The sequence below is a fragment of the Microcoleus sp. N3A4 genome, from assembly GCF_036701805.1.
Classification (GTDB): Bacteria; Cyanobacteriota; Cyanobacteriia; order Cyanobacteriales; family Microcoleaceae; genus Microcoleus.
Genome location: NZ_JAUBRJ010000050.1, coordinates 1 through 56,996, shown reverse-complemented (window position 1 = coordinate 56,996; position 56,996 = coordinate 1). Strand labels below are relative to the sequence as shown.

At 46.4% G+C, this 56,996-nt stretch carries 45 protein-coding genes and 1 pseudogene; 19 read left to right on the top strand and 27 right to left on the bottom strand.

Annotation, left to right across the window (positions count from 1 at the left end; translation table 11 throughout):
• Positions 1-142: 142 nt before the first annotated feature.
• Complete coding sequence (locus tag QUA56_RS24720) at positions 143-607, bottom strand: hypothetical protein (protein ID WP_333362987.1); 465 nt, start codon at positions 605-607, stop codon at positions 143-145.
• 144 nt (positions 608-751) lie between these two features.
• Here QUA56_RS24720 and QUA56_RS24715 point away from each other — a divergent pair, with 144 nt between their 5' ends.
• Both QUA56_RS24715 and QUA56_RS24710 read left to right on the top strand, forming a co-directional pair.
• Positions 752-1,966, top strand: a complete 1,215-nt coding sequence (locus tag QUA56_RS24715) for a hypothetical protein (RefSeq protein ID WP_333362984.1) — start codon at positions 752-754, stop codon at positions 1,964-1,966.
• 156 nt (positions 1,967-2,122) lie between these two features.
• Positions 2,123-2,323 carry a hypothetical protein gene (locus QUA56_RS24710; RefSeq protein ID WP_333362981.1) on the top strand — a complete coding sequence of 67 codons (201 nt, stop codon included), beginning with the start codon at positions 2,123-2,125 and terminating at the stop codon, positions 2,321-2,323.
• A 46-nt stretch (positions 2,324-2,369) separates the two neighbouring features.
• Here QUA56_RS24710 and QUA56_RS24705 read toward each other — a convergent pair whose 3' ends face one another.
• Both QUA56_RS24705 and QUA56_RS24700 read right to left on the bottom strand, forming a co-directional pair.
• Entirely contained in the window at positions 2,370-2,714 is a 345-nt protein-coding gene (locus QUA56_RS24705) for a Dethiobiotin synthetase (protein ID WP_333362978.1), read from the bottom strand.
• A gap of 283 nt (positions 2,715-2,997) precedes the next feature.
• A complete protein-coding gene (locus tag QUA56_RS24700) occupies positions 2,998-3,150 on the bottom strand; it encodes a hypothetical protein (RefSeq protein WP_333362977.1) in 153 nt (50 codons plus the stop codon).
• Positions 3,151-3,224: 74 nt separating this feature from the next.
• On the opposite strand from QUA56_RS24700, the gene QUA56_RS24695 reads away from it, so the two are divergent.
• A complete protein-coding gene (locus QUA56_RS24695; protein WP_333362974.1) occupies positions 3,225-4,685 on the top strand; it encodes an SGNH/GDSL hydrolase family protein in 1,461 nt (486 codons plus the stop codon).
• A gap of 114 nt (positions 4,686-4,799) precedes the next feature.
• On the opposite strand, the gene QUA56_RS24690 is transcribed toward QUA56_RS24695, so the two are convergent.
• The 5 genes from QUA56_RS24690 to QUA56_RS24670 form a co-directional block, all read right to left on the bottom strand.
• A complete protein-coding gene (locus QUA56_RS24690) occupies positions 4,800-5,618 on the bottom strand; it encodes an MlaE family lipid ABC transporter permease subunit (RefSeq protein ID WP_333362971.1) in 819 nt (272 codons plus the stop codon).
• Positions 5,619-5,857: 239 nt separating this feature from the next.
• Positions 5,858-6,892, bottom strand: coding sequence for a patatin-like phospholipase family protein (locus QUA56_RS24685; protein ID WP_333362967.1), 1,035 nt, complete (start codon positions 6,890-6,892; stop codon positions 5,858-5,860).
• Positions 6,893-7,091: 199 nt separating this feature from the next.
• Positions 7,092-7,721, bottom strand: a complete 630-nt coding sequence (mtnB, locus tag QUA56_RS24680) for a methylthioribulose 1-phosphate dehydratase (protein ID WP_333362964.1) — start codon at positions 7,719-7,721, stop codon at positions 7,092-7,094.
• A 259-nt stretch (positions 7,722-7,980) separates the two neighbouring features.
• Positions 7,981-8,649, bottom strand: coding sequence for an HAD-IB family phosphatase (locus tag QUA56_RS24675; protein ID WP_333362961.1), 669 nt, complete (start codon positions 8,647-8,649; stop codon positions 7,981-7,983).
• A gap of 266 nt (positions 8,650-8,915) precedes the next feature.
• Positions 8,916-9,761 carry a helix-turn-helix domain-containing protein gene (locus QUA56_RS24670; RefSeq protein WP_445242948.1) on the bottom strand — a complete coding sequence of 282 codons (846 nt, stop codon included), beginning with the start codon at positions 9,759-9,761 and terminating at the stop codon, positions 8,916-8,918.
• 361 nt (positions 9,762-10,122) lie between these two features.
• On the opposite strand from QUA56_RS24670, the gene QUA56_RS24665 reads away from it, so the two are divergent.
• Entirely contained in the window at positions 10,123-11,157 is a 1,035-nt protein-coding gene (locus tag QUA56_RS24665) for a DALR anticodon-binding domain-containing protein (RefSeq protein ID WP_333362958.1), read from the top strand.
• A gap of 352 nt (positions 11,158-11,509) precedes the next feature.
• On the opposite strand, the gene QUA56_RS24660 is transcribed toward QUA56_RS24665, so the two are convergent.
• The 4 genes from QUA56_RS24660 to QUA56_RS24645 form a co-directional block, all read right to left on the bottom strand.
• A complete protein-coding gene (locus QUA56_RS24660) occupies positions 11,510-11,800 on the bottom strand; it encodes a DUF4079 family protein (protein ID WP_333362955.1) in 291 nt (96 codons plus the stop codon).
• A gap of 5 nt (positions 11,801-11,805) precedes the next feature.
• On the bottom strand, positions 11,806-12,966 hold the full coding sequence (locus tag QUA56_RS24655) for an ATP-binding protein (RefSeq protein ID WP_333362952.1): 1,161 nt from the start codon (positions 12,964-12,966) through the stop codon (positions 11,806-11,808).
• Positions 12,963-13,334, bottom strand: coding sequence for a response regulator (locus QUA56_RS24650; RefSeq protein ID WP_333362949.1), 372 nt, complete (start codon positions 13,332-13,334; stop codon positions 12,963-12,965). Before QUA56_RS24650 ends, QUA56_RS24655 begins: the two co-directional genes overlap by 4 nt.
• A 690-nt stretch (positions 13,335-14,024) precedes the next feature.
• Positions 14,025-15,488 carry an ATPase domain-containing protein gene (locus QUA56_RS24645; protein WP_333362946.1) on the bottom strand — a complete coding sequence of 488 codons (1,464 nt, stop codon included), beginning with the start codon at positions 15,486-15,488 and terminating at the stop codon, positions 14,025-14,027.
• A gap of 97 nt (positions 15,489-15,585) precedes the next feature.
• Here QUA56_RS24645 and QUA56_RS24640 point away from each other — a divergent pair, with 97 nt between their 5' ends.
• The 4 genes from QUA56_RS24640 to QUA56_RS24625 all read left to right on the top strand — a co-directional run bounded on the left by QUA56_RS24640 (position 15,586) and on the right by QUA56_RS24625 (position 20,725).
• Positions 15,586-17,001 carry an FAD-binding oxidoreductase gene (locus QUA56_RS24640; RefSeq protein ID WP_333362944.1) on the top strand — a complete coding sequence of 472 codons (1,416 nt, stop codon included), beginning with the start codon at positions 15,586-15,588 and terminating at the stop codon, positions 16,999-17,001.
• A gap of 472 nt (positions 17,002-17,473) precedes the next feature.
• Positions 17,474-18,883 carry a (Fe-S)-binding protein gene (locus QUA56_RS24635; RefSeq protein ID WP_333362941.1) on the top strand — a complete coding sequence of 470 codons (1,410 nt, stop codon included), beginning with the start codon at positions 17,474-17,476 and terminating at the stop codon, positions 18,881-18,883.
• A 240-nt stretch (positions 18,884-19,123) separates the two neighbouring features.
• Positions 19,124-19,906, top strand: coding sequence for a Uma2 family endonuclease (locus QUA56_RS24630; RefSeq protein ID WP_333362938.1), 783 nt, complete (start codon positions 19,124-19,126; stop codon positions 19,904-19,906).
• 102 nt (positions 19,907-20,008) lie between these two features.
• Positions 20,009-20,725, top strand: a complete 717-nt coding sequence (locus tag QUA56_RS24625) for a Uma2 family endonuclease (RefSeq protein WP_333362935.1) — start codon at positions 20,009-20,011, stop codon at positions 20,723-20,725.
• Between the two features lie 120 nt (positions 20,726-20,845).
• Here QUA56_RS24625 and QUA56_RS24620 read toward each other — a convergent pair whose 3' ends face one another.
• Positions 20,846-23,077: a hypothetical protein gene (locus tag QUA56_RS24620; RefSeq protein WP_333362932.1), complete on the bottom strand. Its 2,232-nt coding sequence runs from the start codon at positions 23,075-23,077 to the stop codon at positions 20,846-20,848.
• A 982-nt stretch (positions 23,078-24,059) separates the two neighbouring features.
• On the opposite strand from QUA56_RS24620, the gene QUA56_RS24615 reads away from it, so the two are divergent.
• The gene (locus tag QUA56_RS24615) at positions 24,060-24,569 is read left to right on the top strand and encodes a phycobiliprotein lyase (protein WP_333362929.1); all 510 of its coding nucleotides are present in this window, start codon (positions 24,060-24,062) and stop codon (positions 24,567-24,569) included.
• Between the two features lie 147 nt (positions 24,570-24,716).
• Here the strand turns inward: QUA56_RS24615 and QUA56_RS24610 are convergent, their stop codons facing one another.
• The 4 genes from QUA56_RS24610 to QUA56_RS24595 form a co-directional block, all read right to left on the bottom strand.
• Complete coding sequence (locus tag QUA56_RS24610; protein ID WP_333362927.1) at positions 24,717-25,385, bottom strand: hypothetical protein; 669 nt, start codon at positions 25,383-25,385, stop codon at positions 24,717-24,719.
• Positions 25,386-25,551: 166 nt separating this feature from the next.
• Positions 25,552-28,083: a DUF3769 domain-containing protein gene (locus QUA56_RS24605; protein WP_333362924.1), complete on the bottom strand. Its 2,532-nt coding sequence runs from the start codon at positions 28,081-28,083 to the stop codon at positions 25,552-25,554.
• Positions 28,084-28,520: 437 nt separating this feature from the next.
• Complete coding sequence (locus QUA56_RS24600) at positions 28,521-28,637, bottom strand: photosystem II reaction center protein I (protein WP_039887172.1); 117 nt, start codon at positions 28,635-28,637, stop codon at positions 28,521-28,523.
• A gap of 78 nt (positions 28,638-28,715) precedes the next feature.
• Positions 28,716-30,677 carry a hypothetical protein gene (locus QUA56_RS24595; RefSeq protein WP_333362921.1) on the bottom strand — a complete coding sequence of 654 codons (1,962 nt, stop codon included), beginning with the start codon at positions 30,675-30,677 and terminating at the stop codon, positions 28,716-28,718.
• 182 nt (positions 30,678-30,859) lie between these two features.
• On the opposite strand from QUA56_RS24595, the gene QUA56_RS24590 reads away from it, so the two are divergent.
• A complete protein-coding gene (locus QUA56_RS24590; protein ID WP_333362917.1) occupies positions 30,860-34,759 on the top strand; it encodes an alpha-mannosidase in 3,900 nt (1,299 codons plus the stop codon).
• 189 nt (positions 34,760-34,948) lie between these two features.
• On the opposite strand, the pseudogene QUA56_RS24585 reads toward QUA56_RS24590, so the two are convergent.
• The 3 genes and pseudogenes from QUA56_RS24585 to QUA56_RS24575 form a co-directional block, all read right to left on the bottom strand.
• Positions 34,949-35,356: pseudogene (locus QUA56_RS24585) on the bottom strand (SLC13 family permease); the annotation flags it as partial.
• 229 nt (positions 35,357-35,585) lie between these two features.
• Positions 35,586-35,864 carry an SLC13 family permease gene (locus tag QUA56_RS24580; protein ID WP_333362914.1) on the bottom strand — a complete coding sequence of 93 codons (279 nt, stop codon included), beginning with the start codon at positions 35,862-35,864 and terminating at the stop codon, positions 35,586-35,588.
• Positions 35,855-36,238 carry an SLC13 family permease gene (locus QUA56_RS24575; RefSeq protein WP_333362911.1) on the bottom strand — a complete coding sequence of 128 codons (384 nt, stop codon included), beginning with the start codon at positions 36,236-36,238 and terminating at the stop codon, positions 35,855-35,857. Before QUA56_RS24575 ends, QUA56_RS24580 begins: the two co-directional genes overlap by 10 nt.
• Before the next feature lie 335 nt (positions 36,239-36,573).
• On the opposite strand from QUA56_RS24575, the gene QUA56_RS24570 reads away from it, so the two are divergent.
• Complete coding sequence (locus tag QUA56_RS24570) at positions 36,574-40,527, top strand: PAS domain S-box protein (RefSeq protein WP_333362908.1); 3,954 nt, start codon at positions 36,574-36,576, stop codon at positions 40,525-40,527.
• Between the two features lie 508 nt (positions 40,528-41,035).
• On the opposite strand, the gene QUA56_RS24565 is transcribed toward QUA56_RS24570, so the two are convergent.
• Entirely contained in the window at positions 41,036-44,290 is a 3,255-nt protein-coding gene (locus QUA56_RS24565) for a tetratricopeptide repeat protein (RefSeq protein ID WP_333362905.1), read from the bottom strand.
• 162 nt (positions 44,291-44,452) lie between these two features.
• Positions 44,453-44,833: a glycosyltransferase gene (locus QUA56_RS24560; RefSeq protein ID WP_333362902.1), complete on the bottom strand. Its 381-nt coding sequence runs from the start codon at positions 44,831-44,833 to the stop codon at positions 44,453-44,455.
• Between the two features lie 360 nt (positions 44,834-45,193).
• Between QUA56_RS24560 and rpiA the strand changes: the two genes are divergently transcribed.
• The 3 genes from rpiA to QUA56_RS24545 all read left to right on the top strand — a co-directional run bounded on the left by rpiA (position 45,194) and on the right by QUA56_RS24545 (position 48,402).
• Entirely contained in the window at positions 45,194-45,910 is a 717-nt protein-coding gene (gene rpiA, locus QUA56_RS24555) for a ribose-5-phosphate isomerase RpiA (RefSeq protein WP_333362899.1), read from the top strand.
• Positions 45,911-46,245: 335 nt separating this feature from the next.
• Complete coding sequence (locus tag QUA56_RS24550) at positions 46,246-47,430, top strand: aldo/keto reductase (protein WP_333362896.1); 1,185 nt, start codon at positions 46,246-46,248, stop codon at positions 47,428-47,430.
• Between the two features lie 216 nt (positions 47,431-47,646).
• Positions 47,647-48,402 (top strand): Fe-Mn family superoxide dismutase, encoded by a 756-nt coding sequence (locus tag QUA56_RS24545; RefSeq protein WP_333362893.1) that lies wholly within the window; start codon positions 47,647-47,649, stop codon positions 48,400-48,402.
• A 260-nt stretch (positions 48,403-48,662) separates the two neighbouring features.
• Here the strand turns inward: QUA56_RS24545 and rsmG are convergent, their stop codons facing one another.
• Together rsmG and QUA56_RS24535 are read right to left on the bottom strand one after the other, a co-directional pair.
• A complete protein-coding gene (gene rsmG / locus QUA56_RS24540) occupies positions 48,663-49,406 on the bottom strand; it encodes a 16S rRNA (guanine(527)-N(7))-methyltransferase RsmG (RefSeq protein WP_333362890.1) in 744 nt (247 codons plus the stop codon).
• A 111-nt stretch (positions 49,407-49,517) separates the two neighbouring features.
• Positions 49,518-50,189, bottom strand: a complete 672-nt coding sequence (locus tag QUA56_RS24535) for an energy-coupling factor ABC transporter ATP-binding protein (protein WP_333125234.1) — start codon at positions 50,187-50,189, stop codon at positions 49,518-49,520.
• Positions 50,190-50,622: 433 nt separating this feature from the next.
• Here QUA56_RS24535 and QUA56_RS24530 point away from each other — a divergent pair, with 433 nt between their 5' ends.
• The 3 genes from QUA56_RS24530 (at position 50,623) to QUA56_RS24520 (ending at position 52,734) form a co-directional block, all read left to right on the top strand.
• The gene (locus QUA56_RS24530) at positions 50,623-51,639 is read left to right on the top strand and encodes a Sll0314/Alr1548 family TPR repeat-containing protein (RefSeq protein WP_333362887.1); all 1,017 of its coding nucleotides are present in this window, start codon (positions 50,623-50,625) and stop codon (positions 51,637-51,639) included.
• Positions 51,640-51,654: 15 nt separating this feature from the next.
• Complete coding sequence (locus QUA56_RS24525; RefSeq protein WP_333362885.1) at positions 51,655-52,107, top strand: DUF3531 family protein; 453 nt, start codon at positions 51,655-51,657, stop codon at positions 52,105-52,107.
• 195 nt (positions 52,108-52,302) lie between these two features.
• A complete protein-coding gene (locus QUA56_RS24520) occupies positions 52,303-52,734 on the top strand; it encodes an NUDIX hydrolase (protein WP_333362882.1) in 432 nt (143 codons plus the stop codon).
• 181 nt (positions 52,735-52,915) lie between these two features.
• Here QUA56_RS24520 and QUA56_RS24515 read toward each other — a convergent pair whose 3' ends face one another.
• A complete protein-coding gene (locus tag QUA56_RS24515; RefSeq protein WP_333362879.1) occupies positions 52,916-53,281 on the bottom strand; it encodes a phage holin family protein in 366 nt (121 codons plus the stop codon).
• A 21-nt stretch (positions 53,282-53,302) separates the two neighbouring features.
• Positions 53,303-54,394 carry a redox-regulated ATPase YchF gene (gene ychF / locus QUA56_RS24510; protein WP_333362876.1) on the bottom strand — a complete coding sequence of 364 codons (1,092 nt, stop codon included), beginning with the start codon at positions 54,392-54,394 and terminating at the stop codon, positions 53,303-53,305.
• A gap of 321 nt (positions 54,395-54,715) precedes the next feature.
• Here ychF and QUA56_RS24505 point away from each other — a divergent pair, with 321 nt between their 5' ends.
• The gene (locus QUA56_RS24505) at positions 54,716-55,072 is read left to right on the top strand and encodes a hypothetical protein (protein ID WP_333362873.1); all 357 of its coding nucleotides are present in this window, start codon (positions 54,716-54,718) and stop codon (positions 55,070-55,072) included.
• 134 nt (positions 55,073-55,206) lie between these two features.
• Here the strand turns inward: QUA56_RS24505 and QUA56_RS24500 are convergent, their stop codons facing one another.
• Complete coding sequence (locus tag QUA56_RS24500) at positions 55,207-55,455, bottom strand: gamma-aminobutyric acid A receptor, epsilon-like protein (protein WP_333362870.1); 249 nt, start codon at positions 55,453-55,455, stop codon at positions 55,207-55,209.
• A 228-nt stretch (positions 55,456-55,683) separates the two neighbouring features.
• Between QUA56_RS24500 and QUA56_RS24495 the strand changes: the two genes are divergently transcribed.
• Positions 55,684-56,996, top strand: a 1,313-nt coding sequence (locus QUA56_RS24495; RefSeq protein ID WP_333362867.1) for an aminotransferase class I/II-fold pyridoxal phosphate-dependent enzyme, incomplete at its 3' end; no start/stop codon positions are given.

Here is a 56,996-nt window from a genome sequence, read left to right as displayed (position 1 = left end):
AATCTCAAATCTCAAATCGGTTGACTGTTAAAAATCTCAAATCTCAAATCTCAAATCTCAAATCGGTTGACTGTTAACGAATGTTAGTGGTTATTAACAAACCAAAGCGATTAAGAAATAACCACTAACAAGTAACGAATAACTAATCCTTCAATTTTGGTAAAAATGCTGTCAAACATTTGTACAATTCTAATCCCGGCCCAGCTTGCAGTGGATAAAGCTTGTCGAAATTAATTGGGTTTCCCGGTGCTAATTTCCACTCGGTTTTCTGTGCTGTTTTCGGGGAAATTTCGATCGCTACCGTGATGTTAATAATGTTGTTCTGCTGGGGGATTCCCCGGAAGCAGTAACTTTTTCCCGTGCGTTTGTCGGAATCGCTGCCGGTGATGTATCTGTCTTGTTTGCGAAATTGAATTTCTCGAAAAGGTCGATCGATCCCAAAGGAGTCTCGGTAGCGGTAGTCTCCGTCGGATAAGTTTTCGACAGTCGGTCTAATTTGAGCTATAACTGTTGGTGCTACAAGGAGATGCGGTACAAAAAACATAGCTAAAGAATGATAACTGGTAGAGACGGGTTTTACCAACCATCCGTGCCTAAGACCAATCATCTCATAAACCCGCCCCCGCGCAACGATCGATCGCCATTTACCTCTTTCAAAATAGAATGTTCGGGTTTCACCAGATATATTTTAGGTAGCTAAGAGTATAGATAAAGCCTCCCCTTGCAGATATCATAAAATATTGTCAAAAACATGAAAAAATCTCAATCTCAGTCTTTAATTTTGTGGCGGCAAGTGGGAGGCGTGGCAGTTTTGCAGGGGGCAATTACTCTGACTTGGATGCTTTACCGACTGTATTTGCCTCAACTTTTAGCGGGATTTGGTTTTGCGGGATTCGACAGGGGTATCGGACTTTTAGAGGATTCTTTGGCAATTGCGATCGAACCTTTTGCTGGCTGGCTTTCTGACAAGCAGCGTCGCTGGATGGGAACTCGTTTTCCGCTAATTGTTGTCGGCACTATTCTGTCGTCGGTGCTATTTATTGCGATTCCGGCTATTTTTATTTTCGGCAATCCAGTCTCGCCCCTGCGCTGGATGTTGCCTGTGGTAATAGTAGCTTGGGCGGTGGCGATGGCGATGTTTCGATCGCCCGCAGTGTCGCTGTTGGGCCAATATGCAACTCAAACGCAGTTGCCCCAAGCCATGAGTTTGTTGGTGCTTGTAGGGGGATTGGTTGGGGCGGCAAGGCCTGTTGCGGGAGATTTTATTCTGAGTTTGGGGCCCGCTTTTGCTTTTGCTATTGGTTCGTTTGTATTGTTGGGTGCGGTGGCTTTTTTGCGATCGGTTAATCCAGATGTTGCGCTGTCGGAATTGCCACCGGATACTCAAATTTCCGAGAAAGTTTCTATCACAGCGCTGGGGTTAATTGCGGTGACGGGAATGGCTGTTGCTTGGGGAAGTCGGGCGATGGGGGAACGGATTTTGCCCCATGTTTTCCAAACTCAAATCGCGGGTGTTGATAGTAAGTTGTTAATGGCGGGATTTACTTTGGCTTTAGCTGTTGCTTCTTTGTTGGCTGGGGTGATTGCGGTGCGCTTGGGAAACCAGCGGATGCTGTTGGGTGGATTGGTAGCAACGGCTGTTTTGCTGTTGGCAATGGTTTTCAGTCAGGGGTTGGTGATGGTGGCTGCGACTGTTTTGGCTGTGATTTTTACCAACAGTTTGATTGCTACCGGTACAGTTCCTTTTGCTTTGTCTCTGGTTCCTCCACTGCGGGGAGGATTGGGGGTAGGGTTTTATTTTGGTGGTTTTTCCCTGGGGATGAGTTTATACTCTGTGGTGTTTGTGGCACCAAAGACGATTTCTGCTGTGACAACGGCGATTGTGGGGGCGATCGCCTTTTTGGTTGCTGGTGTCTGTGTCGTCGCGGGCGATCGGCTTAAACAAACGCGCCGTGTAACAAATTAATAAGAGTTGTTATGCAGTTTAAGTTGATCCCTGCCTATCGTGAATAATTATTTCATGATTTCATCTCTATTACCGATCTGAGGAACAATAGAAATATTGAACAAGCCCTGAGAAATTTTACGGGCGCATATCTAGGGATAAACTGAGGATACTGCTATGTTTTGCCGGACGGGAAGAACAAAAAATTTAGGGCCGGTTGAAACCGGAAACTCGGAACTGCGAGGCTCTATCACCTCTGCGTCTAAAAGTATCCGCACAGTCCGATCGCGAGCTTACAAAGATGAGGCTTTGGTGTCTGCCACACTGGCGGGACTGCCAGCTCTTTTGGCATCCCTCGAAAGCTTTCGCGAACAGTAAAGTTTGACAATTGATCTTGTTAAACATCGGAGTTGACTGAGCTAAATTACGGCCAGACACCGGAAAAGATATTCTTGACTGCGATCGCAATTCGATTTAAGTCTTCTTTCAGTAGCGGCGGCCAAGAAACTCCTCTGCGAAGTCCAGCTTCAAATTGCAGCAAACTTTCAACTGACAGTAAATGCAGTGCCGAGATTAATTGTCGATCGAGCATTGGAGATTCTTGCAGGCCCTCAAACAATATTTTTAAAGCTAATAAAATCGATGTCACTTGTCCGGGTACGGGCGGCTGACCTTGTTTGAGACGCATCAGGAAGGCGTCGGGATTTTTCTTGGTTTCGAGGGCGGTTCCTTGGTCGATCAGAAAACTGCGGGCGGTTTTGTAATCCATTGGATGTGCGATCGATCTCCTGCAATTAATTAGCTCGCATTATATCACTCTTTATCGCGCTCAATTTGGTAATATATTTCGATACAGGCTAAACTACAGCTACTCGTGAGGTTCACCAGCCCTGTACCCGAAAGCTAATCGTGAGGTCGCATCCTGTACCGTACAGCTCTCGTAAAGTGCCCCGAAGAGCACCCTACAGCTACTCTTGCTAAGCCCAGGCGTATCTAAATTTTACAGTCAAGTTTGATGAAGTTTTTATGAGGTGTCCCGCCCGCCCAAAAATCTAACTTATACCAATTCTCGCCTCCAGAAAGCAACAATCATGAGTGTTAAGTTTGTTTCCTGAAAGACTGTATGCACCGGTGCGTCGCTGTTCGACAAGTCGCTCTTTTTTAGGATTTAAGGGTGGCAACGCACCCGGAGGCTGCTGTTGCATGAGTTTTGAGAATTAGTATTAGATGCCCAACAGCTTAGTTATGAGTAGGTTTTACATAACTGAAAAATAAAACAATGGCAAAACGGCTAGGAATTAGCAGAAAATCAAAGATTTATCGCTACTTGTGGCTGCTTTTTTTGTGTCTGACCTTTCTGTTAGTTCCGCTCATCAAAAAAATGGCTGCAGATACGCCATTTCCGCCACCCGCTCCTATTGAAAATAATGCTAGTTTTGGAGCGAGGATTCAAAGGACGATGGGGTTACTTGCTGCCAGCACCCCAACAGAACGCCGCCAAGTGCGTATTCTATTTTACGGTCAATCCATCACTGAGCAAGATTGGTGGAAAGATGTAGCGCAGGATTTGAGACAGCGATTTCCCTATGCAGATTTGATTGTAGAAAATCGGGCGATCGGAGGATTTTCTGCCCCAATCTTAATCCGTCCCAGCGAACACGATTTGTATCCTTTTTATCCAGATTTGCTAATTTTTCACGTCTACGGAGGTGGTGAAGATTACGAAGCTATAATTGCCAATGTCCGCAGCCGCACTGCTAGCGAAATACTCTTGCATTCAGACCACATCGATTGGATGCCGACAGGCAGCAGCGACGATCCAGAACAAGTCAACAGATACGAATGGCACAACACTCATTCTACTCAATGGCTGCCTGAGTTGGCCGATAAATACGGCTGCGAAATCGCAGAAATTCGCGAACCTTGGCGCAGGTATTTGAAAGATAATCGCTTGCAGCCACAACAGCTATTGAGGGATGAAATTCACCTCAACGATTGGGGAAATTTTCTGCTAGCTGCTCTCATTAAACCGCACTTGCGATACAACCCAAATTCTCCTCAACCGCAGCAGGATTTAGTGAAAACCTATACAGTGGGCAGCGATGTTAAGTGGCAAGATGGCAAGTTGGTTTTAGAATTTGAAGGAAATAGAATAGATGCGATCGCCGATAAAACCTTCAACGGCAAGGCAATTTCTGCTAAAATTGCGATCGACGGCAAAAAACCCTCAGAATTTCCTGAACTTTACACCATCACCAGACCTAGCGTTAGTCTTGGCGTCAAGTGGCCGGCTATTCTCCAAGTATCCAGCCAAAAACCGCTAATCGTCGAAGATTGGAAAGCCGTAATTACTGAGATTAACAGCGACGCCAGCAAGTTTAAATTTGACGTTGTAGGTTCTCAAACAGGTTACGACGGCAGCGGTACAAACGACGAACTTTTTATCTCAAATTCTGGCCGCGTCGTGATTGAACCGAGAAACTGGTGGCTGAAAAATGCCTATGAATACTCTAAAAAACAGACACCTAAAGGCTTTGAGATTTCCTGGCAGGTGCGGCCGATGTTTGTTGATTCATACGTTGCGCCAAACATTGCAGATTCAAGCCGCGAATACCCTACAACATTGGCTCAGAATTTGAGTAACTCCAAACACATCCTCGAAATAGTCCCCGAAACTGACGGGAAAGTATCAATTAAAGCAATTCGAGTCTATCGCCCTCCTTATATTCCTTCGCCATGAAGAAGGACTAAAGTCCTTACTACGAACTTAATTTATGTAGTTATTTCTTCAACCCGCGTCGGCGGGTTTTGTTTCTATAGTCGCGGTTTTAACCGCCGAGTCTTCTACCAACAATTACCCCCCGCTTCTCGTAATCCCCAACTCGTGAAACATCAACAGCGATAAAAAGAAATCCGCGACAAAAATAAACACCCAAGAAGTCACCACCGCCGCCGTTGCAGCTTGACCTACTCCTTTCCCTCCGCCCACCGTCGTCAAGCCCCAACCGCAACCGACAATGGAAATTATCAACCCAAAAATAAAACTCTTAATCGCCACAGTTACTAAATCCCAAGGTCCCAAAAAAGTCCGCACCGATTCCAAAAATACCGACGGTTCCAAATCATAAAAATTAACCGCCACAAACAGCCCGCCCAAAATCCCCACTGATACCGCAAAAATTGTTAAAATCGGGAGCATGATGCAACAAGCTATCACCCTCGGCACTACTAAATAATCAACCGGATTTGTTCTCAACATATACAGGGCATCTATTTGTTCCGTCACCTGCATTTCTCCTATCTCCGCCGCAAAGGCCGAACCTACTTGTCCCGCCACCACGCCCGCCGTTAAAACTGGTGCTAATTCGCGACAAAATGCCACAGCAAAAGCACCTCCCACTGCCCCAACCGCCCCAAACCGAATCAATTCTCTGGCAGATTGAACGGTAAAAATCATGCCGGCAAAAAAGGCTATTAGCAGCACGGATCGGAAAGAATCCAGCCCTACTGTTACTAAATGTTCCATGATTTTGCGGCGGTCGATTTTGCCTTGGAGTATACGCAGCAGCACTTGACCGCCCAGGAACAGGGTCACTAAAAACCGCTGAAACCACCTGTTCTTGAAGGTTTCGTCTAAATGTCGATCGCGCTTTTCTTGGTATTTTTTAACCAATGACTGATGGCTCGCGATTAATTGCAAACAGAGCGCAGCACTGCCACATAGAGATTTTTGGCAATCCTAAAGTAATTATTGCACGATTTGTCAACATATATTTTCAGTCTGCCTGCCCTGTGCTTGGTGCGCTATACTTTTTTAGATTTTAGATTGGCACTGATTGATTCTGTGGTAATCATCACTCATTTCCCAATCTAAAATCTAAAATCTAAAATCTAAAATCTAAAATATTGTGACTACTCGGCAAGCAACAAGTCGATAAACTTATCCAACTGTTCATCATATTTTTCGGCTTGATCCTTGCCAATTCTCAACAGTTCCGATATCTTTTCTTCCGAGGCATCATCAATCGGCAGCGGTTGTTCGTGGAGCAAATCTGGACTAATCCTCAAATATTGATTCGGTCTTTCAACGGCATCATAAATTTGGATTATTTGATAATTTACAGTTTCAGCAACTCCGGTCATCATGATATTAATCAAAGGCTCAACCCACTCAACTTGACCCCAATTTTTTACATCTTCGTAGGGGAATTTTTTCTGAGCTTCTCCCGTCCCCAAGGATAAAATTACCATATCTTTTGCTGTCGGGCCTTTGTCGGGGCGATCGTCAGGAATTCTGAATTTATTTCTAACTTCCGCATAGGCACAAAGCGCCGGATTATTTGCGAATACTCCCCCGTCAACTAAAGCGTAGCGTTCGTTTGTCAAAGAGTAGATTTTGGTAACTTCAAAGTAAGAGGGAGCTGCCGATGTGGCTCTGGCGATATCTCTGATAAAATAGTCTTCGGCTGGATAATTCTTAGCATCTATTTGATCGAAAAAGTGAGCTTTTCTCCTTTCGATGTCGTAACTGGAAATTAAACAAGGTTTCAGCAGTTCGCTGAGTTTGCAATCTCTAAAATTTTCCAAAAAGAATTTTTCTAAGCGATCGCTCGCATATTTCTCATCTATCAAACCGTCTATAGATTTGAGTTTTTGCCAAAATGAACTCTTAAAAACGTCGCGGCCGCTGTTAATCGAAAAATTAACGGCGTCTTGGGCAGACCACCGAGGTCTGGTGGGATTTTCGGCATCGGGACACAAATAGATACAAGTTAAAATTCCTCCCGCACTCGTGCCCGCAATTAAATCAAAATAGTCAGCTATTCTCGCATCTGGGTTGCCGCTTTTCTGTTGCAGCTTTGACTCAATGCTAACTCCAACTTGCGCGGGAATTATCCCTCTAATTCCGCCTCCATCTATGGATAAAATTCTAGTATATTTAGCCATAATTGTTGCCTCTTCTTGATGTTTGCTCGTTGCCTACAGTCCTGGACGCAAAAAGTGGTTTGACGGGCTACTAATAGCGGTAATGTGCGCGGCCCGGCACACCCTACATACACCAGATTATAGGTTTATGAAGTACACCCCCGCTCGCGAGTACCGTAGGGACAAGGCACTGCCGTGTCCCTACCTCTGCTGTCCTAATCTACCATCTCAAATCTAAATTTAATTGGCGGGCTGCGATCGTATAGCGAAAAATGTATTCTACAATTTCTACGTAATTGTAGGCGGCGGCTGGCGAGTCTCCCCAGACTGTGATGCCGTGATCGCGAATTAACAAAGCAGGTACAGAGGGCGCACAAATGGCAAAGGATTCGCAAATTTCCTTGGCTATTTTAGGGACTTCCAAATAATTTGCAAATAGGGGTATCGCCACCTGCGGGTTTTCCTCCCACACCCCCAAACCTTTCAGCATTTCGATCGCGGGTAAAGGCACTGCATCTCCTGCTGTTAGCCGAGAAACTAAATTTGCCTCGATGGAGTGGACGTGATAGCAAGCTTTAGCGTCTGGAAAACAATTGTAAACGGCTAAATGAATGCTGGTTTCGGCCGAAGGGCGGCTGTCGGGAACAGGTTGCTCGACAATTGCGCCGTCTGAGCTCATTCTGATAAAATCTGCTTCAGTTAACTGCCCTTTCGCGCGGCCGCTAGCAGTAATCCAAAAACTGCCATCTGGTAAGCGGGCTGAAAGATTGCCAGCAGTCCCAACCATCCAACCGCGATCGTAAAAATGTTTGGCTGCTGCAATTAAATCCGATCTCAAATCGCCACTCATTTTTTACAAATCCTCAGCTTTTAATCTACTTTTTACGTTAATAGTGACATTTTGCACCATTCTCAAGAACAGGCAAGATGCCTGTGAAGCGAAGAGTAAATTTTCTTGTGCGGTGGGCATCCTGCCCGCTCGTGAAAGGCTTATTGACAATGGTGCAAGATGTGAGTTAATAGGAATTGCCCTGGCTTATCTAAACGTATGGTGGGCAGTGCGTACTTTACCAATACACACATAGCTTTTCTTGAGAAAGGCGATAGTTTCAATTCCATTTCTGGGACAAACTTTCCAAAATGTCAAAAAAATTATCCCATTTAGTATAAGGCTTTTGCTGTTCGTCTAGATACTCGGCAAGCCGATCGCGCGCAAACACCGACGAAGCCTGCAAAGCCATATTAAAATCCGTCAGCGAATCTCCGATCGCCACCTGTTCCTCGGCCGGGTGCTGGCCCATCACCCGTACCTTAGACACCAATTCCGCATCTCCTTCAAACTCAGAATTAACTTGCAAGCGAGGGCCGCTAGCGTCCACATCCACAGCGTAAATAACGCTCGCCCGGTTTACCAAATCGCCCATTACCGTCTCTACCATGACCCGAAGACCGCCGGAAACGATCGCAAAATCCACCCCTCGCTCGTCCAAAAAATCCAGCAATTCCACCAATCCCGGTCGCATCAGCTTTCCCCTAGAAAATTCCACAATTTCCCCATAACATTCCGAGGGAATAGACTCTAGTAACTGCCGCACTCCCGATCGCAAACTCAGCCTTCTAGCGTATATTTCAGGCATCAGTTGAGACGACAATTCCGGTGCGAAATGCTTGAGCATTGCCACAAAAGTTTCTTCAACGGTTATCGTGCCGTCAAAGTCACAGAATACCACCCGTTGCTGACTGTTCGGGATTGGAGATTTTTGCTTGCGATCGGTCATTCGATTTTAGATTTTAGATTTTGGATTTTGGATTGACTTGCGCGAGATAAATTCGGGGGCTTGAGGATTTTAGATTTGAGATTTTGGATTGATTCCACGGATAAATTACGTGGCGGGTACCATCAAGAAATTTTTGGTCATTGTCAGTCGCACAAGAGAGAGAACCGGAAAAGTTTACACAATTCATCGTACACTGTCGAGCGACAGAGCGCGACGGCGAAAAACTAATAGTGACGCGCTGTTTGTTGGCAATCGTCCGCAGGATTTTATGCAGATTCTTCGAGGGAATCTTCGAGGGAATCTTCGAGGGAATCTTCGAGGGAATCTTCGAGAGAATCTTCGAGGGAATCTTCGAGAGAATCTTCGAGGAATTCTTCTACGTCCTGTTTTTGGTTTTTTGTCTTTTGGGGGTTAGACTTAGCCGGCAAACAGATTAAATTATCATCCTCAGTATTAATCAAACCTTTCGATCGCAACTTACCCATCAGCCGCGTCACCGTCACCCGCGTCGAGCCGATCGCGCTGCCAATTTGAGCGTGAGTCAAGGTCCAAGGCAGCCGGTAGCCCCGAACCACATCCGGTTCAGCCTCACCTACGTAAGGTTCGCCGAACTCTTCGATCAACAAAGTGAGAAATCCCAGCAGTCGGTCGATCGTCCGGCGCTGTCCCAAAGTGCTCAGCCAGAGAAGTTTCCGCTGGTGCTGGTAGCGAAACGCATCCAAAATTTCCCTGCGGAAGTGAGGCCAATTATCCAAGTCGTGCCAGTACATCCACACTACGTGAGTTTGATCTGCGTGGGCGTAAGCTTGGAGAGTAAACGGAGACTGAGCAACCAGTTCAAACGGCTGACCGGCGCCGACGAAGCCCAAAAAAGCTTCTTCTGTAGTTTTGTCAGCGGATTTTGACTTCGTGGCTGCGGCGCTAACTTGAGCGCTGCCTACGAGCCGCACAGCGCCTTTCTGGACTAAATACAGCAGTCCGGGTCTGGCGGGAATCCGCTCGTCTTTGCTAAAAGTCCGGTAGCGGTAGTGTTCCTGGGCCCAGTCGATAATTCGCTGCCAAGTGATAAACGGTCGATCGATAGTCTCTAGATGTGTGGAAGTTGATTGCATAGTTGAGGCTCTGGGATATATTTAATCAGTGAGAAAAACAGCTTCTGCCAGCAGTGCGATACAAAGTGAGACAACCAACCCCCGATCGAGCTTGCACGCTTCATTAACTGTGCTGACTTTTCTTAGTTTTACCTAAATATTCAATGTAGCAAAAAATACATCAAAATGGTATAGTTTAGCAAAAAATTTGTTGTAAATTATTGTACATTTAGCAAAAAAATCGCTAGAAAGCAGATCGATTCGATGTAGCCCCGCCCGGGGGAGCCGATCGACCATCTCTGACTTCAGCGGTTTAACGTACAAGAACAGTCGCCCGTGCGGTAACAGTTGACCGTCGCTGTTACCGCAGGAGGAGCAGATAATGGATACAGCAAATATCTCGCAGTGCTCGGAAGTTACAGTGAAGTGTTTCTTGCTTTCCCGGTTGCAAAGCGCGATCGGCCAGGGGGGGACACTGGCCCAAATTCCGTTAAATCTCATAGGTGGCACCATTCTCAAGAACAGGCAAGATGCCTGTTCCACAAGTGAATTTGATTGTGGGGCGGGCAGGATGCCCGCCCTAGATGCCTGTGAAGCGAAGAGTGAATTTGATTGTGGGGTGGGCATCCTGCCCGCCCATAAAAAGCTTATTGAGAATGGTGCAATATTTCCGTTAAATCGGAGTAAAGATCGCGCGCGGGTGCTGTACGTGTCTGCGATCGCCCTCAAATTAGCTAAAACTTGGCAGCAGACACCGCAGGCAATTGCAGCACAGTTGGCCGAAACACTCGAACCGCTGTGCTGCCCAGATTTCGCCGTTAAAGTCGCGCCGGCGGGAATTATTGAGCTGGAGTTGACTGATGCAGGTTTAGCCGTCTGGTTGCAGCGTTTAGCTCAAACGAACCTCCCAGTTCCAGAATCTAGAATATTATCTCCTGCTGTGTGTGCCGATCGGCTGTTTCCCATTCAGTACACCCACGCACGCTGCTGTTCCCTGCTGCGAATGGCCCACCGCGATCGCATAATTTCGATCGCCCAGCCGGATGTCGCTACAGCGCCGCCAATTTGGTCGCTGGCGAGTCCAAATCCTATCCCTTGGATTGACGAGGGCGATCGACTGCGGTTAGTACATCCAGCCGAACGCAGTTTAATATCGCAACTGTTAACAGTGTTAGATAATTTATATCCTAATTTTGAGGTAAAAAACCTCGAAAAACCTGTCAATTATTTCAAATTAGCCAATAGTTTGAGCGAAGCATTTCAAATTTTTTACAGTCAGTGCCGAATTTGGGGAGAAGTTAAAATAGAACAGCCAAAACTCGCCCAAGCCCGATTGGGTTTAATATTAGCAACTCAATCTTTGCTGCGATTTATCCTAGAAAATTTCTTAAATGCTATTGCTCCTTTAGAACTTTGAATTAGTCATAATCAAAAAATAATAATCAACAGGTAAGAGAGTAGTTTACTGTATTTTTGGCGCTGGTTTCGGACAATTTTTATTTTGATAATCGCACTGATAGACCAGTGCTTTTTGCCACCTCAAAGTAATACCTATTCTCTAAAGTCTTGCAACAATGATGAGTGTGGGTTTGTTTGCGCGGGAGCATCTCAGTTTTGCAAAAAGCATTTTTTTTATTATAGTGCGAGCTTAAGAGCTCGCGTATTCTACTCGCGAGCTCTTAAGCTCGCACTATAAATGCAAAACTGAGATGCTCCCGTTTGCGCTCACCTGAGCTCCGGGTGCGTCGCTCAAAGATTGTGGATATTCTTTAAGATTTAAGGGTGGCGACGCACCCGGAGGATGCTGTTGCATGAGTTTTGAGAATTAGTATAATTTCCAACAAATCGCGAGAACCCGTAACTCTTTGACCGAGAAATAGCAGCAGGGCGAGGCAGTTTAAAACAGTGTGAATTTTCCGCCAGCGGTGCGATCGATCCCGATCAATTTCCGGCGTAATTGCCAGCGAAAAAACCATCAACAGCAGCAGCGATGCCATAAAAATGAAAAACCCCGTCCCTGCGAAAAATTCCGTCTTGAAATCCCAAGATAGTGCCTGCATCTAGTTTAAGGCGTTGCAGGCGAGAGTTGCTCTTCTGCAATTTTTGCGATCGGCAGCGTTACTGTAAATGTACTGCCGACGCCTTCTTCACTGATCAAAGTAATTGCGCCGCCGTGCAAGTCAACGCATTTTTTAACAATGCTCAGCCCCAGTCCAGTACCGGGAATGCGACCGACATTTTTACCCCGGTAAAATGAATCAAACAGCCGTCCTTGGTCTGCTACAGGTATGCCAATTCCTGCATCCTGTACCGAAAAAACAGCCTCGGTTTCAGTAACTTTTAATTCAAAAATTACTTCGGTATTTGGGGGAGAATACTTAATAGCATTAGACAGCAAATTGCCCAGAATGCGCCGGAGCAAGCTTACCTCCAAACACGCGATCGCCGATTGACTGTGATTCACAAAAATCAGCGTCACCGGATCGGTTTGAGGTTTCAACTTCAGGCTGCTCTGAAATTCCCCTACCAACTCATTACAAAACTTTGCTAAGTCTAGCGGTACCAAGCAAAACCCGGCTTTGCCTGACTCAACACGGCCCAGCAGCAGAACATCGTCTAATAACTGATCGATGCCTTTTGCGGCTGCTTGGGTTTTGTCTAGAAGTTCTTGTGTTTTCTCATCTGTTAATGTCAACTTGTACTTGGTAAGAAGTTGTGTAGTGCCGATGATGAAATTCAAAGGATTGCGAACGTCATGGGCAATCATGTACAGCAAAGATGTTTTCATCTCGTTGAGTTCTTGGGCTGTTTGCAGAGTGCGATCGAGTTGGTCGTGAGACAATTTGAGAGTTAAAGACAACTGGCGCGATCGCAGCAAAATCTCCACCCGCGCTTGCAATTCAATCTTCTCGATCGGAGCGATAATCAAATCGTCAATACTTTGCCAAATAAATTGCGTTGCCATCCCTACATCCGAGCGGGATGTAATCAAAAGAAAAGGCAAGCATACCGGGTGTTCTGCCTGTTTTTGGGCGGCCACCCATTGCCAGTGGTGTTTCAGGGCAAGACCGTCAATTATCCCCAGGTCAAAAGATTGATTAAAGGGTAAAAAATCCTCACTATTTTCGGTTGAGTTTGGCAGCAATACCTCATAGTAAACTGCTAGCCATTCTAATAACAGGCGGCGATTTTCTTTCTGTTCGACAAGCAATAAAATTTGACTCACGCAGGTTCTCCTAGCAAGCTGTGAACAATTCCCAGCAAATCTCTAACGATCAAAGGTTTTACCAACATATTCCGAGCACCGTGGCAGAGGCTTTCGTGCTGAATGGCAGCGCTTTGTTTGGGCGAGAGGATCAGAAAAGGGATTTGGTGATTTCGCAATTTTTCGCAGCAGTCCCAAATCCGGCGGTCGAAACCAGAAATATCTACTAAAGCCATATCGATCTTAGCAGGCTGACTGATAGCTCGTGCAACATCTTCAAAGCTATAAGCCGCGACGATCTGGTATCCTTCTTTGTTGAGAAATTGTGCTAATAGTTCCAAGTTTCGATGATTGCGGTCAACCGCTAAAATTATTGAGTTTTCAGTCATTTATCAGCTTCCTCTGAATACGGGTTATACCATTTTAGATTTTAGATTTTAGATTTTATAATGGGGAGTGATTGATTGTATATGATGGGTTGGGAAGTGGCCTAAAGTTGGATGCTTTTTTTATTTGGTATTAGCTGACTTTTCGGCGATGGATTACATTGGTTTTCAGTAGCTGTAGGGTGCGTCGCCATCAAAAATCCTAAAAAAGAGCGACAATCTCACAGCGACGCACCGGTGCATACAGTCTTTCAGGAAACAAACTTAACACTCATGATTGTTGCAAGACGACGAGGCGAGAATTGGTATTACATTGGTTTTCAGTTGAGTGAAGTACAGATGCTGGGGTACAGGACACGACCGGGGAGCATCTCAGTTTTGCATTTATAGTGCGAGCTTAATATCTCGCGATTTGTAGAATACGCGAGCTCTTAAGCTCGCACTATAATAAAAAAAATGCTTTTTGCAAAACAGAGATGCTCCCACACGACCGCGTGCCCTTTGCCCTTACTGTATTTCATAGAATTGAAAACTACACTACGATAAAAGTCGAAAAATACACAAATTTACCAATATATTTAAGTTTTTCAGGACTTAGGCTAGTGGTGAGGTGCGCGGCGCGCACCCTACTAATTTGATTCGCGACTGCAAAATTAGCTGCAATTACCCAAAAACAGGACGATAAACCCCGATTCAATCTTCATCCGCTGCCTCCTCAATCCACACCGGTGCCGAACTCAAAATGCCGCGCAGCCCCCGTATCGGTTTGCTGACTTTGATGCCGTAGCGAGTAATCTCGAGTTCTCGCAAAGTTCTCTCGAAATTGCTGACTCGTTTTTTCATTACTCCGATCGCCTTGCGGATTTCTGTCCTATTATCCAGTTGGCGTTCCAGATAACGTATAAACAGAAGATTATCCGCCAAATAGCTAATCCCGATCTCGGTCAGCCGAAAATCTCCGCTAATGGCTTCTACCTCATTAATCAAGATAACGGTGACTCCCATATTCTTCAGATACTTGCACAAAGCGTGCAAATTGTTCACCAAATCTTGCCCCTGCATCGAAAGCTGATAGCCAGAAATACTGTCAATCATCACAATCCGCGTCTTTTCCTGCTCCACCTCCTGCCGTACCATACAGGCAAACTGATCCGGCGAGTACAGCAAAGGTTCCACAGGTATCACCGAAAGACTTCCTTGCCCAATCATCGCCCCAACCGGGATGTTAACTGATTCGCAGCGGCGCAGCAGAGTAGAACTTGACTCCTCAAAAATGTAAACTACCGATCGCTCCCCCCTTCCCGCCGCTTCCTTCATAAACTGAATCCCCACCGTCGTTTTACCAACGCCGCTAGGCCCGCTAATCACCGTCACCGTCCCCCGTTCCAGTCCCCCGTGCAGCAGTTCGTCAATTTCTGGAACCCCAGCAGAAATCGCTTCAGCAACAAAATCCTGTTGAAAGTTGTCCGGAAGCAGTCGCGGAAATACCTCCATACCAGTCTGAGTCAGGCGGAGCGAATGGTGGCCGCTGCGGAAGTTGGAGCCTCGCAGCTTGGTGACAGACACAGCGCGTCCTTCAGGGCGCAGTTCTAAATAAATTACTCCGTCGCTGATGAATTGCAAATCGTCGTCGGGAGCAGTTGATGTGCCTTCGGAGGTGAACACCACCGTCGCCCCCCCTTCCACCAAAAACCGCAGAAAAGACAGAACTTGCTTGCGAAACTGAAACTCATCCGCAGCTAAGTAGCGAAATTGAGTGATCGCATCCAAAAACACCCGTTGCGGCTTGACAGCTTGGACTCGCTCGATAATCTTTTGTGTAGTCGGTTCTCGCTCAACCTCGGAGGGCGAGAAAATGTCATAAGTCTGAACTTCTGTAAAAAATTCTGAAGATGGGCTCAAATCGAGGAACGCCATCGCTTCAATATCAAAACCGAGAGTTGCGGCATTGGCGCGCAATTGCGCTTCCGGTTCTCCTAAAGTAATAAACAGGGGCGTTTCTCCCAGAGCCACACCTGCAGCCAAAAAGTGAAAGCCCAGTGTAGTCTTGCCAGTACCCGGGCCGCCGCGAACCAGATAAGAGCGTTGAGGAATTAGGCCGCCGCCAATCACTTCGTTGAGACCGGTAATTCCCAGAGAAAGTCGGTTTTGAGACATTTGTTTTTTCATCTTTTGAATATCGGGCCCGTATTAATATTTAATGGTTTTAGGCAGTGTTTTGATAATTTTTTTTACCGGGCGTCTGATAACCTTGATGAAATCTTTTTCTACCGAAAATTACGTTAGCACACAAGAATTAGAAAGTATTGTCGGGACTGCTGGGATCATTCAGCAGCAGTACACAGAGGTATTTTGGCAAGAACGGGTAGAAAAAGCAGTTGCCCCGGGCACGAAAATAGATTGTACCGTTTACCCGAATACTCAGGAAGAATTGGCGGCTGTAATTGCTTGTGCTCGGCAAAATCGCTGTGCAGTCTTGCCTTGTGGCAGTGGCAGTAAAGTTGATTGGGGCGGTTTAGTAAAATTAGACTCCGATCCCCCCCAGCCCCCCTTAACAAGGGGGGAGCAAGATGTTGTCAAAGTGGGTCTTTTTAAGGGGGATTTAGGGGGAACTCCTGATGCAGGGGGGATTGTGGCCGTCAGTACCGCGCGTCTGAACCGGCTTGTAGAACACGCTGTGGGCGATTTAACCGTGACTGCGGAAGCGGGAATGAAGTTTGCCGATTTGCAGCAAATTTTAGCCGCAGCAGGTCAATTTTTGCCGATCGATCCGGCGTATCCGCAACAGGCAACTTTGGGCGGAATTATCGCTACTGCTGATGCGGGTTCTTTGCGGCATCGCTATCGGGGGGTTCGCGATTTGTTGTTGGGAATAACCTTTGTGCGATCGGACGGTAAAATTGCCGTAGCCGGAGGTCGAGTTGTTAAAAATGTCGCCGGTTACGACTTGATGAAACTGTTTACTGGTTCCTACGGCACATTGGGCATCATCACTCAAGTAACTTTCCGAGTTTATCCGCTGCCTGAATCATCGGGAACTGTAGTGCTGACAGGGGAAACTAATGCTTTGTCCCAAACGGCTCAAATCTTATTATCCTCTGCTTTGACACCAAGTGCGATCGATTTGCTGTCACCTGAATTAGTCGCAAAATTAGGTTTAGGAAAGGGCACGGGATTAATCGTCAGATTTCAAAGTATCGCAGAAAGTGTTAAACAACAATCAGCCCGCTTGCTGGAAGTTGGCGAAAAGTTGGGTTTGCAAGGCAGTAGCTGCTGCGAAAATGATGAGCATCAGTTATGGCAAAGATTGCCAGAAACAATGTGGAATTCTGGCACAAAATCGGCAATTATTTGCAAAATAGGAATCAGACCGTCGGAAGCTGTAACGGCCATTAACGAATTGCCGGTACAGGACGCTTTGATTCATGCAGGCAGCGGTTTGGGGGTTTTGCGGTTTGAGAATGCGACTGCGGAAACGCTGTTGCAGGTACGCAGAGGGTGCGAAGCCAAAGGCGGTTTTCTGACTGTTTTAGCAGCGCCGGCCGACATCAAGCAACAGTTAGATGTTTGGGGCTATACTGGAAGTGCGATCGATTTAATGCGACGGATCAAGCAGCAGTTTGACCCGGAAAATATTTTGAGTCCCCATCGTTTTATCAGCGGTATTTAGTTTAAAGTTTGTAGTCAGGACTTCAGTTTCATTGGTGTCAACTTAACGTCTTATGTAGTACCGATATAGTGTTATGACGATTAGGCCATCGATCCCCCCTAGCCCCCCTTAAGAAGCAGGGTAGTTTTATTGTGAGGAGAAGAAAACTGAAACGACAGAAAGCACCGCTCAAAGCTCGCGTCTGGGACGCAACTGTTATATTAATTAATAAAGGTACGTAGTTGGGCTAAAGCCCTCTTTAGACGTATATATAAAGAGGGCTAAAGCCCAACTACGTACCTATTTCTAGGATGACAATTAATCCACCCTGCCTAGCCCCCCTTCTTAAGGGGGGAACAGGAAATGCTCAAAGTCAACCCCTACTCCCCTTAAGAAGGGGGATTTAGGGGGATCTAGACTCAGCTAAAAGCAAGAATTATCAAGGGTTTTAGGCGATAGTCACTAGGAACCAAAACAATTAGGTAATATATATATGCAAATTTCAGAAAAATCTCAAGTTCCCAGCGACGATTTAAGACCAGCCAAAGAAAGCAATTTTTTAGCACAAAATCCCCACTTAGAAACCATTGAAATCCCGGGTTTCGACGCTAACAATCCGCCCGATCCGAAATTAATCGATACTTGCGTGCACTGCGGATTTTGCTTATCAACTTGTCCGAGTTATCGCGTACTCGGCAAAGAAATGGATTCCCCCAGAGGCCGCATTTATTTAATGGATGCAATCAACGAAGGCGACGCACCTTTAAATGAAGCAACCTCGCAGCATTTCGATACTTGTTTGGGCTGTTTAGCCTGCGTAACAGCTTGTCCGTCTGGAGTTCAATACGACAAATTAATTTCCGCAACTCGCCACCAAGTTACTAGAAATCAGGAACGCACTTTTTCCGATAATGTAATTCGCACTCTGATTTTTAATCTCTTCCCTTATCCTCACAGATTGCGACCTTTGCTTGTACCGCTGTTTATTTATCAAAAATTAGGACTGCCAAAACTTGTCCGCAAAACAGGTTTGCTGAAAAAAGTATTTCCCCGCTTGGCCGCGATGGAATCAATTTTGCCGAAAGTTACTGTCGATTCTTTCCGGGATAATTTGCCCGAGGTAATTCCGGCACAAGGGGAGAAACGCTATCGAGTCGGCGTGATTTTAGGCTGCGTGCAGCGGCTGTTATTTTCGCCCGTTAATGAAGCTACGGTGCGAGTTTTGACGGCTAACGGTTGCGAGGTTGTGATTCCGAAAAGTCAGGGATGCTGTGCTGCTTTGCCGGAACACCAAGGGCAAGCGGAACAGGCGAAATCTTTGGCGAGACAAATGATTGATAGCTTTGAAAATACTGGCGTTGATGTGGTGATTATCAACGCTGCTGGGTGCGGCCACACTTTGAAAGAATACGGTCATATTTTAGCAGATGACCCGGATTATCGGGAGAAAGCTGAGAAATTTACTGCTAATGTGAAGGACGTGCAAGAGTTTTTGGTAAGTGCGGGAATTACGGCGAAACTCAATCCTTTGATTGAGGGAGATTTGACAATTGTTTATCAGGATGCTTGTCATTTGTTGCACGGGCAAAAGATTAGTTTGCAGCCGCGTCAGTTGCTGCAACAAATTCCTGGTGTGAAGTTAAAAGAACCTGTGGATGCGGCTTTGTGCTGCGGGAGTGCGGGGGTTTACAATATGCTTCAGCCGGAAATTGCTGATGAATTGGGAGTGCAAAAGGTGGAGAATTTGCTGAATACTGGGGCGGAGTTGATTGCTTCTTCTAATCCGGGTTGTTCTTTGCAAATTAAGAAGCATTTGGAGTTGCAGGGAAAGGCAGTTACTTTGATGCACCCGATCGAGCTTTTGGATTATTCGATTCGCGGGGTGAAGTTGCTGAGGAAGTAGTGTGGTAGGGCGGGCGGTGTCTGCCCTATTTTCGCTGCTGAGTGAGATGTTTTTTAATGAACCGCAGAAATTCACAGGCGGGACGCCTGTTCCACAGAGGGGCCAGAAGAATGAGAAAGAGGAAGAGGCTATTGTATTGAGAAAGTACGCGCGGCGTAGCTATCCCGCAGGGAATCGCACTTCTGACTCTTCCCACAAGCTAAAATTAAATTCAACAGTCTTTCACCCCGGACAACTGTTATGGTAACTCAAATCCCATCCCCTACTCAGCAAGAAGTTATTTACCCCGACAGCGACGGCTTACCAATGGCAAATAATACCGATCAATTTCGATGGATTCTCGTCATCGAACAAAATTTAGAATGGATGTATGCTAATGACGAGAATGTTTTCGTAGCTGGTGATTTGTTTTGGTATCCAATCGAGGGAAGATCGAATATTGTTAACGCCCCCGACGTGATGGTTGCGTTCGGCACACCGAAAGGGAGACGCGGTTCTTACCAGCAGTGGAATGAGTCAGGAATTGCACCGCAAGTTGTGTTTGAAATTCTCTCTCCTAGTAACACGCAGGATGAAATGGAGAAGAAGTTGCTATTTTACGATCGCCACGGCGTTGAAGAATATTACATTTACAATCCTAGCAACAACCAACTGCGAGGCTGGCTGCGGGCAGAAGACGGGTTAGATGCGATCGCCTTAATGGAAAATTGGGCGAGTCCTCGATTGGGAATTCGCTTCGATTTATCGGGTTCTCAATTGCAAATTGATCGACCGGATGGAACGAGGTTTTTCTCCTACGTTGAGATTTGTCAACTGTTAGAGGAAGAACGCCAGCGGGCAGAACTTGCAGAAACCGCTTTAGCAGAAGAACGCCAGCGGGCAGAACTTGCAGAAACCACTTTAGCAGAAGAACGCCAGCGGGCAGAACTTGCAGAAACCACTTTAGCAGAAGAACGTCAGCGTTCGCAGATTTTGGTGGAACGGTTGCGAGAAATGGGAATTAACCCAGATGAATTAAGTTAGAAATTTGGCTGTTTTGGATTGGATCAAAAAGCTCGATCGCACTTCTCACCTTTCCCACAAGCTAAAATTAAATTCAACAGTCCCTAACCCCGGACAACAGTTATGGTAACTCAACTCAAGTCTCCTCAAAAACCTGATGTAATTTACCCCGACAGCGACGGCGAACCAATGTCAGACAATACCAAACAATTTCGCTGGATACTCATCATTCAACAAAATTTAGCGTGGCTATTTGCGGACGACCCGAATGTATTTGTCGCCGGAAATTTGCTGTGGTATCCTGTTGAAGGAGATAACAAAACTTCTATCGGCCCGGATGTGATGGTAGTCTTCGGTAGACCGAAAGGAGATAGAGGTTCTTACAAACAGTGGGAAGAAGAAAATATCGCGCCGCAAGTAGTGTTTGAAATTCTTTCTCCCGGTAACAGGCTAACAGAAATGAATAAAAAACAGGTATTTTTCGATCGCCACGGTGTTGAGGAATATTACCTGTACGACCCGGAACGCAACGATTTTAGCGGTTGGATGCGTTCGCAGGGGCGTTTGGACGTAATTGATGCGATCGAAAATTGGGTCAGCCCCCGACTCGGAATTCGCTTTGATTTGTCGGGTGAAGAGTTGCAAATTTATCGCCCTGACGGCGAACCGTTTGCAAGTTATGAGGAGGTTTCTCGCAGCTTGGAACAAGCCGAACAGCGGGCAGAACAAGCCGAACAGCGTGCAGAACAAGAACGGCTGCGGGCAGAACAAGCCGAACAGCGGGCTGCTGTGCTAGCAGAAAGACTGCGATCGATGGGAATTGACCCGGAACAATTGTAAACTAGACTGGGGAAAAGGGCGATCGCACTTTTAAATTTTAGCAAAAGTGCGATCGGCATAATAACTAATGACTAATAACTAATGACTAATGACTAATGACTAATGACTAATGACTAATGACTATTCCCCCTCTTCCAACCTCAAAAAATGCACCTGTCCCGAAGCTTCCGCCGCCACAATTGTTACCCCATCCGGTGCAATAGCACAAGCTTTCAAAGCACTATCTCCCCTGAAACTAGCAATTACTTCTCGACTTAACAAATCCCAAACTTTCAGAGTATTGTCATCCGAAACAGAAATCGCCCTATTTCCCACAGTCGCCACAGATGTTACGGCATCGTCATGACCTGCCAAAGTAAAAACTTCTTTTCTACTTGACAAATCCCAAACTTTCAGATTGTGTTCCCGCCCGCCAGAAATCGCCCATTTGCCATCCGCCGTAACTGCCACAGCATTCACAAAACTCTCGTGACCTTTGAGAGTGAAAAGTAGATTTTTGACGGCTAAATTCCAGAAATGTGCCAAAATATTCTTTTCTTTGCCCAAACTCCAAACTTTCAGAGTTTTGTCGCCGGAAGCCGAAATAATCCGCTTGCTGTCGGGAGTGGCTGTCACAGCTTTTATCCCGTCCTCGTGACCTAAAAAAGTAAAAAGTTCCTCTCCTGTTTCTAAACTCCAAACTTTAATAGTTTTGTCTCCCGAACCGGAAATCACCATCGTTCCGTCTGCAGTCACTGCCACAGAATTTACCCAGTCTGTATGACCCCTGAAAGTAAAGATTTCGTGTCCGGTTTCTAGATTCCAAACTTTCACAGTTTTGTCGCCGGAACCCGAAACTACTCGCTGGCTATCCGCTGTTATGGCGATCGCTTTTACCCAATCTTTATGACCGGGAATCGTAAAAATTTCCTGTCCGTTTTCAAGATTCCAGACTTTAATGCTGTTGTCTCCAGAACCGGAAATCGCTTTAGTACCGTCCGCCGTCACTGCTACAGCATTTACCCAGTCATCGTGACCTGCAAATGATAAATTTTCTTTTCCTATTTCTAAGTGCCAAACTTTGAGAGTTTTGTCAGAGGAACCAGAAACTATCCGCTGGCCGTCGGGGGTAACAGCCACAGCATTCACTGGGGCGATGTGATTGGTAAAAGTAAAAAGTTCTTCTTTTGTTTCCAGATTCCAAACTTTCAGCGTTTTGTCGCCGGAAGCCGAAATTACTCGTTTGCCGTCGGGACTGACTGCCACAGCTTGAACGAAACTGCCGTGTTTTCCTAAAGTGAAAAGTTGCTTTCTTTCTGACAAACTCCAGACTTGAACAGTTCCGTCGTAACTGCCGGAAATTATTTGTTCGCCGTCGGGAGTAACTGCTACTGCTTTTACCCAGTCTGCATGACCGGTGAGAGTAAAAAGTTCTTTTCCCGTTTCTAGGTTCCAGACTTTAATGCTATTGTCGCCTGACCCTGAAATCAACCGTTTGCTATCAGGAGTTACTGTTACCGACTGCACAAAACTGCTGTGACCTTTGAGGTTTAAAATTACTGCCCCTGTTGTCAAATCCCAAACTTTAATACTGCCGTCCCAAGAACCAGAAATTACTCGCTTGCCGTCGGGAGTAACCGCCACAGCTTCTACGGCAAAAGTATCGCCTGCAAATGTCAATATTTCTGTTCCCGTTTCTAAATTCCAAATTTTAATAGTATTGTCCCAAGAACCGGAAATTACTTTAGTGCCGTCTGGGGTGACAGCTACAGCATTGACGTAGGTAAGATGACCTTTGAGGGTGGAAAGTTCTTCTCCTGTTTCTAAGTGCCAAATTTTCAGAGTGTGGTCGGAGGAGGCAGAAATTGCCCGCTTGCCGTCAGGGGTGATTGCTACAGCTTGTACCCAATCTGTATGTCCGGTGAGGGTGCGTAGCAATCTCCCGCCGGGAGGAGTAAAGCTGGGGGTTAGCGGCTGCAGCCAGGGTTTTTTTTGGTGTTTTGCTTGTGCTAGCAGTGCTTGAATTTCTGGACTTTCAAAGCGCATCAAACGGGCAATTAGTTGGGCTGCTAGTTGGGTTTGGTCTTTGGCTAGAATGTGGGCCGAAAGCCGAATTGCTTCTTGGATTAATTTGAGTTGGTCGGCTTTTTGGTCTGAGGTTATAATATCGGGACTTGTTGCTAAATCGTAATCTTCTATTAGCGCCTGCACTCCCGATGCTGACAGCTTGGCTTCAATAAAATTGTAATCTGTTAGTAGGCTGTATAATTTCTCTGAGTCTGAAGTCGCTGCTAGCTGATTTGGCAGGATTTCCAGGCAGTGCGTCTGTTCGGCGGGCTGCATTTTATCCAGCCCTTCTGTAAACTCGCTCATAAATTTACGGATGTCTTTTTTAAAGGTATACGATCGCTAGCTGCACCCTGCCGAAAACCCGATCGAGAATCTTTTCTCTTGACTTAGCATGACATATTTGAATGCTATTTGCTACGGGCTGCTGCCCTCGGTTTGGTGATGGTTCGATGAATTGCTCGTTTTTTAGTCTGAGTCTGCTTTTTGAATTTTCAAGGAGTGCGATTACCATCAACCGCAGCCAATAGAATTCAACTCAACAGCGCCAAATTTACCGATCGATCTACAAAAGCTGACACATACAGCATATTCGGTGGTTCGTGAAGTACACTATAAAGCTATATTGTGCGGTACGTGTTATGTAGGGTGCGGATCTGCGGAGCAGGTTCAATGGAATTTGCAGATTGATGCGTGGCGACGCACCTTACTTACGACTCTTATTGTGTGTACCGCATATATAGCCTTTCTCAAAAAGATGAGGTATGACTGACAGCTTACATAACCAGCCAGACTAAGAGGGCTGAAGCCCAACTACGTACCTCATCTTTCTGAGAACCGCATATACATGGAATATGCTGTATCGTTGTTTTTCTTAACATAGCCGGTCTTTGGGCGATGATTGTCGATCGATAAACACACTCAAGCAAAAAATTTTGATGTGTGCAATCCTATTTGATGTCGGAACAAGGCTTTTTTTAACGAAACACGAGGCCGGATGCTCTAATTTTTGGTCAATTGCGTCGCATCAGCGAGGCAGATGTCCCCCTGGTTGGGCTTCGTACCTCAACCGCACCTGCAATCTGCGATCGTTCAAAGCTCTCGGAAAGTTTTGCAGGCGCTCCCCATTCCTTTAAAATATAGAATAGGACTTGCACTCTTAAACCGGGTTTCTAGCCAAAATCATTGGTTTGGCCGCTAGTACGCAGGAAGAAACCGGGTTTCTGACTCCATAGCGCGCAAGTGGCGATCGAAAATAGAGCAGTATTTGAGTTTAGAGACAAATTTCATGGATGTTATCGAGTTTTTCGAGTTAAGTGCAGGCAAATGGTTTTCCCAGCGCACCGTACACAATCTCAATTCTGGGGAATTGCAGGCTGGTAAATCCGACCTCAAAATAGAAATACTGACGGCTAGCGATGCAGCAGTCGTCAAACTTTGCCAAGAGCACTCGATTAACCCCGCTTCAACTGGGCTAACCAGCGTTCGGATTACTTGGGACGGTATTCCCGATCGCAACCAAGCTAAACAAATCGGTTCTACAATACTAGCGATCGTACCCAATCCCGACAATCCCAACGAAGGCAAAGTGTTGCAAGACAAGGGTAACAGCCGCTACGTGATGGGCGGCGACGTGCTGACATTGATTACAGAATCAGACACCCTCCACGCGGAAGAAAGGCTGTGGTATCTCATGCCCAACCTGCGGCTGCGGACTAGCGTTGTCAAGCAAGTTAACGGTACGGAACAAGCGTCTTTTTGTTCGGAAATTCGGATGGGAGTAAGCCCGAAAACTTAACTTTCACCAATAACTATGTAATTCCCAAAGTTCACATCTTATATCGTTTCCGGTTGCATCCGTATTGTTCAAATTTCTAAACAGTCAACAGTCAACAGTCAACAGTCAACAGTCAACAGTCATGTATGAGTTCAACCGGAATTGATCTTATTTCTGTTTTCTGCTTTCTCCTTTCTTTCTGCGGCCTTCTCGGGCAATGGCTTTTAACTTGGTGTGAAAGTCTGTGTGTTTGACAACTGGGAATGATTTTGCCACAGGTTTGTCGGCTAATTTGCGATCGGCTTCGGCTCGATCTGCCAGGGCGGTAACAGCCACATCTTCATATACTACAAATTCTGTATTTTCTTTTGTGCGATCGGCTGCGGGTAATTTTCCTGTTTCCTGGGCCTCTGTGTTCGGGACTTCTGCATGAAGCGCCACATCAAGTTGCGCCTCTGACGGCCCGCGAAAGTCTAACTCTGCGACACCGACTTCCGATTCCTGGTTCGATACAAGTATATCTTCCTGTGGCAGTCGATCGTCATTTTCAAGGGTTAAATTTTGAGGAAAATTGTTGCATACCAAGCGTTCAAACTCGCGATTGAAATGATAGAGAGGTTGGCCGATCCGGTGCCACATACTTAATAGCTGTCCGACAGAAACAGCCTTGTAGCGCCCTTGATAAAGCGCTTCAACCACTGCTAAACGCAGCCAATAGCCGGGATACTTAGTCAGCCATTCACCCGCCAATTTCTCTGCTTTTTTGCCACCTAGGTCAAAACCGTAGTGAACCAGCAGAGCCGCTGCTTGTGCAGAAATTGCTGTCACTTCTGTCATTTGTTATTGGTTCGCTGTTATTGGTTCGCTGTTATTGGTTCGTTGTTATTGGTTCGCTGTTATTGGTTCGTTGTTATTGGTTCGCTGTTATTGGTTCGTTGCAATAACCAATAACCAATAACCAATAACCAATAACTAATAATCAATAACTAATAACCAAATTGAATTAATCGGATAAACGCACGCCTCCTTCTACAGTTCGCGCGTCCCCGGAAAAAGGTTGGGGAGTCCCATTCCAGTTAAAGTCGCTAATTCTAAAAGTCAGGCTGCCGACTTGACGCTCAGGATTAAAACGCAAAATAATTGCGTAGCTCCGGCGGCTATATTCTAAACTGTAATTCGTACTGATTGCTTCCCCGCTTTCTAAATTAACAGCGGTCTGAAACCCGAGTCGAAACCCTCCGTAAACTTGCTGGACAAGTCCAAAAGACAGGACTCTCAAATCTACTAAGCGATCGAATAAAAACGGCGATATACCGTCACGTCCCACCTGGGTATAAGTCACGTTAAACCCAGTGTAATCGAGGAAAGGGCGGGAGAAATGACCGAACTGCCCTTGAATGCCGACGCTGGGGGCGATCGAATTTTGTCGATCGCCGCTGCTGTAATAAGTGCCAACTCCCCGGACTCCCAAGGCCAGTTGCAAGAAAGGAACCACCGGCGTCCGCGTGTACTTCAAACCCTGGGTGGGAGTGCGGGGCAGCGGTTCGCCCTCCCACAGGTTGAAGCCGCGGCTCAAGGCGAAGCTGACTTGGGAACGGCCCAGATCGGTTCGGTTGTTTTCCCGCACTGGTTCGAGCAAGTCTGCTCGATCGGTGTCAGCATTGATCAATTGATACCCGGCTTGGTAGCTGAGATTGATACCAGTGCTTCCGAGTTGGATGACTGGAGAAGTGAGGACTGCCCCGAGGCTGCTCTGCACGGTTTGATAGCCCAGAGAACCGTTAAACAGCCGATCGCGATAACTGTATTCTGCTGCCAGAGAGTGAGTGCCGATCGACTGCCGCAGGCGCAAATTGCCCCGAAAGCTGTCTTCCGGCAAATTCGGGAAATCCTCAAAACTCAGAAATATTGCCTCGCCGTCGAGCCTGGTGCGCGGCCCCAGACTAGCGCCCAACTTGGCTTTCAGCCCGTAGCTGTCGGGAGAAAACGGATTGCCGCCGTGCTCTGCCACGACCCGCTGCAGGTAAATTTGGGGCGTCAGGGTCAGCCGCACCGGCCCGTTTTGCAACACCTCAAAACCGCACTCGGCATACAAACCGCCGCGGTCGCCTCCGTCGTAGCCAAAGGTCAAACACGGGCCGTTTTGCTGCCGGCTGTCAAACACTTGCCTGCGGGGATACACGGGTATTTTCACCCGGTTGTCGAACACCAAGCGGGGCGAATTTGTGACCAATTCCTCAGCCGTGGGCGAAATCCTTCTAATCGTCGCCCTCCGGGCCCTGTATTCAAATTCCGGCGGTGAAAACGGGTCGTTAGTAATCCGAATGTTGGTTGCTACCCTCGCGCCGTCTGGCAGGAGTTCGATGCGTTCTGCTTCAAAGCGGATGCGGTTGACGGCGCCGACCACTTGGGGGGCTGCTAGCTGTCCGCCGCCGCCGATAGTGACTGTAGCGGCGCCGGGGGATTTGACTCCGCGCAGGGGCTGCTGGCTGGTAATTCGATCGCTCAGCGGCTGTTCGAGAATCGTCCCGGCACTAATATCTGTAGGCAGTGTGGGCGTCAATTCGCTACCTGCTGCGGGCAGGAATATTTCACCGCTGGCTTGTTCGACTGCGCCGCTGTTGAGGCCGAGATTGAACTCCATCTGCTGGCCGCGCACTACTTGTTGGCCGCGGGTATAGGCGACATTGCCGGATGCTACCACTTGGCGGGTGACTAAGTTGACGATCGCCCGATCGGCATCAATCACAGTTTGCCGGAACCGCACGACGACATTACCAACCGCCGTGACAATTTGCTGCTTGTCGTCGAATTCTTGGCGGTCGGCCTTAATTTCAATAGTATCGGCCGGAGTCACCGGAAAAGGCACCGTCCGCCCAGAAGGCGCAGTGCGGACTCCCGGCGCCGCTGGTTTAGGTTTCGGTGTCGGCGCAGGGGGCGTTCTGGGTGCGGGGGCGGTGCCTGGTGTGGGAATGTCGAACTGCTGTTGCCCGCTGGGTGCTGGTTCTGGCGCGGGTTCGGGAACGGGAATTTCAGCAGGTACGGGAGAGTTATCTTCTAACTGCCGGCCTTGGGCCTGATACCAACTTTCCTGCTGTCGGACAAGATTCCTGTCCTGTTTTTTCTCCTCTGTTCTCTGCGCCTCTGCGGTTCGTTTCCGATTGCGAATGGCAATGGCATTTTCTACCGAACCCAATTGGTAAGCAGTAAACGAGGAATCTTTCTGAGTTTCCGCAGTTTCGGGTTCTACCGCAGGAACCCGACGCTGAAATCCTACCACTGCGTCGCCGCTTTCCACTGCTGCTAGGGGGTCGGCGATTTCTGGAGGCTGGCCGGTGGTGCCGAGGAGTGCTGCTGCGGGTTCTGCTTGGGCCGGTGGCTGCGGTGGCTGAACGATATCTGGGCTTGGTTCCGGTATTTCTGCGGGGTTGCTGCGGGTGTCTCCATCGCCGGCCGCCACAGTGAGGGCGACTTTTTTTGGTTTTGCGATGTAGATGATGGCAGAGGGTTCTGGCGGCGGTACCGGATAGGGCATAGTTACAACAGGTAAGTCATCCGATTTTAGATTTTAGATTTTAGATTTTAGATTTTATAGGGTGCAAATTCTTGAAAATTTTTGCATCTAAAGGCAACTGTTTAAAGATTAATCTGACATCTAAAATTTTTTGCAGTGGCTTTGGCGCGCCGGAATATGGCTGCTTTCAGAACTTGCTTTCGCCACAAGATAACCTCGCTGCTGGTGCGAGGTCATTCGATTTTAGATTTTAGATTTTGGATTTTAGATTGACCCCACGGATAAATTCGGGGGGCAAGTTTCATCGGATACAGGTTTTTTATTTCTGGACGGATGAATCCGGGGGCTTGTATCCTGGATGCTTTCGGTCAAGTTTTGTTCGACTAATTTTTGCGGGTTTGTCGGCTGTTGCAGGGGCTGCGGTGGCGTGCCCCCAGCAAGCGGCCGGGATAGCTTGTTTATTCCATGTCTCTGCGGTTGGGGTTCCGGGCCGGGTCATTGGACAAAAATCCAAATATGAACAGGGACACAAAAAATAAAACAACTACATTAACTACGATTTTGAGGGTTAGCACTGTGGGAGTCTCCAAAGATGGCATAATACTGAGCTGATTTGCTGCTGTTGCGGCAACTTTTTTATCATAAGCTAAAGATTAGTCAATTTTATCTTTGCTTTTAAGGATTTTTGGCAAGTTGCTTTTTGCCCAATTCCAGAGTTGCTCCGCGATGTTTTCTAGCCGCAGCATGACTCGATCGAGCCATTCGAGCACTTGTTCTAGCGGGTGCTTAATGTATCCCATCGATTCTGCTTTTGTTTCTAAGTAGTCGTCTTCTGCTGGGACGCCTGCGCTCTGGTTTTTTGGTTGTGCGGGGGTGTATCTGGTGGTTTGTTCGGTTATCGCTGCTGGGGATTGGCTGTTTTGTGGGGTGTTAGGGTTGGTGTTTTTTGGCACTTCGGTTTCCTGTGCGCGCCCTGGGGTTGATTCTGCTGCGAGTGCAGAGCTATTTTTTTGAGTAGTTGCTAAATCAGATGCTGTTTGGGGTTGACTTTTTGGGCTTTTTGCGAGCAAGCTCTTTTTTAGCTGCCCCAGCAGGCGGTGAATTGCTTCGGGGTAGGGGGATATTGAGACTGCGGTCGATCGACCTTCTGGGAATTCTCCTACTTCGGCAATTTTCTGCTTGACTTTTGGACTGGTTTGTGCTACTTGGCTTTGAGCTGCTGCCTCGGCTTCAGAACTGCCGTCGATTAAATGCTGCGGTGCTGCTTCTCCGAATAAGTCTTGCCAGTTCAGCCAGGGTCGATCGGCCTCTGGGCTGTTTTGCGTGTTTTCTGGTTCTTGTCGTTGTTTCAAATAATACTGAATAGCGACTGCTTTCTCCGTATTATCACTTGCTGCGGTTTCTTTGCCCAAAAGGTGATCTACTGACGACCAAATCATTTGTTCGATGTTTCGAGCGTATTTTTCGAGGATTTCGCGGGCGGACAAATCTACATTGGCATCTGTGCCGGATGTGTCAATTTTTACTCCAGAGTTTTCTGTGGGTGCGGCGGTTGTTTTTGCGGATGGCGGGAGGGTAAACTCTTCGAGGTTGACGGCGGCGCGATCGAGTAGTGTAACAAAGGAGAGAGGATTAGCGGGTCGATCGAACTTGCTGTTAAAATTAGTTTCTAATTCCGAGGTATTGCCGTCGATCGAATTCGCTGCCGCAATTGACTGCTGTGCGGTTTTTGCTTCGATCTGCGCGCGGGCTGTTTGGACTAGGATAGAATTGCGGTCGATCGATTTTTTAACTGCGAGGATTGATTCTCCAAACTGATTTCTTTTCAAAGCAACCGGACTCGTCTGAAGCCATGCCATCAATTCCCAAAAACGACGCACCGGCGGCAACTGCGCTTTTTTGGCCGCTGACTCCAAACCGAGATTAAATTTTAATTCTTTTTGAGTAATTTCCCGCCGTTCGGGCCCGCAGTTGGCAATTTCCCAAGTTATGCTACCTTCGAGAATTTCCTGCTGTTCGGGTGTCAAAATATCTAATATCTGATTTTCTTTTCCGACCAATACTAAAGTGCGGGCTGGGATAAAACTGGCGATTCCCTCAACTTTCGGTTGCGGTTTTAATTGAGTTTTAGCAAGCGGGTGTTCTAAGACGGAAGTGGTTTGATGCTTGGCGGTTTGTCCGTTAAAATTGATAGCCGGAGGTAAATCGTTAACAGCATTTCCCTGATTTATTAACAGCGGGAAGCTGGCTAAAGTTTTCGCGGTTTGCGACGAGTTTAGCAAATTTTCAGCTAGGTGCAAAATTTCGGCGATCGAACTTTCCTCGGAAATTTCCCCCTGATACCAATTTTGCTGCAAATCTGGATTTTCGTCAGCGCCAAATTCTTGCAGTTCCGGTAAATCTACTTTTTGGCTTGATTCCCGCAACTGTCTGCCCAAAATTCGGGAACTTTGCACCAGCAAATAAGCTGGATAAAGCAGAATTTGGGTGGCGGTGAGAGTTGTTTCTTTAATTTGACGCCAAGTTCGATCGCAATTGTCGGCAACTTGGCGGGACTGTTTCGATATAAAATTTAATAGTCGGCTTTGGTAGGGGCCGTAGTAACCGTTGGACATAAGTTTTATTATTCAATTCAGATTTTTGATTCGCGCCGGCATTGCGAAATATTGCTGTAAAATCAAAGCCAGATTTTAATCGCAGCTTCAAACCCTCTGAAACCTTTATTTCTTCGCGTCCTTTGCGTCTTCGCGGTTCAATCCGATCTTTGATTCCTACACAAATCCTATTTTAGCCAAATATGAGCGCTTCTGTGTCACCTGCTAGCAATAATATTTCTGAAGTTGTCGAGAAGTTGCGCCGCCTCAGCCAAGTGGAGGTTCAGTCTGGTTGGAGGTACTGCAATTCTGACTCTGCTGTCTCTTCGGTAAATATTTGTAACAGCCCTGTTGCCGAACTTAACGGGAAAGGACATATTGCTTGGCCGTCTGGGAAGCAAGTTTTGTATCTGGGCCAGCAATTTGTAATTCCTGACAATTTGCACGGCTATCCTGTGGTTGGTTTGCGGTTGCTGCTGGGTTTGACTTGGTGGGCTGAAGATGCTCAAATTTTTGTCAACGGCGAGTTAGTCGGACGGGGAGATTTATTTGATTTTGCCGATCGAGTTTTGTTGAGTTCGTCGGCAAATCCCGGAGATGAATTTTTAGTGATTTTGCGGTTGGTAAGTCCGGGTCACGATAACGGTGCTTTAGTGCGATCGATTTGTTTGTACGAAGCTGCTGACTCTTGTTGTTTCGATCCGGGTTTTGTGGCTGCCGAATTAGAGATTTTGCAAAATTCGCTAACTCAAAATTTAGAAAATGTAAATTCCCAATACCTCTCCACTGAAACAATAGCAAATAGCCCCAGGTTTGTCAAGGGGAAAACGCTGAAATCTGAGATTGATTTGGCGCTTGGTTCGATCGATTGGTCGGCGGTGGGCGATCGCGAAAAGTTCGATCGCTCGCTGTCGGTTTTGCGGCACAATTTACTGGGATATCTGCGGGCTTTTTCTGGGGATTTAGATGAGGGAACCGCAGAGGGCGCAGAGGGCGCAGAGGGAGGAATAAGAGAGGAAGTTTCTCAGGTTGGAGAAAATAGCAATGCTACATCTATATATATAGGAGAAGGTGGTGCTCTGACATCTTTTTCTGGGGATTTAGATGAGGGAACCGCAGAGGGCGCAGAGGGCGCAGAGGGAGGAATAAGAGAGGAAGTTTTTCAGGTTGGAGAAAATAGCAATGCTACATCTATATATATAGGAGAAAGTGACGAACAGACATCTATATATACAGGTAAAATTTACTTGGTCGGTCACGCTCATTTAGACTTAGCTTGGCTGTGGCCTGTCCCGGAAACTTGGGAAGCGGCACAGCGAACTTTTGAGTCGGTATTGAAATTGCAATCGGAGTTTCCCGATTTGATTTTCTGTCATTCTACTCCGGCGCTTTATGCTTGGATGGAAGAACATCGGCCGGACTTATTTGCTGCGATTAAAAAACAGGTGGCCGTCGGACGTTGGGAAGTTGTCGGCGGGATGTGGGTAGAACCGGATTTAAACTTGATTTCCGCTGAATCAATGGTGCGGCAAGTTTTTTACGGACAGCGTTACGCAAAAGAAAAATTTGGGGAATTGATGCGGGTGGCTTGGCTACCGGATACTTTCGGTTTTGGGTGGCAGTTACCTCAGATTTTGCGGCAAGGTGGAGTTGATTATTTTGTGACGCAAAAGTTGCGTTGGAACGATACAACGGAATTTCCCCACGGTGCGTTTTGGTGGGAAGGGTTGGACGGTACTAAAATATTTAGCATGATGTCTGCTCCCATTGGCGAAAGTATAGAATCTGTGAAAATGGCAAGTTATGCTTTTGACTGGGAAGCTAAAACAGGTTTGCAAGATGCTCTTTGGTTGCCTGGAGTTGGCGACCACGGCGGCGGCCCGACTCGTGATATGTTGGAGGTGGCGAAACGCTGGAAAATGTCGCCTTTTTTCCCCAGGTTGGAGTTTGCGAAAGCGGTTGATTATTTGTCTTTGATTGAGAGTCAGTTTTTGCCGGCAGTTGCGGATGTCGAGTCTCAATCTAATGTTTCGCAGCCGCCAAGTCGGGGAAATTTGAAACTTCCTCAAATTGCCGAAACTTTGTCGGATGTCGCATCTCCTAACTCTGTCGAAAATTTGCCGGAAACTCAAACGAAACAGCCGCCAAGCTTGGAAAATTTGAAACTTCGGAAAACAGCAGAGAATTTGTCTGGGTTCGGCGGTAACTTTTCCGGCAAAATGTCGAAATCAGAGCATGAATACCTTGATTTTCCCGCTGAGGTTGACAAGGAGAAATCCGAAGTAAAAAATTCCCCCACTCGCCCACTCGCCCACTCGCCCACTCTCCCTGTTTGGAAAGACGAACTTTACTTAGAATTCCACCGGGGTTGCTACACGACTCGCGCCGACCAAAAACGCCAAAACCGCCGCTGCGAAGAATTGCTTTACCAAGCGGAGTTGCTGTCTTCGCTGGCAACGATTTGTACTGGTGCGGTTTATCCGAAATCCGAGTTAGAATCAGCTTGGAAACAAATTTTGTTTAACCAGTTTCACGATATTTTGCCCGGTTCTGCGATCGCCCAAGTCTACGCGGATGCTAATCTAGCCTTTGCCGAGGTCGATCGCGCTTGTCGCGAAATCCTGCTAAAATCTTTGGATGCAATCTCGGCTCAAATTTCTCTGCCGAATCCTCCGCAGCCCGACGCTCAACCGATTTTGATTTTCAATACTCTCAATTGGTCGCGCTCTGAGGTTGTCGCCGTACCGCTTCCCGATTCTGCTGATTCAGCTTGGCAAATTTACGATTTTTCCCGACGGCGATTGGCTTCGCAGATTGTCAGGGGCGATCGACCGCAATCGCCATCTACACTGTTATTCTGGGCAAATAATCTCCCCGCCGTTGGCTACCGGGTGTTTTGGCTGTGTCGCGAAGACGCTCAAACTGTAGATAATGCGTCCGCGAGTTCAGAAACCGAAAAAAAGACAGAGTTATCAAAACTTACATACGGTATAGCACAAAAAAACACGCCTTGTCAAGAAACGCATTTTGCAGCCCCAGAAATGGTTTTAGAAAATGAATTTATTCGGGCAACAGTAGACGGACAAACCGGGGATTTATCCAGCATTTGGGATAAAGTAAATAATAGAGAAGTCCTGAATGCAGCAGGCGGAAATCAACTGCAAGCATTTCAAGACAGCGGTCAATATTGGGATGCTTGGAACATTGACCCAAATTATGAAAAACATCAACTACCAGCGCCGATACTGAAAGATATTTCCTGGATAGCACAGGGAGAAATACGGCAGAGTTTGCGGGTAGTCCGACAAATTGGTAAATCGGAGTTTTGCCAAGATTATATAGTAGAAATAGGTTCGCCGGTGCTGAAAATCAAGACAGTTGCAGATTGGCAAGAAACTCACGTTTTAGTAAAAGCAGCCTTTGGGTTAAATGTAGAAGCAGATTTTGCAACTTGCGAAATTCCCGCAGGTGCGATCGCACGCACAACCAAGCCGCAAACACCCGCCGAAAAAGCCAAATGGGAAGTGCCGATTTTGCGCTGGACTGATATCAGCAATGACGGTTTTGGGGTGAGTTTGCTCAACGATTGCAAATACGGTTGCGACCTTCAACCAAATCAAATTCGGCTGACATTGCTTCGGGGTTCGACTTGGCCTGATGAACAAGCAGATGTAGGAGTTTCCGAATTTACTTGTGCAGTCTATCCCCACGCTGGAAATTGGCAAGAGGCGGGCACAGTTCGGCGCGGGTACGAGTTGAATTTGCCGCTGTTAGTAAAGATGTTGCCCAAGTTAGAGAAAAATGACCACAAGACTCTGCCAGCAGTTGGCAGGTTCTTGGATTTGTCCGCCGAAAATTTAGTTTTGATGGCTTTCAAACAGTCGGAAGAAGATTCTAACGTGTGGATTTTGCGGTGTTGGGAATCCGAGGGGAAGGAGGCTGTGCTAGAATTCAAGAGTGATTTGGAATTAGAGATTGTAGAGCCAGTAGATTTGTTAGAACTGCCTGCCAATTTGTCTGAAAAGTTGCCCGAAGGACGAGGATTTAAGATAGAGCCTTGGAAAATCGCGAGTTTTGGAGTTGTGCGCCAAACAGAGACTTAAAGACTTTATACCGAAATCTGCAAGAATTTTTCAACCTACCTCTTTCGCTCTCATTTATTCTCTTCTCATCTCCCCTCTGCGCCCTCTGCGCCCTCTGCGGTTCATGGAAAACAAATCCAGTTCGCACAGGTAAAAGCCCAAAGCTAAAATTTAATTGTAAGAGCACGATCGTGCAATGATTATAGCCTTTTAGTACAGCCAAAAATACGCAATTCCCAAAGTAACGAAAGTCAGCGGCAGCCCGAACCGCAAATGCTCCTTAAAAGTCAAACGCTCGCCTGATTGTCCTGCAACTTCAGCTACAATTAAATTAGCCGCAGAACCCAACAAAGTTAAATTCCCCGCTAGAGTAGAACCCGCCGCCAACAACAGCCAAGCTTGCGTATCTGTTTTGACAATCACGGATTGCAGAACTAACACCGCAGGTACGTTAGAAATTAAGTTAGAAAGAATTACTGTTACTCCCAACAAACTCAGCGGCGTACCAGTAAAATTAGTTAAATTGTCCAACAAACCGAGTTGTTGAGTGGCCTTAGTCACCACAAACAATCCCGCAAACATCACTCCCAAATTCCAATCCACGCGCTGCAAAATGCGATCGGACTTGACAAGCGAATTTCAAAGGTGGTACCCGCCACGCGATCGATCCGTGGAATCAATCAAAAATCAAAAATCAAAAATCCTCAAGCCCCCGAATTTATCTCGCGCAAGTCAATCCAAAATCCAAAATCTAAAATCTAAAATCGAATGACGCGCCTAGTAATTAACAATATACTGGCAGCTATCCAGGCAGATTCTGCTAAAGGTGCTCCCGCCAAAAAAGCTACTAAAGTCCTGCTGTCACCCACAAACTTTTTGCTAGTAAAGGCTTGAACAATCGATACCGGACTTGGGGAACCTCCGGCAAAGATTTGCCAGAACGCACTTCTGGATAAAGCAACCACAGCCAAGCTACTTGAACCAGCAAACAAGTTAAAGCTACTGGTGCGAGAGAGCGGGCAAATTCTAAATAACTAATTCCCGAAAAAGCACCGACGAGAATATTTTGCGGGTTGCCACTCACAGTCGCCACCGAACCTAAATTAGTACCTCCGGCTAAAGCCAAAAGATAAGGATAGGATTGAGAGACAAAGAGCGAGTCAGACTCAGTGTTAAAGGGGCCAGCAAAATAGCAGTAGTGTCGTTGAGAAAAAATGCCGAGAGAATGCCGCTGCCAAAAGTAACGGCCACCATAATGCCGAAAGGAGAACGAGTAAAGCGAGTTAAAAACTCCAAAGCGAGTTGAAAAAAACCCGATGATCCCAAAGCCGAATTAACGATCGTCATTCCCAGCAAAAAAACGATCGTACCCGGGTCGATCGCCTCCCAAGCAGTTTTGAGGTTGAGTATCCCCAAAGCCACCGCCAAAGCTGACCCAACAATTGCAACCGCCGCCCGGTTCATCCGCAGTCCCGGCAAATATCCCAAACCGAATCCCAAGTAAGTCAGTCCCTATACTAGGTATTTGAGTGTTATCATATATACTTAAAACCATTGATTGCCGTTTTTTTCGATTGTCTGGGATGCTAAAAGTACAGACCGGGTAATTGCAGCTAAACCTGCTGGCATTGCAACTAGCGGGAAATCTACCCTGCCGACGGTCTACCAGCTACAAAGAAACACAAGGGTTGCATTGGGAAGCGAAAACCAGCTCGCTGGACAAGTTATATTTTTGTTACAATTTGTAACGTTTTTTATACCACAGGTTTAATTTAGTTTCACAAGAAAGTTAAATTCCAGAAAGTAAAATTAATTACAGTCGAGTTAAGCTAAAAGTGTTTGCTAAAAAAAGTCATTCAAGCAACCCAGAAACCAACAATTCTCACTTGACCGACACGGACTGCGAAATCGCGGCAGTAAAACTTTCGTGCAGCCAACAAGTCGAACAGGATTGGTATCGAACTCTCTACGACAATTTTCCGGGCATTTACTTCGTTTTAGACGCTTTGGGAAGAGTTTTTTCGCTCAATCAATTCGGCGCGTCTCGCCTCGCCTACAAATCGCAGGAATTAATTTGTCATTCAATTTTTAACATATTTTACTGCCAAGAGCAAGGGAAAATGCAAGCTGAATTTGCCGGATTTGCCCAGCCGGAAAACGGTACGCCAACTCCAAAAGTTGTCTCTTGGGAAGGTTACTTGACTTGCAAAAACGGCAGGATTATTAGGGTAAAAGCAACCGCCCGCGCCATGCCTGCGGTAGACTGGAAAATAGAGGAAAATAGCGATGGTCGCTCAATTGCCAATTTCCAGCGGCCGGCTGTACTTTTAGTTTGCGAAGAAATTAAGGCCGCTTCGCAGTCATCCACGCCGCCCAACCAGAGAGAAAATTGGCGCAGTCCAACTTTAGCGATCGCAAAATTAGCCAAAAGTCAACTTAAAGAACGCAACAATCCAGAAGAATTCATCCGCGAAGTAACAGAAACCGCTGTCAGTATTGTCAACTGCGAGCGAGCCAGTATTTGGTTGTACGGCGAAGACAAAACGCAGCTTCACTGCATCGACCTTTACGAACAGAATACTAAACTCCATTCCGTACAAATAATTATCGCAGCCGCCGAATGTCCGGCGTATTTTCAAGCTTTAAAATCCGCAAGTGCGATCGCAACTGTGGCGGCCGAAAATGACCCAAGAACGCGAGAACTTGCCGGTTTTTATTTTTTTGGCGCTGGGGGTACGACTTCCCTGTTAAACGTACCGATTGTACTGGCAGGTCAAATGGCGGGAATAGTCAGCGTAGAACGCCAGAGTTCCGGCAGTGAGTGGACGAAAAAAGAACATGAATTAACCCAAATTTTAGCCGACTTTGTATCATCAAGTTTGTCTGATAGCGAAAGCTTTAAATTAGAAGCAATGCGGCGCGAACAGCAGCAAAAATTGGCGATTCAATACTACGATATACTAGAAAAAAGAGTAGAAATACGCACTGCCGAACTCAAAAAATCCAACAAAAAACTGCAAAAAGAAATAATTAAAAGAAAACAAGTAGAAGCAGAAATGCTCCGGCAGCAACAAGAACAGCAAATTATTTTTGATTCTGTGCCGGCGATGATTTGGTACAAAGATACCGAAAGCCGCCTGCTGCGAATTAATAAAGCCGCTGCTGCATCGAGAGGTTTGCCTGCTGCTCAATTAGAAGGAAAATCTTTTTATGAAATTTATCCAGACGAAGCAGAGCAATATTATTTAGAAGATTTGGAAGTAATTAATTCCGGCGTTCCCAAACAAGGAAAAGTCGAATTGCTGCCAACGGTCTCGGGTCAAAAATGCTGGGTGCGGACAGATAAAATACCTTACTGCGACGAAACAGGTCAAGTCTCTGGCGTGATCGTGTTTGCAGTAGATATTACTGATATAATTAGAGTCGAAAAAGAACTGCGAGAATATCGCGATCGCCTCGCAGAAAAAGTCGAAAAACGTACTGCTATGTACCGACAAGCTATGGCCGCTTTGTACTCGGCAAATATGCAACTGAAACAGCTAATTAATAACAGTTATTCAGCCGTAAATGGCAACGGCACAGCAGCAGCACGCTTGCTCGAATGCGAAGCTTATTTTGAAGCAGTTGCCATCGCTGACCGCGACACAATTTTGAGCGTCAGCAGCAACTTTGCTGAACTGTTCGGTTACGAACCTGCGGAAATGGCGGGAATTAGCTTGCTGGAACTGCTGTCGCCGAAATCATACAAACAGGCGCCGCAAATGATTTCCGCAGCCAGCAATACAATCTGTGAAACAATTTTTCTCAGGCGAAATGGAACTGCTTTTCCTGCTGATGTTCGCAGTAAATTCGCGATTTTGGAAGGTCGTTTAGTGCAGGTGAAAGCAGTGCGAGACCTCACGGAATGCAAATTATTAGCAGCAGAATTAGAGCGCGAGCGCTCTCTGCTGCACGCTATCCTGGAAGCAACAGCCGACGGCATTCTCGCCGTTACTACCGCCGGAGAAATGATTAGTTTTAACGAAAAGTTAGTCCAAATGTGGGGAATTGATGAAGAAGTTAGAAACTCAATGGATAAAACGGTGCGGCTGACATTTCTCACCAAGCAAGTGAAAGATCCGAAGGCTTTTTTGCAGAGAGTTAAAGAAATTTATAGCGATGCGGAGTCTGAAGCCTGCGATATTCTAGAATTTAAAGACGGCCGCACTTTTGAGCGCTACACGCAGCCGATTCGAGTCGGACAAAATATTATTGGCAGGGTGTGGCGCTTCCGCGATATGACCTCTCGCGAAAAGGTGACAGCAATGTTGGGAGATTCTCAAAGGCGCTTTCGGGCAATTTTTGATTCTTCGTTCCAATTTGTGAGCTTGTTGAAACCGGACGGTACTCTGCTGGAAGCTAACCAAACTTCTCTGGATTTCGCGGGAATTAAGCTGCCAGATGTGGCAAATAGACCGTTTTGGCTCTTGCCTTGGTGGGGAGATTCTGAGGAAGTTCGGGAACAGTTGCAAGAGGCGATTTCTCGATCGGCAAAAGGCGAATTTGTCCGCTATGAAGTGGAAGTTCAAGGTGTAAATCGGACGGCAACTGTTGATTTTTCTCTCAAACCGGTCGCGGATGAAACAGGCAAAATAGTATTGCTGCTGCCGGAAGGTCGGGACATTACTCAAAGCAAGCGAGCCCAAGTCGCGCTGCGGCAACAAATAGAACGGGAACGCCTGATCGCGCAGATTCAATCGCGCATCCGTTCTTCTCTGGATATCCAAGATATTCTCAAAACTACAGTAGCGGAAGTGCGGGAGTTTTTGGCAACCGATCGGGTGCTGATTTTCTGCTTCCGACCCGACTGGAACGGAGATGTGGTGGTGGAGTCGGTTGGAAAAGGATGGATGCCGCTGATGGGGATGACATTTGACGACTGCTGTTTTGCCAATACTTACATCGGACAGTATTTAAAGGGCCGCATTCGCGCCGTAGAGGATATTCAGGGTTCTAATTTGAGCAAGTGTCACATTGATTTTTTGGCCGAGTGTCAGGTGAAGGCTAATTTGGTCGTGCCCATCGTGCAGCAGCGAATCGAACACCGCGACGGCAATCCTTCTTGTCAAGTGCCGAAGTTGTGGGGTTTGTTGATTGCCCACCACTGTTCGGCACCTCGCAAGTGGCAACAGTTTGACCTGGATTTGTTGAGTCAGTTGGGCACTCAAGTGGCGATCGCGATCGAACAATCTTTACTTTACCAGCAGCTATCTGCTGTCAACCAGCGGTTGGACGGGTTGGCGAATTTAGACAGTCTGACTAAGCTAGCTAACCGCCGCCGATTTGACGAGGTGATCGATCGGGAATGGGAGCAGTCGAGCTATTCGGAACCGCTATCTTTGATTATGTGCGACATTGACTGTTTTAAACTTTACAACGACAATTACGGCCACCAGGCCGGGGATGCTTGTTTGCAGCAAGTGGCGCGGGCGATTGAGGATGCTTGCAATAACGCACCCGCAGAACGCCTCTATTTGGCTGCTAGGTACGGCGGCGAGGAATTTGGGGTAATTTTGCCAAATACGGATATCGCGACTGCACAGGCTTTTGCTGAGGGAATCCGCAGCCGCGTCAAAGCCTTGGCAATTCCCCACATCAAGTCTTTTGTCAGCGATTGTGTGACTCTCAGCTTGGGAGTTGCGGGCGTTTCGGAAATTCAAAACTCCCCGAAAATGTTGATTGAAGCTGCAGATAAGGCACTGTATCGAGCTAAGTCTGGTGGGCGCGATCGAGTGGCTATTAGTGATTAGTCATTCGATTTTAGATTTTAGATTTGAGATTTTAGATTGACTTGCGCGAGATAAATTCGGGGGCTTGAGGATTTTAGATTTGAGATGCTTTCGATTGATTCCACGGATAAATCTGGGGGCTTGTACCATCAAGAAATTCGCTTGTCAGCAGCCATGTTATTTTAGATTTTAAATTTTAGATTTTAGATTTGGGAATGACTGATGAAGCTCGTGGTTTGGAGCTTGTCTGCAGTTGCATTTTTTTTGAAACTGGTGTTACTAAAAAAGCGATCGCCCTAACTGGCATAAAGTTAGTGCGATCGCGGTACTATGAATCAGCTATTTATCTATCAGACTCCGCGCGGATTTTTTATGCATTTTCACGGTTTTTTTTACAAAACTTTATAAAAAGAGTTGACTGTTGACTGTTGACTGTTGACTGTTGACTGTGCAGACTAAGTTATTGGTTATTGGTTGTTAGCAGCCCCAAACCAGTAACAAATAACAAATAACCAATAACTTATAACAGTCAACCGTCAACCGTCAACAGTTTTTGAAACACCTCATACATATCCTCAGCCAACTTTTTAGGATTCCACAAAGGTGCGAGATGTTCTGGCTGCTTCGACTTTACTAAATGCTCTTTCACCGCATTTCTGAAACCAGCATCGCGGCCAAACTTAACTCCCCACTGCGTGTATTCTTCCCAACTCCACGCCGCACCCACATCGAGATTTGCACTTTTCAGAAAAGCGTAACCCATCCGCGAAAGATATTGGTCGCCGGATCTAGTTACCACTGGTAAATTCGCCCACAAAGCCTCTAAATTGTGAGTCCCCCCGTTGTAAGGATAGGAATCTAAAAGCACGTCGGCTACATAATAAATAGCCCGGTGTTCTTCTTCACTTCTGGTTTGCCCTATAAACTTAATCCGAGCAAAATCTACTCCCTGAATTTCGCATTCTTCGCGGTAAGTGCTGTGAATAATATCGGGGTCGCCTTGACCTTTGCGGATTAACAAACTATCTGGTACTTCCTTAAGGATTTTAACTTGAGCTCGTACCATTTCGGGATTGGTTTTTCTGCCCGGAGCAACGCACAGATAAGTCATTTGATCCAAGCCAATTCCGAGAGCATTTCTAATCGCCTCTCGATTCACAGGAATGCTTGGCAGTTCGCTAATTGCTACCGAACAAACAGGCAATCTTACTAACTGTTCTAAATAATTTTTTTCAACACCAGGGGGGTGAGTGTGTTCGTCACACAGAAAGTAGTGATTGTCTGAAATGTAGGGCGCGTCGAATCCCAGCCAAGAAACGCAAATCCCCGCAGGATATTGGTATAGGACTTCGACATTTGTTGGCACTGTCATCGAGTCTAAGTCTATCAAAACATCCAAGTTGTCTTGCGCTACTTCGGCGAGGATTTCGCCGCCGTCAGCAAAGCCATTTGGATATTTTTTCGGCCAGTAAAACTTGCCCGCCATTTCTTCAAACCGCTGCGTAACTTCATCTCGGTTGAGTTTCCCGGTGACGTAAAGGTGAACGTGGGGGGTGATGCGGCTTAATTCGCGAATTAAAGCTTCGCTGCACCAACCTACCGAGTGGCGGCGAAAATGTTTGGATAGAAAGCCAATTTTCAAATGTTTTTGTCCCGGATTATTGGCGGCTTTGATTCTGTTCACCGGGCGATGCGGGACGGCTTTTTTGTAGTATTCTTTGGCAATTAGTCTGTAGAAACTGGCATTTTTTTCGCGGTTGTCTCGCAGGTGGGAAACTGCAAATAGGAAGATTTCGTAGAGCAGTTTTAGTTCGATTACGCTAAAGGTTTCGACCTTTTCGTAGCAGAGGTTTTCGATTTCTTCGAGTTTCTGAATTGCCTGTTTGCTGACACCTGATTGCAGGTAGGAAAAGACGTAAGCTGTAGCTGACATGACTGGGGCGACATCGCCGCAGTTTTCGCAGTATTTGTCGGCGACGTTGCGGGCTCCAGCAAGGTTGGTGGAATGGCTTAGCAAGTCGCACAGTTGTTGGTGGGCTTCGCTGAATTTGGGGTTGCATTGGATCGCCTTTTCAAAATTGGCGATCGCCTCCAACGGCTTATCTTGTTTCTGAATGTGTCCCATCCGGCAGTAAACCTCTGCCCAATCCGGTTTCAATGCCAGGGCTTGCTGATAGCTGGCTAAAGCTTCTTCCAGCCGCCCCTGCATGGAAAAACAACTGCCGAGGTTAGCGTGAACTTCCGGCCAGTCGGGCTTAATTTTCAGAGTGTTTTGATAATTAGTAATCGCTTCTTCGTACTTGTTTTGCTGTAAAAAAGAATTGGCTAAATTGAAGTGCAAAACTTCTAATTCCGGCTTTAAACTTACAGCTTTCTGATAGTAAGCGATGGCGGCATCGAGATTGCCTCGCTGAGATTGCGCGCTGCCGATGTTACCGTAAGCTTCGGCCCAATCCGGTTTAATGGCGATCGCTTTTTCGTAGCTTTCGATGGCTTCGTCGCGCTTTCCTTGGCTGAAAAGTCGATTACCTAAGTTAAAGTGGAAGTCGGCACCGACTAGCTGCGGGTTGAGTTCGGATGTTCTTTTAAAACAGGCGATCGCAGCTTCGATGTTGCCGTGTTTGTGATATACTTTCCCTAAATTCCAGTGAGCTCCCGCTAAATCTGGACTGAGGGCAATGGCTTGCTGGTAATGGGCGATCGCTTCTGGCAAACGCCCCATTTTGAAATACATACTGCCGATATTGGCGCGCACTTCCGCAAAATTTGGCTGCAATTCTAGGGCTTGAGAATACGATCGAATCGCAGCTTCAATTTTGCCTCCGGCTTGCAAAGCATTCCCTAAAGTTACGTAAGCGTGAATGAAATCCGGTCGAATTTTTAGCGCTTGCTGACAAGCTGCGATCGCCTCTTTAATTTTACCTTGAACTAAAAAGTTTTCGGCCAGTTTTTTGTAGGGTTCTACTTCTTGATAATTGGCAACTTGTCCGCTATCTGGAACATTAAGCGAGATAACTTGTTCGGAAACTTCGGTGGGGTTTGTAAACGGAGTATTTAAAGTCTCAGTGGTTGGCGCTGGCGGCAAATTTATGCTCGAAGGCTGCAAGCCGTAGCCTTCATCTTTGTTGACAGATACTGGTTGCTGTTCGCCTGATTCTGTTTCTAATTCGATAAATTTGCTGTCGGTAGTTTCCCGCTCTTTTTGTGCGATCGAACTCGATAGTTTTTCAGCAGCGCTGGCATCTCCCGGTTGCAGTTGCAGCACTTTTTGATAGCAAGCAATTGCTGCATCTAAGTTTCCTTGCTGCTGCAAAACGCTGCCAAGCATCAAATTAACCGAGCACAATTGAGGATTAATGGCAAGAGCTTTTTGGTAAGAATTTGCCGCCTGTTCCAATTGCCCTAACTTGTAATACATACTGCCGAGATTCGCGCTAGCTTCGGCAAATTTTGGCTGAATTTCTAAAGCTTGCAAGTAAGCTTTAATTGCCATTTCCAGTTGGCCTTGACTGTGCAGGGCATTGCCCGCTGTCAAGTAAGCTGCAGCAAAATTTGGTTTGAATTTAATTGCGAGATTGCAAGAGGCGATCGCCCTGGCAAACTCTCCTTGCAAAACATAAACTTCCGCCAACTTTTTATGAACTTCCGCATCTCCTGGATTGAACTCTAAAGCTTTCTGATAGTTCTCAATGGCGCCACCGAGATTACCTCGATCTTTCAGCCGATTTCCCTTTACAAAATATGCTTGAGCTGCTTCTAAATCCACTAACGACTCCGTTATCATTTGCTCTGCCACTCTTACAGGTTCTACAGTAATACTATTCAACCATTCTACCCACTCTCAGGAACGCACAGACCAAGTACACCCTCGATTTATATATTCTACCTGCTGTCTCAGACAAGTTTCAGCAGTTGCGCCCCCTGCACCCGCGTCTTCTTTTAAAACTCAGACTGTTGCCTCTAAAAACCGCCTTGTATATCCCTCCCAATCCGGTTTACCAGCACGGTTCCAATTAGTTACCGATGCCAAGTTTTCCACCCCTGACATTGAAACTAGACGGGCAAATCCAGCAGTTGTTTCCGGCAAAGCTGCCAATTCACTCGTCACAATCCGGCAACCGCTGGCGATCGCCTCCATCGCGGCAATAGATGACGTTTCCAAATAGGTATTCGGGTAAGCTAAAACCGCGACTGAACGCAGTTGCCGGACGAGTTCGGGTTGCGGTACGGAACCGACGTACTCGACGCCTTCAGTTTCCTGACACTGGCGGTAAAGTTGACCGAAAAAAAGCTCGTTATTATTGTCGTCTATTTGGTCTACTTTCATGCTGGAAAATACTTATAATCTGGTTCCGGGGACAGCTTGAAAAATTTGGGGAAAAACTTTTAACAAAATATCGAGTCCGCGAAATGGAGTGCTGGTCTAAGCTAGAATGGGCGGTCGAGATTTATGATAGAGGATAGAAATATTATCGGCGAAAATGTTAGCAAAACAAGGTGCGATCGCATTTCTTAAAACATAACTGCGATTGGAGTCAATCCCAAAACGCCGGTGAAATTGCTCGCGCAGCCAGTCGCTGACAAATACAAAGGCATCGCCAGCATTGATTTCTCGATCGTTATTGACATCTTGGAGGAATACAAAGCCCGGATGGTATAATCTTAAAACTATTGAGGAGTACCGAACATGACCACAGAACAAGACCCCGTAAAATTGATGAAACAGCAAGTCGGCTTTGCTGCAGCCGATCGCGTAAAATCTGGTATGATTGTCGGACTCGGCACCGGGTCAACTACAGCTTATACTATTCAAGCATTGGGCGATCGCATAAAATCAGGTGAACTCAAAGATATCAAAGGAGTGCCGACATCTTTTCAATCAGAAGTGTTAGCCAAACAGTACGGAGTACCGCTGACAACACTAGATGAAATTGACAGAATTGATGTTGCTATTGACGGCGCTGATGAAGTAGATCCCCACCTCAACTTAATTAAAGGTGGCGGCGCAGCCCACACCCGCGAAAAAGTAGTCGATTACCTCGCAACTCAGTTTATTGTAGTAGTTGACAGTTCCAAAATCGTAGATAAATTGGGTTCGACTTTTCGCGTGCCCATCGAAGTTATACCGATGGCATTAACACCAGTGATGCGCGCCATTGAAAAATTGGGAGGCAAACCAGAACTCCGCATGGGCGTGAAAAAAGCAGGCCCGGTAATTACCGATCAAGGTAATATGGTAATCGATGTCCAATTTGATGACATTGCCAACCCCGGAGAAATGGAAAAAAGCTTGAATAATATTCCCGGCGTGTTAGAAAATGGTTTGTTTGTAGACTGTACAGACTTAGTTTTAGTCGGCGAAATCAAAGATGGAAAACCCGTAGTACGGGAGATTTCTAAATAGTCAAAACTTCCCGCTGGTACTCAAAAACTCTTTGTGGAACAGGCATCTTGCCTGTTCAGGAGAATGCTGCAATATGGGAGTTAAGCTGTTCCGCATCTAAATTGTATTTTTAGGGCGGGCGAGACGCCCACCCCACAAGACTTTTCTTAAATTTGACTATACAATTTAAATGCACTTCAGCTTAACTTGACTTTGATTGTCAAAATTCAGGGTTTAAACCCCTCTATGACGGAGGAATATTTTTAGGGTGGTGTATAAATCTCTATCCTAAAAACCAGGCACTTCATCTATCAACTGTCAACTGTCAACTGTCAACTGTCAACTGTCAACTGTTTATGATGCAATATCGCAGATTCGGTCGCACAGAATTATCCATGCCCGTCTTTTCCTGCGGTGGGATGAGATATCAGTACAAATGGCAAGACGTGCCAGCCAATGAAATTCCGCCAGACAATCAACAAAATCTAGAAGCGACGATTCGCTACTCGGTTGAATGCGGCATCAATCACATAGAAACTGCTCGCGGTTACGGCACTTCCGAAATGCAATTGGGGTGGATTTTCCCGAAAATTCCCCGCGAAAAGTTGATAGTGCAAACGAAAGTTAATCCCAAACCAAACTCCCAAGAGTTTCGCGAAGAATTTGAGAAATCCTTAGCTTATTTGCAACTGGAATACGTCGATTTACTGTCGCTGCACGGCATTAATACGTGGGAATTGCTAGAGGAGTCCATGCGTCCGGGCGGCTGCATGGATGTGGCGAGAAAGTTGCAAGCAGAAGGGAAAGTTAGGTTTATTGGTTTCTCAACTCACGGCCCGACGGATGTGATAGTCAAAACAATTGAAACTAATCAATTTGATTATCTTAACTTGCACTGGTACTACATCAATCAAATTAATTGGTTGGCTATTGAAGCTGCTAAACGTCACGATATGGGCGTTTTTATTATCAGTCCTTCCGACAAAGGCGGTCAACTTTACAGCCCGCCGCAAAAATTGGTAGATTTGTGCTATCCGCTGAGTCCGATCGTGTTTAACGATTTGTTTTGTTTGTCGCATCCGCAAGTACACACTTTGAGTTTGGGCGCAGCAAAACCTGAAGATTTTAACGAGCATCTTAAAGCTGTAGAATTGTTAGATAAAGCCGATGAAATATTGCCACCGATATTAGCCCGGTTGGAAGATGCAGCAATTAATAAATTAGGAGAAGATTGGTTTAAGACTTGGCACGTCGGTTTACCAACTATAGAAAATACTCCTGGAGGTATTAATATTTATGTGATTTTGTGGCTGTGGAATTTGGCGCAGGCTTACGATACGATCGACTATTGCAAGATGCGCTACAACCTTTTAGGTAATGCGGGGCACTGGTTTCCGGGCAAAAAAGCCGATCGCCTCGATGAATTAGACTTGCGCCGCTGTCTCGCCCACAGTCCCCACGCTGCTAAAATTCCCGGTATTCTTCAAGCAGCCGATCGGCTTTTTGGAGGCGAAGCCATCCAGCGCTTGTCCCAAAAATAATCTAAAAAAAACCCGGTTTCGAGAGAGAAACCGGGTTGGTTAACCGGAGCGCGTGAGATTTAGTGACGCGCACACAATTAGCCTATACTTGAGAAACTCTCACAACCATCGCCCATCCGTCTCATCCATTCGGGCGATCGAACTTTTTTTCTAAACTCACTCCCATTTTGCTTCAATCTGAGATAAAACAGTTAATAATTCACTTAGGTACTTTTTATGACTCTCAAACGCCGAGATTTCTTGTATTTGCTGACGGCCACCGTCGGAGCTATTACCGCAGGTGCTTGCCAAGCGTCAGGAAATAATGTATCCCAAGCAAGTCCAGTTGCAGAAAGCCCAAAAATAGCTCAAACTCCCGGGCCTTTTACACTCCCGCCTCTGCCTTACGAATACAATGCTTTAGAACCGCACATCGATGCGCGCACAATGCAATTTCACCACGACAAACACCACGCCGCTTACGTTAAAAACCTCAACGATGCTGTCAGCAAATACCCGCAACTCAAAAATATCACTGCGGAAAATATGCTGCGAGATTTGAGCAAAGTGCCGGAAGATATTCGCACAGCAGTTCGCAACAATGGCGGCGGACACCTAAATCACAGTATGTTTTGGGAAATCATGAGTCCCAAAGGCGGCGGCGAACCGACAGGGGCAATTGCAACAGCAATTAAGCAAACTTTCGGCAGTGTTGAGGATTTTAAAGCAAAATTTAACGATGCCGGCACTAAGCGTTTTGGCAGCGGTTGGGTTTGGCTAGTCCGCAATAAAGCCGGCAAACTTGAGATTACAACTACTGCCAATCAAGACACTCCTTTGATAGATGGCAACTATCCAATTATGGGTAACGATGTTTGGGAACACGCTTATTATCTCAAATATCAAAACCTGCGCGCTGACTACTTAAAGGCTTGGTGGAATGTTGTTAATTGGACAGAAATTAACAAGCGCTACGAAAAGGCGATCGGGTAGTTTTCGATTAGATGAAATAAAGCAGACGGCGCCGTGCCCTTCTTCGTGTCAACTTAAGACTGAAACCCCTGAGAAATCTCGCTTTTAGCCCAGTCTCGATCCCCCTAAATCCCCCTTAATAAGGGGGACTTTGAGAATATTTCTTGTCCCCCCCTTATTAAGGCGGGTTAGGGGGGATCGGGACCTAATCGGTAGACGGTATACTAACACTACTTTTGACATTAAGTTGACACTAACGGGCACTGCCGTGTCCCTACTAGCTACCGAATGGGACGATCGAACTGCTGTACAACTTTCCGCAAGTAAACGCAGTGCCGCGCCCCCTGACTTGTCGGCGTTGTGAATGCTTCGACTGACTCAACTGTGCCGCCCAAATGCTCGATCGCCCTTTGCAACTCCGTTTCTTCCTCCACCGTCCAATTCCCACGGTAAAGTACAGCCAAACCGCCATTTTTTAGCAGGGGCAGCGCGCATTTAGCGCAGAGAGGAGCGGCTCCAACTGCTCGGAGAAATGCTAGATCGTAAGCTTGTTTGTGCTGTGGCGCTCTGGCAATTTCATCGGATCTGCCTAACAAAGTTGCAGCATTTTCTATCCCTAAAGACGGCAAAACTGTTTCCAAAAAAGTAATTTTTTTGCGGGTAGAATCGAGCAAAGTAACTGATAAATGCGGCAGGGCGATCGCGATCGGCAGACCTGGAAAACCCCCACCAGTCCCAATGTCGATCGCTTTCTGCACCGACTCGGCGGACAATTCGGGATTTTCCGCCGAATTGTGATTAGCTGGCAGCAGTCTCGCAATTCCCCGCAGAGAATCCCACAAATGTTTTTCCCAAAACTCCATCGGCTCAGTAATTCGAGTTAAATTCAAGGAGCGATTTCCCTCGACAATTAACTCATAAAGCCGCTGAAATTGTTGCTGCTGCGACTCATGCGGCTGCCAATTCAGCGTTTGCTGCCACAACTCATTCATCTCCGGTAGCACAGGCATTGTAATCTGATTCATCTTGTATTGCCACTCTTTCCTAAACTATGCAAATTCTCTTCGCCCAAAAATGCTTCACAATGCGATCGACCCGCCCGCACTAACTAATGACTGATGACTGATGACTGATGACTAATGACTCACAAAACTCGTTTCCTTAGCTTCTAACTTAGCCCGATCGACCTCCTGCAAATCCCCGTGGTCTAAAGTCCAAAATCGATCGGCAACGCTCAGCAAATCGCTAGCATCGTGAGTAACAATCAACAAAGTCCAGTGACTTTTCAACTTGCTCAACAAGCTTACCAACTGCCGCCGCATCGACCAATCCAAACCCGCCGTCGGTTCGTCCAATAGTAGCAAATGCGGCTGCCGAATTAACTGCACTGCCAGGGCTACCCTCCGCTGTTGCCCGCCGCTCAAAGCGTGGGGGGAAGCCCGCAGCGGCAAATGTCCGAGTCCCACTTCTGCCATTGCTTTGTTGATTTGTTCTTGTCCCAATTCAGGATGTCCCAGTCGCAATTCTTCTAAAATTGTGCCTCCGCAAAAATGCCTTTCTGGAAACTGGAACACTAACCCTCCTAACTGTTGCAAGTGTTCCGGTGTTAATTCTTGTTCCCGCCAGCGGATGTCGCCGCTAGTTTTTTCCGCTAAACCTGCTAATATTTCTAAGAGCGTACTTTTGCCGGAACCGCTGCGGCCCACAATCAGCCCCATTTGCTGCGAGGGAAGTTCTAAGTTAATATTTTTCAGAATAGCATTCGGACAGGCTGTAGGATGATATACTAAGTTTTTTAGATAAAGCATTAATGGCAGTTGTTAGTTGGCAGTTGGCAGTTGGCAGTTGGCAGTTGGCAGTTGGCAGTTGGCAGTTGTTAACAGTCAACAGTCAACAATCAGAAAAATAGTTATTGTTGGATCGGGGAACTCCTGATTGTGCTATTGATAGTTAAGCTGTTTTTGGCTGGGTCGATCGCCCACAATTATTTTACATAAATCTTAACAAAAATTTCCTTTGTTTTCAGCATTGGCGTTTGATTTTTAAGTTTTTTAATGGTATATTTTAATAATGGAAATCTGTTCGTTCATATATGAAAACTCACACTTCCATTATTAAAATATACCGCAACAACATCAAAAAATCAAGCAAATTTCACTATTTTTTTGTCGCGGTCTGAGAGTCTGAGATTTTAACTCTCAAGTTTCTAGTTTACAATATATTCCACTCAGAAAATTGACAATGACGAAAACCCCTTTAGTATCGCTTGGCAAGCAAATGTTAAGTTCTAAACAGACAGTGCGGGCGATCGCCTGTGCAGGAGCGATCGCCCTGAGTATCTCGATTAACTCAGCAGTAGCGGGAGATCCCTTTCGCGCGATCAACCCGCAGGCGATCGGGCCCAACACCGAAACCGCTTTCAAAACAATGTTTCAGCAAGGAAACTACAAACAAGCAAAAGCACAAGTTCAACAAGCACTATCCACCGAACCAAACGAACCGCTCGCCTATGCGATGGCAGCCTCTCTATCATACGTCGAGCAGGACTTAAACTCGATGAATTCCTACGCGCAAAAAACCCGCGAAGTCGCCGAACAATTAAGCAAAACTAACCCATTACGCGGCAACATTTACACAGCAGCAGGTCACTTTCTAGAAGGGGCGAACATTATAGCCAAAGAAGGAACAGCTAAAGGCGCGCCCCAAGCTCTCAACAAACTGCGAGTAGTATTTCAATATCTAGAGGCCGCCGAAAAAATAGCTCCCAACGACCCAGAACTCAACTTGCTCAAAGGCTACATGGACTTAATGTTAGCCACAAACCTGCCCTTTTCCAACCCCAGCGAAGCCATTCAAAGACTCGAACAAAAAGCCTCTCCCCGCTACTTAGCTTATCGCGGCATGGCAGTAGGCTATCGAGACTTGAAAAAGTACGATCGCGCTTTAGAATTTGCCAACAAATCCCTAGCAGAAACGCCCAACAATCCAGAAATTCTCTATCTAAAAGCACAAATATTGTTTTCCCTATCCCAGGGGAAAGACAGCAACAAAACCTTACTTGAAGAAGCCAGAAAAAACTTCGACGCAGCCTTAGCAAAACCCGACCAACTGCCGCGCAGTTTAGTAGCAGAAATCTTCTTTCAGCAGTGCAAAACCAGGAACCGTCTCGACAGGCAATCTCGCGCCTGTGACCCGATGCGCGATAAAATTAGAGATGCAGATGGGCTCTGGGGGCCGGCGGCCTTACCACCACTATAACAACACCAAAAAACTATGAAAGTAGAGTTTCGCGAGTTTAATCCCTTTGACCTCTGGATTTGGCTGAAGTTCAGCAACGTACCTTCAAACGGTGAAAAACAGTATGTTGAAGAAGTGTTTGACTCTTGGTTTTTCTTGGGAAAACTGGGAGGCTTTAATGCGGAAAATTTGCAAGTTCAAGATGAAGGCTTAGATATCAGTCAGATGAATTACGATGTTAATCTAGCCGACCAAAGCATGATGGCTTTAATGCACAATATGGGAGAAATGGAGTATCAAGGTTCTTGGGCTCGCTGCTGGTTTGATTTGGGCACTAGCGATGCGATCGGCCTCGATGTTTTGATTAATGTTTTCCAGCAACTCAGCAAAGAATTCGTAACGATTGAAAAACTCATTATTGGCGGGGAAAATAGAAACTGGCCCGTTGACAGCAGTCGCCGTCGAGAGTCTTTTGCTGCTGATAATTAGTGATTAGTCATTACTCATTAGGGGCGGATTATACTCGTTACTAGGCTCTGCCTGGTAACACAGATCCGGAGGCTCTGCCTCCTATTTGCCTGCTCCGAAAGCGAGGCAGAGCCTCTGGACATTGATTCCTAGGCAGAGCCTAGGAACCAGTTAACTGATGACTAATGATTGATGACTGATGACTGATAACTAATTATGCAAAAAGGTAAAGTTCGCGTAATTGTTTTAGGATTAATTCGATCGGGCGATCGCATCTTCGTTTACGAAGGCGACGATCCGGTCAAACAAGACACATTTTACCGAGCTCTGGGCGGTGGCATAGAATTCGGAGAACACAGCATCGACGCTTTGCAAAGAGAGTTTCAAGAAGAAATTCAAGCCGAGTTAACAAATATCAAATATTTGGCTTGTTTGGAAAACATTTTTGTATTCAATGGCAATACCGGACACGAAATAATACAACTCTATCAGTGCGATTTTGCCGCGCCTAAATTTTATCAATTGGAGAGTCTAGCTTTTGTAGACGGAGAGTGCGAATTAACCGCACTTTGGATGCCGATCGAGCACTTTCGATCGGGCAAATTGCGCTTAGTTCCAGACAACTTTATCGATTACTGCGAAGGCTAATAATAACTACAGGACTAAGGCAAACTGGCACAGTCTTCAAGCAATTTTTAGGTTTGTAGTTGCGCTTCAGCGCCGACCGGCGCTGAAGCGCAACTACAAACCTTTTTCACCCGAAATATTTGCTATGACTAACAGGATGAATAAACCCGCCCCTTCCTTCCGGCCAGCGCGTTACATTTATCTACCTTACACTAGGCAGCGTACTCAACACCTGATAGAGAAGAGAGTTAATAAAACCGAGGGCGATCGCCCCCAGCAAAGCACTCCAAATTCCCCACCGCAAGCGAAATCCTTCGACTAGCCAAGCCGCCAATCCAAAGATAGCAGCGTTGATAACAATCATAAACAAACCAAAAGTTACCAACACAAATGGAAAACCCAAAACCACAAAAAGCGGCCGCACCAAAGCATTCAGCAATCCAAAAACCGCCGCCGAAATCATCGCTTTTCCAAAAGTGTCAATGTCCACCCCGATGGGCAACTTGGAAATAATAAAAAAGCTCACCGAAGTTACCAGCCAAGCAATTGCCAGCGAAACGATATCCATGTGTTCATCTCCTTAAAAAAGCTAAACATTAAATCGGAACAACAGCACATCCCCCTCTTGTACAATATACTCTTTTCCTTCACTGCGAACTAAGCCTTTTTCCTTAGCTGCATTCATCGCGCCCGTAGCAACCAAATCTTCATAAGCTACAGTTTCGGCCCGGATGAAACCCCGCTCAAAATCCGAGTGAATCACCCCCGCAGCTTGCGGTGCTAACATTCCCGCGATAATTGTCCAAGCGCGAGTTTCTTTCGGCCCGCTAGTAAAATAAGTCCGCAAACCCAATAATTCGTAAGTAGCTCGAATCAGAGATTTTAAGCCACCTTCTTTGACCCCCAGAGATTCTAGGAAATCCGTTCGTTCTTCCTCGGATAACTCCACCAATTCTGACTCAACTTGCGCCGAAACTATGACAACCTTAGCATTTTCTGCTTCTGCTACTTCCCGCACTTGTTCGACATAGCTATTTCCCGTTGCTAAATCGTCCTCAGACACGTTAGCAGCATAGATAATTGGTTTGTTGGTCAGTAATTCTAAACCTTTAACTAATTCAGCTTCTTCATCTGTGAAACTGTACTGCCGCGCCGGTTTCCCCGCATTTAAAACAGCGACCAATTTTTCTAGCACATCCACTTCTGCCTGAGCTTCCTTGTTGTTGCGGGCCAGCTTGCGAGTGCGATCGAGCCTGCGTTCAATTTGAGCTAAATCTGCTAAAATTAATTCGAGATTGATAATGTCAATATCTCGCTGGGGATCGACAGAACCCGCAACGTGAATAATATCATCATTGTCAAAACAGCGGACAACGTGGACGATCGCATCCACGGCCCTAATGTGAGACAAAAACTGATTTCCCAGTCCTTCCCCCTGACTCGCCCCCTTCACCAAACCCGCAATATCCACAAATTCCATGCGCGTAGGCACAGTTTGCGCGGAATTGGAAATATTGCTCAGCACCTTCAACCGTTCGTCTGGCACTGCCACGATACCTGTATTTGGCTCGATCGTACAGAAAGGAAAATTAGCAGCAGTCGCCTTGGCATTAGCAACCAAAGCATTAAACAAGGTAGATTTGCCAACATTAGGCAGTCCGACAATTCCGGCGGTGAGCATAGGTATTTAGAAACATATCACTGTTTCAAAATATCATAAGTATCAGCAATATACAGATTAATCCCTGTAGGGACACGGCATTGCCGTGTCCCTACAGAATCTGGAATATGCTGTATCTGACCAAAAGTAATTAGGTCCGGGGCCAGAGGATTCATCCGTGGAGGGAGAAAAAAAGCTCCGAATCATCTTGTGCTCGCCCCCGAATTCATCCGTGGGATCGATTCTAAAATCTAAAATCTAAAATCTAAAATCGATTGACTTGTCCCTTCTAACTTCTACAGCTAAGCTTGAATAAATATCGAACTTGAGGTATGAGGGTAAATGGTTAACAAGTGGTTAAGCAAAGTAACGATCGCTGCGGGGCTGTCGCTGCCCCTGTTAGCGCTGACAGCAGCTAGCGTTTTCGCTGAGATGGTCAAAATTTCGGTGGTTAACAACAGCGGTAAGACGATGACAGCCGTTTATATTTCTCCTCCCGATAAGGATACTTGGGGAGAAAACGAGCTAGAGGCCCCCATTGCCGATCGGGAAAAGGCAGATTTTGAGTGGAATCAAGCTGACTACGGCGGCTCGGATGCGGGCTGTGTTTTCGATGTCAGGGCGGAATACTCTGATGGCAAATCCACAGAGTTGGATGCTGTTGACCTTTGTAAAGAGACTGCGCTCAACTTCAAGTAATCGATAATCTACGCAAAAACCGAGTTTTTTTCAAGTCTGATATTCAACAAAAATATTGGGGACTTTGGAGAAACCCGGTTTTTGCGATCGACCTCACAAACAATCTTAAATTTCGCGATCGACTAAAACATAATTTAAACAGGTTCCGGGATTGTCTGAGGAATTGGCCCGGGCACCGTCTGAGGAATTGGAGAGGGTACAGTTTCCGGCACCGGTTCGGGAATGGGCTGGGGAATTGGCGCAGGTACGGGCTCCGGTACTATCCCGGGAATCGGTTCGGGAACGGGGCCCGGCACTGGTGGCGATGCGGGTATAGTCGGCAGCCCCGGTTCGGTACTGGGAATCTGCGGGCCTGGAAACGGAGTAGGGTCGGGAAAAATCATGTTATTGTTTTGCTCGCTAATAGAGATGTCTCACAAACATTTTGTTGCCACTCATACCTATATTTTTAAACAAAAACAACTGAGTGGTCAGATTGTTGAATCTCATTATATTAAATTTAAAATTGTGGCTAACACATCTATCTAAATAGCTATAATTTAATGTTACGTCGCATAAAAATATGCCTTCGGTATTAAACTAGATATCAAATACAGCAATCAAGATTAAGCGTGTCACCAGCAAACTCTCAACAACAAACGCCTCTATTAGATGCCTTGCGCGATCGCACAAATCACCCGCACGCCCCATTCTACGCCCCCGGACATAAACGCGGACAAGGAATCTCAGGGCCGCTAGTTGACTTATTCGGTGCGGCAGTATTTCGAGCGGATTTGCCCGAATTGCCCGAGTTAGACAATCTCTTTAACCCAGAAGGTGCAATTGCCGAAGCTCAAGACTTAGCCGCCGCAGCATTTGGAGCCCAATCAACTCGGTTTTTGGCAAACGGTTCGACTTGCGGAATTATCGCCGCCATCTTAGCAACTTGCGGCCCGAGCGATAAAATTATCTTGCCTCGAAATATCCACTCCTCGGCGATTTCTGGTTTAATTTTATCCGGTGCAATTCCAATTTTTGTCAATCCAGAGTACAACCCGGATTGGGATATTGCCAACAGCATCACCCCAGAAGCCACAGCAGCAGCCCTAGAACAACATCCCGACGCCAAAGCAGTAATGATAGTTTACCCAACCTATCACGGCGTCTGCGGGGATTTGCGGGCGATCGCCCAAATTACCCATCAATACAACATACCGTTATTAGTAGACGAAGCCCACGGCGCGCACTTTAAGTTTCATCCAAACTTGCCAGAAACGGCACTATCAGCCGGTGCAGATTTAACAGTACAATCCATCCACAAAACCCTCGGTGCAATGACACAAGCATCGATGCTGCACGTCAAGGGCGATCGCATAGATATCCAAAAATTAAATAGAGCATTGCAGTTAGTACAATCTACCAGTCCGAGTTATATACTATTAGCATCATTAGACGCAGCCCGCCAACAAATCGCACTCCACGGCGAACAGTTAATGACCCAAACTTTACTGCTAGCAGAAAAAGCGCGATCGCGCATCAGTCTAATTCCCGGCTTGTCAGTTTTAGAACCCTTAAATACACCGGGTTTTGCAGCATTAGACCGCACCAGGCTAACAGTAAAAGTATCCGATTTAGGAATCACGGGATTTGCCGCCGATGAAATTCTGCACTCGGAACTCGCAGTCACTGCAGAATTACCAATGCCGCAACATCTAACATTTATTATCAGCTTGGGAAATACAGAATCAGATATTGACAATTTAATAAAAGCTTGTACTTTTTTAGAAGGAAGAAGGAAGAAAGAAGAAGGAAGTTCGGCAACGGATTCTGTAACGGATGTAAAGGATAGAAGGAAGAAGGAAGAAGGAAAAGGAAAAGGAAAAAGGGAAGATTTTTCCCATCCCCCACTCCTCCACTCTCCCACTCCCCCACTCCCCCTCTCCCC

Bases quoted from the DNA above. Each gene is read 5' to 3' on its own strand.
- QUA56_RS24720 (WP_333362987.1), bottom strand. From the start codon at position 607: ATGATTGGTCTTAGGCACGGATGGTTGGTAAAACCCGTCTCTACCAGT.
- QUA56_RS24715 (WP_333362984.1), top strand. From the start codon at position 752: ATGAAAAAATCTCAATCTCAGTCTTTAATTTTGTGGCGGCAAGTGGGA.
- QUA56_RS24710 (WP_333362981.1), top strand. From the start codon at position 2,123: ATGTTTTGCCGGACGGGAAGAACAAAAAATTTAGGGCCGGTTGAAACC.
- QUA56_RS24705 (WP_333362978.1), bottom strand. From the start codon at position 2,714: ATGGATTACAAAACCGCCCGCAGTTTTCTGATCGACCAAGGAACCGCC.
- QUA56_RS24700 (WP_333362977.1), bottom strand. From the start codon at position 3,150: ATGCAACAGCAGCCTCCGGGTGCGTTGCCACCCTTAAATCCTAAAAAA.
- QUA56_RS24695 (WP_333362974.1), top strand. From the start codon at position 3,225: ATGGCAAAACGGCTAGGAATTAGCAGAAAATCAAAGATTTATCGCTAC.
- QUA56_RS24685 (WP_333362967.1), bottom strand. From the start codon at position 6,892: ATGGCTAAATATACTAGAATTTTATCCATAGATGGAGGCGGAATTAGA.
- mtnB (WP_333362964.1), bottom strand. From the start codon at position 7,721: ATGAGTGGCGATTTGAGATCGGATTTAATTGCAGCAGCCAAACATTTT.
- QUA56_RS24675 (WP_333362961.1), bottom strand. From the start codon at position 8,649: ATGACCGATCGCAAGCAAAAATCTCCAATCCCGAACAGTCAGCAACGG.
- QUA56_RS24670 (WP_445242948.1), bottom strand. From the start codon at position 9,761: ATGCAATCAACTTCCACACATCTAGAGACTATCGATCGACCGTTTATC.
- QUA56_RS24665 (WP_333362958.1), top strand. From the start codon at position 10,123: ATGGATACAGCAAATATCTCGCAGTGCTCGGAAGTTACAGTGAAGTGT.
- QUA56_RS24660 (WP_333362955.1), bottom strand. From the start codon at position 11,800: ATGCAGGCACTATCTTGGGATTTCAAGACGGAATTTTTCGCAGGGACG.
- QUA56_RS24650 (WP_333362949.1), bottom strand. From the start codon at position 13,334: ATGACTGAAAACTCAATAATTTTAGCGGTTGACCGCAATCATCGAAAC.
- QUA56_RS24645 (WP_333362946.1), bottom strand. From the start codon at position 15,488: ATGTCTCAAAACCGACTTTCTCTGGGAATTACCGGTCTCAACGAAGTG.
- QUA56_RS24640 (WP_333362944.1), top strand. From the start codon at position 15,586: ATGAAATCTTTTTCTACCGAAAATTACGTTAGCACACAAGAATTAGAA.
- QUA56_RS24635 (WP_333362941.1), top strand. From the start codon at position 17,474: ATGCAAATTTCAGAAAAATCTCAAGTTCCCAGCGACGATTTAAGACCA.
- QUA56_RS24630 (WP_333362938.1), top strand. From the start codon at position 19,124: ATGGTAACTCAAATCCCATCCCCTACTCAGCAAGAAGTTATTTACCCC.
- QUA56_RS24625 (WP_333362935.1), top strand. From the start codon at position 20,009: ATGGTAACTCAACTCAAGTCTCCTCAAAAACCTGATGTAATTTACCCC.
- QUA56_RS24620 (WP_333362932.1), bottom strand. From the start codon at position 23,077: ATGAGCGAGTTTACAGAAGGGCTGGATAAAATGCAGCCCGCCGAACAG.
- QUA56_RS24615 (WP_333362929.1), top strand. From the start codon at position 24,060: ATGGATGTTATCGAGTTTTTCGAGTTAAGTGCAGGCAAATGGTTTTCC.
- QUA56_RS24610 (WP_333362927.1), bottom strand. From the start codon at position 25,385: ATGACAGAAGTGACAGCAATTTCTGCACAAGCAGCGGCTCTGCTGGTT.
- QUA56_RS24605 (WP_333362924.1), bottom strand. From the start codon at position 28,083: ATGCCCTATCCGGTACCGCCGCCAGAACCCTCTGCCATCATCTACATC.
- QUA56_RS24595 (WP_333362921.1), bottom strand. From the start codon at position 30,677: ATGTCCAACGGTTACTACGGCCCCTACCAAAGCCGACTATTAAATTTT.
- QUA56_RS24590 (WP_333362917.1), top strand. From the start codon at position 30,860: ATGAGCGCTTCTGTGTCACCTGCTAGCAATAATATTTCTGAAGTTGTC.
- QUA56_RS24565 (WP_333362905.1), bottom strand. From the start codon at position 44,290: ATGATAACGGAGTCGTTAGTGGATTTAGAAGCAGCTCAAGCATATTTT.
- QUA56_RS24560 (WP_333362902.1), bottom strand. From the start codon at position 44,833: ATGAAAGTAGACCAAATAGACGACAATAATAACGAGCTTTTTTTCGGT.
- rpiA (WP_333362899.1), top strand. From the start codon at position 45,194: ATGACCACAGAACAAGACCCCGTAAAATTGATGAAACAGCAAGTCGGC.
- QUA56_RS24550 (WP_333362896.1), top strand. From the start codon at position 46,246: ATGATGCAATATCGCAGATTCGGTCGCACAGAATTATCCATGCCCGTC.
- QUA56_RS24545 (WP_333362893.1), top strand. From the start codon at position 47,647: ATGACTCTCAAACGCCGAGATTTCTTGTATTTGCTGACGGCCACCGTC.
- rsmG (WP_333362890.1), bottom strand. From the start codon at position 49,406: ATGAATCAGATTACAATGCCTGTGCTACCGGAGATGAATGAGTTGTGG.
- QUA56_RS24535 (WP_333125234.1), bottom strand. From the start codon at position 50,189: ATGCTTTATCTAAAAAACTTAGTATATCATCCTACAGCCTGTCCGAAT.
- QUA56_RS24530 (WP_333362887.1), top strand. From the start codon at position 50,623: ATGACGAAAACCCCTTTAGTATCGCTTGGCAAGCAAATGTTAAGTTCT.
- QUA56_RS24525 (WP_333362885.1), top strand. From the start codon at position 51,655: ATGAAAGTAGAGTTTCGCGAGTTTAATCCCTTTGACCTCTGGATTTGG.
- QUA56_RS24520 (WP_333362882.1), top strand. From the start codon at position 52,303: ATGCAAAAAGGTAAAGTTCGCGTAATTGTTTTAGGATTAATTCGATCG.
- QUA56_RS24515 (WP_333362879.1), bottom strand. From the start codon at position 53,281: ATGGATATCGTTTCGCTGGCAATTGCTTGGCTGGTAACTTCGGTGAGC.
- ychF (WP_333362876.1), bottom strand. From the start codon at position 54,394: ATGCTCACCGCCGGAATTGTCGGACTGCCTAATGTTGGCAAATCTACC.
- QUA56_RS24505 (WP_333362873.1), top strand. From the start codon at position 54,716: ATGGTTAACAAGTGGTTAAGCAAAGTAACGATCGCTGCGGGGCTGTCG.
- QUA56_RS24500 (WP_333362870.1), bottom strand. From the start codon at position 55,455: ATGATTTTTCCCGACCCTACTCCGTTTCCAGGCCCGCAGATTCCCAGT.